Here is a 57,397-nt window from a genome sequence, read left to right as displayed (position 1 = left end):
CACAATGGTGACGCTCAACCCCAACAGTCCGGTCGACAGCCAGGCCGCTCGAACCGTCGCCATCGAATTGGCCAAGTTACCAATAAACCTGCTCAATCCAGCCGATGCCGAAGGGCTGACGATCAGGGTCACCCACGACAACGTGACCACCTATCATACCCATCTGGCAGGGACAGGTGCCCGTGGCCATAGTAGTGGCGGGTGGGACAAGCTGCCGGGAGTTGGCGCCTTCGGTGGGAGCAAAGAGACCGTCATCGCCATGGAGCAGGACGGCTCAGGCAAATGGCGAGTGGGTACTCATCACGGATCTGCCAATCTGGTGCTGCACGAGTTCGGCCACTCCGTCGACCGCCTGCTGGGGGCCAGCACCACCGGCACCAACCTGAGCAAGGACAATGCCTTCTATGCGGCCTGGTACAACGATTACAACAAGCTAGGGGATGCCTACTTTCAGCAAGCGGGCCCGAACGGCGATTACGAACCGGGACTGGAGGAGAGCTTTGCCGAAGGGCTGGCGCGTCTCTATGGCAACAACAATGCCTTTGCTCACTGGAATCATATCGAAGCCGAGCTATTGAAGCTCTGACCAGCCGTATCACAGGATCATTGGTCTTCTGCTGATCGGAATACCAATGATCTGTCATATCAATCAGAGCAATGCCCCCTCCCCTATGTCAACCACCGCCCCCTAAAAAGGCTGAAAAATCTTCGAGCAAGCCCCGATATAGCGCACTACCACGGTTCATTATCATCCCCTTATCGTTCACCATGCAGGAGATCACATCATGGCCTTACCAGCAATCTGTGAGCAGATTCACCGCCCCCAATTCAGTCCCGTCAGGCAAACAACTGCCCGCTGCCGAGTTGGGTGCCACCACCAAAACACCGCAATATGGATCGAAAGGGATCGCAGGGGGAACCTATGCCTGTACCGACGCCCGGACCTGCGTGCAGCCCGGCCACCCATTACCAATTTGTGGTCGCCTGCAGTATCTGTTTTTGACACAACGCTCCAAGAGTCATGATGATGTTCAACACCATACTGTCCGCTCTCTGTCGCCATTTGATGCTATCTGAAGACTACCTTCATGAGGCTGGACTAGACCTACCGATAGGCCCTTTCAGTCTCCATATCCGTCAACAGGATCAACTGGTCACGCTGTTTATTCCGCTGGATGACATTTCGACCACGGCCCTGGTAACCATGGCCGACTGGCCCGTGCTGCAACTCAGCCACAGTGGTAAACATGGCGCCCTTCTGTGGAGTAGAGAGTGGCTGGACAAGCTGGATCTGGACATTCTGGTTGACCTAATCAGCCGCATGCTGCACCAGGCTGAAACCCTGACTCTAGCAACAACCTCAACAACTACTGAAAATGCGAACTGTCCCCTATCGGGGGCCATGGATAACCCACGGCAGCAATGATTAACATTTATTTACCATGTAGAAGGCTGAAGCAATCATTGATCGCCTCAGCTTTAGTTTATAAAAAGACCTTGTTGAACAATTCAGAGGTGAGACGGCCTGTACACAAACAGCTTTCCTTGCTTAATTGACTCGATGCCAAGCGGGCATATTCTCCTGTTCATAATGTTCATTCCCACTAAAATCCGCCCGACCAAGGCCGGTGATTGCCCCCTCACTTGAGTAACAAATTGTCCTGCTGACGGGTGGCCGTCACCAGCACGGGTATCGACTTGGAGGTGGGGGTAAACGAACCCTCCCCTATGCTGTCGATGGGCACCAGCGGGTTGGTTTCGGGATAGTAGGCCGCGATATTGCCCTGCGGGATCTCGTAGATCACCACGTTGAATCCGGTAACAATCCGCTCGCGCCCATCGTTGCAGATGGCCATCATATCGACCCTGTCCCCTTCGGCAAAACCGAGGCGGCGGGCATCTTCCCCGTTCATAAACACCACGTTGCGCTGGCCCTTGATGCCGCGATAGCGATCGTCCATGCCGTAGATAGTCGTGTTGTACTGATCGTGGGAGCGCAGGCTCTGCAGCAGCAACACCGGCTGATCGCTCATCTGTTCGGCATGGCGGGTACACTCCGGCAACACAGAGTGCGGCAGGGTACTGGCACGAAACTCGGCGCTGCCGCTGGCGGTATTCCACGTCAGTTGCGCCGCGGAGTTATCCAGATGAAAGCCGCACGGCTGCTGGATGCGCGCATTGAAATCGGTAAAACCGGCGATGGTCTGCTCGATGAGATCGCGAATGCGCCCATAGTCATCGCGCAGGGCGAGCCAGTCGACAATTTCGCTCCCCACGGTGGCATGGGCCATCCGCGCCACTATGTCGGTCTCTGACAAGCAGAGCGGCGACACTGGCTCGGCTGCACCGGTCGAGGCGTGCACCATGCTGAAGGTATCCTCCACCGTGATCTTCTGGTTGCCCGTGCGCTGGATATCGAGCTCGGTGCGACCAAGGCAGGGCAGGATCAGCGCCGCCTTGCCCACCTGCAGATGGCTGCGGTTGAGCTTGGTGCTGATCTGCACATTGAGCTCGGCCTTCTTCATGGCCCCACAGGTGAAGTCGGTGTCGGGGGCCGCTGCGGCCAGATTGCCGCCCAGGCAGATGAGCACCTTGCTCTTGCTCTCGTCCAGCGCCTTGAGCGCCTCATAGACATTGTGACCACGAGCCCGCGGCAGGCTCACCCGCAGGTGACGCTCGAGCCGGTCGATAAAGGCGGCGGTCGGCTTCTCGTTGATCCCCATGGTGCGGTTGCCCTGCACGTTGCTGTGGCCCCGTACCGGACAGAGCCCAGCCCCCGGCTTGCCCATCTGGCCACGCATCAGGTGCAGGTTGACGATTTCGCGAATGGTATCGACCGAGTGAACATGCTGGGTCAGCCCCATGGCCCAGCAGCTGATGACGCTGCTGCTGGCGGCAAACACGCGGGCCGCCTGCACTATGTCGTCTCGGATCAGCCCGGATTGCTGCTCGATCTCGGCCCAGCCGGTGGCGCGCACCTGCGCCTCATACTCGTCAAAATGGCGGGTGTGGCGGGCGATGAAGTCGCGATCCACCACCTGTGGCGCCTCTTCCAAGATGTACTTGGCCATACCGCGGATGGCGGCCATGTCGCCGCCCAGCTTGGGCGTCAGATATTGATGGCTGATGGTGGTGGCCGCCGGGGTCAGCAGCTCGAGCGGACTTTGCGGACTGGCAAAGCGCTCGAGGGCCACCTCTTTGAGGTTGTTGAAGCTGACAATCTTGCAGCCATTTCGCGCCGCCTGGCGCAGGGCATTCATCATGCGCGGATGGTTGGTACCCGGATTCTGGCCATAGACGAACACGGCCTCAGCACGGTCAAAATCATCCAGCACCACTGTGCCCTTGCCGATGCCGACCGACTGAGTCAGCGCCACCCCGCTCGCCTCGTGGCACATGTTGGAGCAGTCGGGGAAGTTGTTGGTGCCAAACAGGCGGCCAAACAGCTGATAGAGGTAGGAGGCCTCGTTGCTGGCGCGGCCCGAGGTATAGAACTCCACCTCGTCCGGGCTGTCGAGTCCCCTGAGGGTATCGGCGATAAGCGCAAAGGCGTCGTCCCAGCTTATCGGCTCATAGTGATCGGTCGCCGGGTTGTAGCGCAGCGGCTCGGTCAGCCGCCCCTGATACTCCAGCCAGTAATCGCTCTGGGTGGCCAGCTGGCGCACCGAGTGGGCCGCAAAAAACGCGGCCCCCACCGTCTTGCCGGTCGACTCCCAGGCCACCGCCTTGGCGCCGTTTTCGCAGAACTGGAAGGCGCCGTGATCGTTGTCGCCCCAGGCACAGCCCGGGCAGTCGAAGCCGTCTGTCTGGTTGACCCGCAGCAGATTCTTGATGTTCTGGCGGGTCTTCTGGCTGCGCAACACCTGCTTCATGGTGGACTGCAGAGACGAAAAACCGCCTGCTTTGGCAGGCTTTTCAATATGACTCATGGCACTCTCCGATGGGATCCGCCGGGCAATAGCTGGAGTAGCTGACCGGGGCATCAAACTTGGGAATATGGACGACGTTGAGGTTGTATTTGAGGGCCAACCTGACCGCCAGCTGGCTGGGTGACGCCAGGCAGACGAGGTGACGAGCGCCGAACAGCGCCGCTTTTTTCACCAGCTCACTGCCGCAGCGACTGGTCACCACCAGGGTGTCGCAGGGGCGTTTCTGGCGCAGCAAGAGGCCGATCAGCTTGTCGAGGGCATTGTGACGCCCTATATCTTCGCGGCAGTGGAGGATCTGCCCCTGTTCATCCAGCGCCAGCGCCGCATGCAGGGCGCCGGAGTGTTGCCCCTTGAGCTGCCACTGGGCGATTTGCGGCCGCAGTTCGGCCAACAGCGCAACATCAAGGGGCGGCGTCAGCGGCAATGGCCGAAGAGCGGGAAATGCCTGCTCGACCGCCTCCACACCGCAGATGCCGCAGCCGGTCGCACCGGTCAGCCTGCGCCGACGCAGCTGTAGCCGCGCCAGACAGCGGTTGGCGATGGTAACATCCAGCACAAAGCCATGTTCAGCGGGGGATACCCGAATATCGTGCACATCGTGGTTGTGCCCGATGATCGACTCGCAGAACAGAAATCCGATGGCAAAATCGTCGAGATCGTCCGGGGTCGCCATCATCACCGCGTGGTTGATGCCATTGATGTTGATGGAAACAGCCACCTCCTCCACCAGATGATCGAGCGAAGGCAAGACGGGCGGATTGGCAGGGGTGCCGACTAAGCAGGGCGCAGGCATGAAGGGTTGGCCTAAAAATGCAAACTGCATTCAAGTTTAGAGAGGCGGCAGACGCAAAACCAATGAATTAAATCTATCTCCCGATAGAATCACTCTATTGACGATGAATTTTCAATTGATTAATTTTAAGCATCATCCCGCCCGACGCCGCGCAACACCGTCATGAATATCAAGCAGCTGCACTATTTTCACGAACTGGCCAGGCATCGGCATTTTGCCAAGGCCGCCAAGGCCTGCCACATCACCCAGCCGACCCTTTCAGCCAGCATCACGGCGCTGGAGAAGAACCTGGGCACGGACCTGGTGGTGCGCACCAGCCAGTTCGTCGCCCTCACAGAGGCGGGCGAGCTGGTGCGCCAGTATGCCGAGCGGATGCTGCTGGAACAGGAGGCGCTCAAGCAGGAGCTGGCGCTGTTTCACGGCGAGCTGTCGGGCACCTTGCGCATCGGCATAGTGCCGCAATCCAACGTCGACATAATGCCGCTCATCGCCCGCTGCAAGCAGCGCTACCCCGACATCGTCATTCGCCTGTCGGTGCTGAGCAACGAGGTCCTGCTGTCACAGCTGGCGCTGCACCAGTGCGACATAGGCCTGGGGTTTGACGAGCCCCCCGGCGAACCTGGCAGGCGCGCCTTCCACGTTTACCCTCAAGGTCACAACCGGATGGCCGTGTTGATGAACCGCGGCGCGGCTGAGCCCCTCCCCTCCTCCGAGCCCATGACCCTGGCCAGTCTGCAACACAGACCCCTGGTACTGCCAAGCCGCTCCATGCAGTTTCGCAGATACCTGGATCTTGCCGCCGAACGGGCGGGGATCCCGCTCAAGGTGGTGCTGGAGACAGACTCCCTGTTCCACCTGGTGAGCGCGGTGCGCCATCGGTTGGGCTGGGCCATCGTCAGCGCTGGCCTCGCCCGCTCCGCCAGCCAGCTCTCGGATCTGGTCTGCCAGCCTCTTGAGCCGCTCGAGGCCGGCAGCACCGTCTTTATTACTCGCCAGCACAGCATCACCCCCGCCATACGCGCCTTTCTCGCACTGGTATCCGAAGCAGCAACCAGTGCCAACGGTGCAGATTGACCCGCTCCGGGGCTGGCGCTGCATCCCCACACTCGCCAAGGTAGCTATTTGTAACAGGGGCTCGCCCATGCTCTCGTTGCCAACAATGGCGGGCCTGGCTGCCTCCCTGTGGCTTGAGCAAGATGCCGCCGATGTCCACTCAATGAAGGCGCGCTGCGGTGGGCCTGCGAGCCATATCCATTAATTTCAGGCAACAAAAAACCCGCAAGGCAGGCGCGTTGCGGGTCTTCAGCAGCTTGTCGGCACGAGCCAGACAAGGAATATGGCGGAGAGACAGGGATTCGAACCCTGGGTGGTATTGCTACCACAATTGATTTCGAGTCAATCCCGTTCGGCCACTCCGGCATCTCTCCACGGGGCTTCATTCTTACCGAACCCGGTCTGGTAAATCAACCTGAATCTCTTTAAAGATCAAACGACTGCCTATAAAACAGGCAAGAAACACAGTTTTTACCGTGGGCCTGCACATGGCACTTCAACGACGCCTTGGCGCAGAGCCCAAGGTCCAGCCCCATAGGCAGCCTAGCGACTGTGATAACCCCCCCCCCTGCAACAGCCCTGCCTGCGGGTTGCGGTATATCCCATCACGGGCAGCGTTCATCCAAGGTTATCCGGTACTGTATTAAAAAGGTGTGGGAAGTCGTCAAAAGGGGCTTTCTTCGAAGCGAGACTCCTCTGTAGCCCTTGTGGGGCGGGCTGGTAATCAGGAGTGGATTGGTTAACAATTTCACCTCTTTTTTCAGGGCGGGCAGTGACCGGCCCTCACGCCATTTGACAGGAAGTACCATGTTCAATGCACGAATCGTCTCACTGCTGCTGATGACAGCCAGCCTCTGGAGTGCGCCAACCTGGGCCACGACCTATCCCTTGCCACCGGCAGGCAGCCGTTTGATTGGCGAGCTGGAGGACTACATAGTCCAGCCGGACGAGCACCTTGAACTGATCGGCAAGCACACCCAGATTGGTTTTTTGGCACTGCTCGAGGCAAATCCCGGGGTTGACCCCTATTTACCCAAACCTGGCACCCGCTTGACCCTGCCGACTCAGATGTTGCTGCCGGATGTGCCAAGAGAAGGCATTGTCATCAACCTGCCCGAACTGCGTCTCTACTACTTCCCCAAGGGAAAAAATGAGGTGATCGTCTTGCCTATCGGCATTGGCGACATAGGGCGGGAAACCCCTGAGATGACCACAACCGTGATCGCCAAGAATCCCAACCCGACCTGGGTACCCGGCCCCATGGTGCGCAAATCCTGGCTGGAGCAGAAGGGGATCACCCTGCCCGCGGTCGTACCGCCAGGCCCGGACAATCCCCTCGGCAAGTTCGCCATGCGCCTGGGTTATGGCAAGCAGGACTACCTCATTCACGGCACCAACAAGGAGTTTGGTGTCGGCCTGCGGGTCAGCGCGGGCTGTATTCGCCTGCGCCCCGATGATATCGAGGCCCTGTTCAACATAGTTCCTCTCGGCACTCAGGTACGGGTGATCAACCAGCCGGTCAAGACCACCAGCGAGCCCGATGGCCGCCACTGGCTGGAGGTCCACTCCCCCCTCTCTCGCACCGAACTGGAGCTGGAGCAGGGCGCCCCCCTGATCCTCTCACCCGAGGTGGAAACCTTTATCGCCATGCCCGAGATCGACGGTGACAAGGTGGCTGCCGTGCTGAACAATAAGAACGGCATTCCACACCCCGTCAGCGGCTAACGGCAACCCTGTGTTCATGAAGGACTTTCCATGAGATACCGCTTCTGGTGCTTGCTCTCCCTGTTGCTCAGCCCGATGGCGCTGGCCGACATCCTCTGGATGGACAACGGTGACCGGCTGACCGGCACCATAGAGGAAATCACGGATGAACAGGTACGCATAGCGCTGCCCTACAGCTCGCCGGTGACGGTCAAGCGCAAGGCGGTCAAACGCTGGCGTATCGAGAAGCAGGACAAGCCAAGACCGACGGTGAAGACCGGCATTACCCTGCTCGCCCTCACGCCGGATGACAAGAAAGCCTGGCTGTGGACCGGCAGCAGCGACCTGAACGTGAAGCTGAAACACAACGACAAGCAGACCAACAACGTCAATCTGAAGGCCTCTACCGAAGTGGCCAACCTCGACTGGCGCTATACGCTGGATGGAGAGTACATCTACGAGACGGCCAACAACGTCACCAACAGCCATGAGTATCGGCTCAAGCCCATGCTGGACTTCTTCTTCGACCAGAACTGGTTCGTGCGCTCCTCCATCGACTATGAATACCAGATGCTGGACCCCGAATACATGGATATGGGCTATGTGACCGGACCTGGTTACCGGTTCTGGAACGACAAGCGGCGACGGCTGGAGCTGATCAGCCAGGCCGGAGTGGAGCGTTCCTACTTCCGGCCGGGTTATTGGGACGACTTCATCATCCCCGATATTTTCAACGACAGGATCATCAACTATCCCCTGATGGGCCTTGGTTGGGACTACCGCCAACCCGTTGCGCTCTGGTCGGAGCAACTGGAGCTGTTCAGCAAGGGCACCTACAAGCGCTATCTGGACCAGCCCTCACCCTACATCACCCGGGAGCAGGCCGTAAAAGGTAGCCTGGGGATCCGCTACTACTTCAACGATCACCTGCGCCTCTCCTGGTCGAGCGAGCTCGATTGGGAAGACTCCAGATTGGACTATCAAGGCGTTCAGACACCCTTATCAGACAAAGAGTGGCGTCATCTGATAAGCCTGGGGGCCAGCTTCTAGTCCTCAGGGCAAACCATGGATGCGCGCGTGGCGGCGACATAAAAGCAACATAGAGGCGACATGGACAAGTACAACAAACGCCATAAACAAAACAGGCTCACCGAGGTGAGCCTGTTTTGTTTCAATGCGATTCATGCCACAGGGTGACGGCCGTCACGACATCAGAAGTAGATCCGGGTGACCGATTCAATGACGCAGCCGGGACGACGAATGCCTTCGATCTCGACCTTGATCTCCTTGAGCAGCTCAAGACCGCCCTTGATGGGGGTCACCCGCAGCAGCTTGGTGCGCGCGCGAATGTTGCTGTCCACCTTGATGGGGTACGGGAAACGCACCTGGTCCAGCCCGAAGTTCACCACCATGCGGGCGTTCGGAAACTCGGGCGTCGCCTCGTTGATGCTGCCCGTCAGCCGTGGCAGCAGCGCCAGGGTCAGAAAACCATGGGCTATGGTGGTCTTGAACGGCGACTCGGCAGCGGCACGCTCGGGGTTGGTGTGGATCCACTGATTGTCACCGGTCACGGCGGCAAACTCATTGATCATCTGCTGGCTCACCAGCAGCCATTCACCCACATGGGTCTCGGCGCCTATGCTGGGCTGCAAAGTGGCAAACAGGGCCGCAGCCTCACCATTGAGCTCAACCGCCGGCTCATCAGCCTGCAGAGGCTGGCCGTTGGCAACCTGCGCCGAGCCCGCTTGCCGCTGCACGGACTGGCTGTCAGCTTGCAGGTCCAGCACACGACCCAGCAGAGGGTGGAGGTGTGCCTTTTGCTGAAACTCACGCCAGTAGTCGCGGATCGCCGGAGAGAGCCAATCCTTGAGCTCAAAGGGGTGCTGCGCCAGAATTTCGCGCTTGCGCTTCAGAAAATCGACAACTTTCATCTACCGATCCCTATTCGATTCAAAGCCTGTAAAGAGGTCTAACCAGTCCTATTTTATGAAAGTTTCAACTGCAAGTGCAAAAAAATCTCAGCGTACAGCTGTACCACGGGCAGAAGTGGTCACTAACCTGTCGGCTGCAAGCCTGATGGCACAAGGGGAAAAACGATTGCCGTGGCCAGCGTCAGGTGGCCACGGATGCAGCACAGACAGGCACCGAAACGGGGGAATGCCATCCGAGTGCCTCTGTCTATGCCCTGTCTGGCCCATCAGGCGTCGTCACGCTGTGCCGGTTGCCACCACTGCCCACAGGCGGCCTCATCCAGAAAACACCAGGCCAGGATCCGGCTTGTCTTGTTGCCCTGAGCCATGTCGATCACCCGCACCTGACGGGCCCCGACCTGGGCCAGCGCCTTCTTCGCAGCCGGCAGGTTCTCTTTTTTTGAGACCAGCGAACTGAACCAGAGGCACTGGCTGGCGAATTCCTTGCTCTGGGCGATCATGGCGGCGAGAAACGCGGCCTCACCCCCCTCACACCAAAGCTCGGCCTTCTGGCCGCCGAAATTGAGCAGGGGTGCCCCCTTCACGGCTTTGCCGAGATTGCGCAGCTTGCGCTCGCTGCCCTTGCTCGCCTCTTCGAGCGAGCCATGGAACGGGGGGTTGCACAGGGTCAGGGCGAAGCGCTCCTGCGGGCTCATGATGCCGCGAAAGAAGTGTTTGGCATTGCCCTGATGGCGGCACTCGACCTGTCCGCCCAGCCCGTTGCTCCTGGCCAGCAGGTTTGCCGCCTTGACCGAGACAGGATCGATATCGGATCCGACGAAGCGCCAGCCATATTCGCGCGCCCCCAGCAACGGGTAGATGCAGTTCGCCCCCACGCCTATGTCCAGCACTCGTACCCCCTTGCCGGTTGGTACGCGTCCCGCACTCTCGGCCAGCAGATCTGCCACCCTGTGCAGGTAGTCCACCCGTCCCGGGATAGGCGGGCAGAGATAACCCGCCGGCAGATCCCAGTGCACAATGCCGTAGTGCAGTGCCAGCAAGGCCTTGTTCAGCGCCTTGACGGCGGCAGGATCGGCAAAATCCAGGGTCTGGGTACCGTGCTCGTTGACGAATACCAAGGGCCGCAGCTCGGGGGTGCGCTGACAGAGCGCATCGAAATCATAGGGAGCCTGATGGCGATTGCGTGGATGCAATCCGGATTTGCGGTCGGAGTGGGTCTTCATGCTGGGCCTGCCGAGGGAAAACGGGCCCACACTATAGTGATTTGGCCCCGGAAAGTCTAAATTGCGGCCACAAAAAACCGGGCTTCAGGAGCCCGGTTCAAGTGAGGTTGGAAAAACAGTCCGTACTGCGAGCCGTTTGTCCAGCCTGACTCAGATGTCGATCCGGCGTGCTTGCCAGAACTTGCTGCGCCAATAGGAGCTATCCAGCTTGGAGCGCGTCACCCCGGCACGGGTCGAGGCGTGGATGAATTCACCATTGCCTACGTAGATACCGACATGATTGAGACGACGATTGATCTTGAAGAACACCAGGTCACCCTCGACCAGATCTTGCTTGGAAACACGAGTGCCTTCATGGACTTGGGAGCGGGTGTCACGGGGTAACTCGACACCGACGGCATTGCGGAACACTTCACGGGCAAAGGCGGAACAATCTATGCCTCGCTGGCTGCTGCCTCCCATGCGGTACGGGACGCCACGCCACTCTTTATATACTGTCAGGATTTCATTCACATCGGGTGTTTGCGAAGCTTCCGGTTCAATAATGGGTTCCATCATGGAAACTTCAATCTTGCTCGCGACCTCGGGCTGGGGTGCCGAGGCACAACCCACCATTCCGAGCGCGACCAGCAGTAGCATCAGGTGGCGCAATCCTTTATCCCCGCAAAATAGTAAAACTTGTTAAAATACGGCCCAGAAGGGCAATTTATAAGGCAACAGCACCCGACTATATCCAAGAATTCTATCGAGGCAAGCGAAAATCCCTATCGACATCACATTTTTGCAAGGAAATGCAGTATTTTTCATGATTAATGTGATCATGCCCAAACAATATACAATCTCGAAAGCGACCGTCCTTGCTCGATCAAACTGACTTTTATCGCTGTTTCATCCCTCTTTTAAAGTGAAAAATTATGATCTCCGTGGATCTCTATTTGTTAAAACCGGCAAATATCAGCGCCGACCAGTTGGCTCTGCTGCCGGACGCACTCTCCCCGACAGAGCGGCAACAGTGGCAGGAGATCCACCATCCGGGACGCCGCCAGGAGTTCCTGCTCAGCCGTGTGCTGCTCAGGCGCCTGCTGGCCGATCGCCTGCAATGCCAGGCCAGCGAGCTGCTGTTTTGCACCAATCCCCACGGCAAACCCGAGCTGAGCGACCAACGCTGGCAGTTCAACCTCAGCCACAGCGGTGACTGGCTGGTGATCGCACTCTGTGCCAGGGGGCCGCTTGGGGTGGATATAGAGCTGGGCCAGCGTCGCCGCCAGACACTGCCGCTGGCGAGACGCTTCTATGCAACCAGCGAGTACGAGTGGCTCGCCACCCTGCCCGCAGAAGAGCAGGAAAGCGCCTTCTATCGGCTCTGGTCACGCAAGGAGGCGGTGTTGAAGGCCCACGGTGCCGGCATTGCCGCCGGGCTCGACAAGGTATGCTTTGTGCCGCAGCAGGCGTGGCGGCTCGACAACCGGCTCGATGAGCACGATTACCGGGTTCAGGATTGGCCCCTTGGCAGCGGCTGGCTCAGCCTCGCCGCCCCGACCCTGGCCGTCAACGGCTGGCTGCTGGATGACAACTTGAAATCCTCCCCCATCAACCCCATGTTAACTCACACCATTTTCCAAGAGTCAGCCTCATGATCGTCGACATCAATCCCCAGAATTTCCAAGCCGCACTGATCGATGCTTCCATGAAAAAGCCGGTCGTCATCTATTTCCACGCCCCCCAGATGCCAGAGTGTCAGGGCATGACCCCGCTGGTGGAGTCACTGGTTGGCCCGGCCAACCCCCAGGTGACCCTGGCCAGGGTCGACATGAACGATCCGCAGCTGCAACCGCTGGCCAGCCAGCTCGGCCTGCGTGCCCTGCCCGCCCTGGTACTCTTCCATCAGGGTCGCCCGGACGAGCAGGCCATTCTGGAAGGGCCGCAGGACGAAGCCACCCTGCGCCACTATTTTGCCGCCTTCGCTCCCAAGGAGGAGGAACTGCTGTTCGAGCAGGCGCAGCAGGCACTGGCAGGCGGCCAGGCGGATGTGGCCTATGCCCATCTCACCAAGGCTCATCAGCTGGCTCCGGAGCGCCACGACATCAGCCTGTGGCTCATTCAGGCGGCGCTGGATCTCAATCTGCTGGATGAAGCGCAGGAGCGGCTCGGCAAGATCCCCATGATCGCGCAGGATGACCATTATCAGACCCTGAGCTCCCGGCTGGCGCTGGCACTGCAAGCCGCAGACAGCCCGGAACTGCGGGCGCTGGAAGCTCGTCACGAGCAGGACCCTGACAATTTCACCCTGACCCAGGAGCTGGCGGTGCAATACAACCAGGCGGGTCGACAGGAAGAGGCACTGACCTTGCTGTTCACCATCCTCAAGCGCGACCTGGCTTTTGGCGATGCCAAGAAAACCTATCTAGACATCCTGACCACAATGGGAAGCAACCCGGCGGCACAAAGCTACCGTCGCAAGCTCTACAGCCTGCTCTACTGATCGATGCGGGAATGAAAGACGGGGTGATGCCGAGGGATCGGCATTGCCTTGCTGAGGTGGATTTCAGGGGTAGAAAGCGGGGAATTGACGAATTTCAGGCAAAAAAAAATGGCGCATGAATGCGCCATTTTTTCGCATGGATTACTTCTTGTAGGAAGTAGCCATGTTGTCGATGCGCTGGTTAGCACGCATAGCTTCTTGCTTGGCTTCTGCAACATCAGCAGCGATCTTGGATTGATCAGCACGAACTGCGCTAACATCTTGAGCCAGTTGGTCAACTTTGTTAGACAGATTCTGAACGGAGGTTTCCAGTTCGCTGGTGTTTGCACAACCGCCCAGCAGAGCGGACAGACCAACAACACCTACCAACAACAATTTTTTCATTTTTAAAAGCTCCCTTTAACTCGCCAGACGTTTAGCAAGCGGCGTGATTATGGCACAAAAGAATCATACTTTGGATAGGCCCCATCACAGATAAATGCATTAAAACCCTCATTTTTTTTTAGTTGCACACTTTATGTGCAAACTTTAAGCAAAAATGAGTGCCTCTGGATGAGGTTCGCACAGAGCGTAACCAAATTTTGGGCTTATTACAATTTCGTATGAGGCTCAGGCTGAACGTTCTGACAGCAATTGACGATATTGCACCAGATCTTCGATGGTCAGCACAGGCATCTGATGCAGGCGACCGAAGGCAACCAGGTCCGGCAGACGAGCCATGGAGCCATCTTCCTTGGTCAGTTCACACAAGACCCCGAACGGTTTGAGGCCGGCCAGCTGCATCAGATCGACCGTGGCTTCGGTATGGCCGCGGCGTGTCAGCACACCGCCGGTACGAGCCCGCAACGGAAAGACATGGCCGGGGCGATGCAGATCGGACGGTTTGGCGCCATCGGCGATGGCCGCACGAATGGTAGTGACACGATCGGCCGCCGACACGCCCGTGGTCACCCCTTGCGCCGCCTCTATGGTGACGGTGAAGGCGGTCTGATAGTGGCTGGAGTTCGCCTCCACCATCATGGGCAACGCCAGCTGGCGAACGCGCTCGTCGGTCAGACAGAGGCAGACGATGCCGGAGCACTCGCGGATCATCATGGCCATCTGTTCATTGGTCATGGATTGGGCGGCGAAGATGAGGTCGCCTTCGTTCTCCCGATCTTCATCGTCGGCCACCAATACGCCACGACCGGCCCGCAGGGCCGCCAACGCCGCTTCGACGCGCGCAAGGGGATCACCGAATTCACTGAGTAGAGACTGATTCATGGTAAGACTCCTAAACAAGACAAGGACCAGAATCAGGGCATGGAAAGGCAGACAGAGATAGGTATGCAGCGGTCAGCCCAAGGGGGGCCATGCCTGCAATATCTGTCTTATCCTCTTTCATCCGGACTATGACCGTCGGCTCCGGCATCTCACCGGATCTGCTGACCCCGACCTGGTTGCAAGGTCGGGCGCTCGCGGGCTCCCCGAGTCAGATCGGGATACCGCCGGTGGGGAATTTCACCCCGCCCTGAGAATAAGCGCAGACAGCCTAAAGAAAAAAAACGCAGGATACCAGCCCAAAACCCATCAAAGATGAATATGGAACCGACCGGTGCCCGGTGCCAGCAACTTGACTCACGCACGCACGGGGCACTGTCTTTTCTGATTTTGTTTATGGCATAGTGCCTGAAAAAACGCGCAGCCTGCGCAGACTCAGGCGCCAACACCACAAACGGAATCATGACAGAGATGGAAAAGAAAATACTGCTGACGGACTGTCCGGACGCCAAGGGCCTCATCGCCAAGATCACCAACATCTGCTACAAGCACCAGCTCAACATCAACAAAAACGACGAGTTCGTGGATCACGAAAACGGCCGCTTCTTCATGCGCACCGAGCTGGAGGGACGTTTCAACGACGAGACCCTGCTGGCGGATCTGGATGATGCCCTGCCCGCCGGTGCCCAGCGCCGTCTGGTCAAGGCCGGCAAGAAGCGCATCGTCATCCTGGTGACCAAGGAGACTCACTGCCTCGGCGACATCCTGATGAAGAACTACGCCGGCGCGCTGGACATGGACATAGTGGCGGTGATCGGCAACTACGACACGCTCGCAGAATTGACGGGCAAGTTCGACATCCCGTTCCACACCGTCAGTCACGAGGATCTGAGCCGCACCGAGCACGAAGAGCAGGTACGCGCCATCATAGACGGCTATCAGCCCGACTACGTGATCCTGGCCAAGTACATGCGGGTGCTGACGCCGAGCTTCGTCGAGGCCTATCCGCGCAAGATCCTCAACATACATCACTCCTTCCTGCCGGCCTTCATCGGTGCCCGCCCCTACCGCCAGGCGTTCGATCGCGGGGTCAAGCTGATCGGCGCCACCGCCCACTTCGTCACCGACGATCTGGATGAGGGCCCCATCGTCGAGCAGGACGTGATCCATGTCGGCCACGCCTTCAGTGCCGACGACATGGCCAGGGCCGGTCGCGACGTGGAGAAATCCGTGCTGAGCCGCGCGCTGGAGCTGGTGCTCAACGAGCGGGTGTTCGTCTACGGCAACAAGACTGTGGTGTTCAAGTAACCCGCCTGCGGCATCACGCCAGAAACAACAAAGGCTCCCATGGGAGCCTTTGTTGTTTCTGCACTGCCTGTTGTTGCACTCGGCTTACAGCGGCAGACCATTGATGGTCATGGCACCCTTGTCGAGCTTGAACTCGGCGGTCAGCTGGGCCTTGTCCGCCTTGAGGTAACCCATGGCGGCAAACTGCTCCAGCATGGGGGCCAGTTGCGGCACCGCCTTGCCCAGCTGGCCGCTGAGGTTGGCGTGCAGCAGGCCGGACAGGGCGTGCATCCCCTCTTCACTGTTGAACAGCTGCTCCAGCGAGGTGGCCGCCAGCTTGACGTCCCCCTTCATGGAGACGGGCTCGCCGTTGAGCTGGGCGCTCAAGTCCACCAGCTCCAGGGTCGCGCCGCGCTTGAGCAGCTTGTCCAGCGCCTGCTGGATGGCTTGATCTTCCACCCCTTGGCCGCTGGCGGCCTGCAGCGCCTGATAGCCTTCCAGATCCAGTCCTTTGAGATTCAGGGCCAGCTTGCTCTGGGTCAGCGCCAGGTTGTCGGTCTCGTTCTCCAGATTGAGGGTGTTCACCTTCATCTGATAGCTGCTGGAGAGGGTCTGGGCATCGTCCCCTGCCAGCTGGGTTTCCGTGGTCAGCCCCTGCAGTGACACCTTGACGCTGTCAGGCAGTTGCACCGACAGCGCCGAGAGGGTCATGTCGCTGCGAGGCGAGAGCCAGATACCGCTGATCTCGGCCATGTCGGCACTGCCCTTGAGTTCGGCCAGCACCATGTCCATCTTGCTCTGCTCTTCGTGCAGTGTCATGCCCTGCCAGTGGAAGGTGACGTGACCATTGCCTTCCAGATCACCGTGATAGTCCCCCTTCATCGGCAGGAAGCTGAACTCGTCGAGCCCCTGCTTGACCTTGAATTCGTTGGCCCAGAAGCGGCTGCTGTTGCTGGCGGTCCAGAGGCTGCTGACCGACTCTATGCCAAATTGCCACTGCTCCAGCTTGAGCGCGCTGAATACAGGGGCCAGCGAGCCCTGTTTGGTGTCGAGCAGCATGTTGCTCTTGATATAGAGCGGCAGGATGCGGCTGTTGACGATGAACTGCGCCTCGACCGGCTCGCTCCCTTCCAGCTGACCATCCAGGCTGGCCAGGGTCTGCGGCGTGACCACCACCTTCAGCACGCCATCGCGGGTGAACAGGTTGCTGCCACCCGGCAGCCAGGTCAGCTCGACGCCGCTCTCCTGCTTCACCTTGGCAATCTGCTCGGCCATGATGCGATCGAACGTATTGCCCGTGTGCCAGCAGGCACCCAGTCCACCCACTACCAGGGCCGCACCGACGGCCAGCGCTACTCGCTTCTTCATCTTTATATGATTCTCCAAAGGCTCATTGCCGCACTCTACGGGGCCATATCGGGGCTAGGCAAGTCCAATTCGGCGTCAGCCGCAAATATGTAATGTCACAGCAAGGGACTGAACAGATAGAAGATGTTCTCCATCACCTTCTTGTACCAGGGGCGGGCGCGCCACTTGGTCAGCGACATAGGGGTCGCCTCTATCATGTAGCCCTGCACCAGCTGGGTCATCTCAGCGACAAAAACCGGGTTGTCGATGAGCAGGGTCACCTCGAAGTTGAGCCAGAGGCTGCGTCTATCCAGGTTCACAGTGCCCACCAGCGCAAAGTCGTCATCCACCAGCACGCTCTTGGTGTGCAGCAGCCCGGCATCGTAGCGGTAGACCTCAACCCCGGCCTCCAGCAGTTCCTCCATGAAGGCATTACAGGCATGATTGGCCATCAGGGAGTCGTTGCGCGCCGGCAACACCAGTTGCACCTGCACCCCGCGCGCCGCCGCCGAAGATAGCGCCGCCGCCAACGGATCGTCCGGCACAAAATAGGGGGTGGTCAGCACCAGATGGTGACGGGCCTGATAGATGGCCAGCAACAGGCTCTGCTGGATGCAGTCACCGCCGACGAAGGGGCCGGACGGAATGAGCTGGGCCCGGTAGTTGCTCTGGGGCCAGGCCTCAGGCTCGTGCTGCAGGCTGTCGAGCAGCCGCTCGCCGGTCTCCATCTCCCAGTCCCAGACGAAGATGGACCACATCAACGGCACCATGGGCCCCTGCACCCGGATCATGATGTCGACCCACTGGCCAACCCCTGCGTTCTGCTTGAAGAAGCGGGGATCCACCATGTTCATGGAGCCGGTGTAACCGACCCTGTCGTCGATCACCACCAGCTTGCGATGCATGCGCAGATCCTGGCGCTGGAACGGGATGCGCCAGGCGCCGACCGGCAGCACCTCCACCAGCTTGACCCCCGCCTTGCGCAGCTTTTTGGGCCAGGGCGAGCGGAAGAAGGCCTTGCTGCCCATGGAATCGAGCAGCAGACGACAATCCACGCCGCGCGCCGCCACCTCCATCAGCGCCTCGCACACCTCGTCGGCATCGCCGCCCGGGTGCCAGATGTAGAACTCCAGATAGCAGGACTGGGAGGATTGCCGGATGTCGCGCACTATCTCGCGCAAGATGGATTCCGGCCTGCTCAGCAGCGTCATCCGGTTGCCGGAGAGCATGGGCATGGACAGTCGGCTCTGGATCAGATCGTGCAACGGCTGGGCCTTGCTGCCCACCTCGCAGCAGTGCTGGGGGAAGAGGCGGGCCAACTGGCGGATCCAGATGGCGTAAGGCCGGTACATGGCCTGGGCCCGTTCGGCGCGACGGCGGCCGAGCCGGATCTCGCCAAATAACACGTAGAAACCGACCCCGGCAAACGGGATGGCGTAGATGAGGGCCAGCCAGGCCAGCGAGACGCCGATGGGGCGCCGTTTCATCACCACCCGTAGGGAGACTCCCGTCACGATCACGGTGTGAAATAGCAGCAGCAACCAGCCGAGGAACTGGGAAAACAGCAGCTGGATGTCGTGCTCCAAGCCATTGATCAAGAGAACTCCTTGTACACCAGAGTGACATGCAGTGGGCAGATCCCACGGGGCCAGGATGGTATGCTGTAAAACACACCCATTCTATCAGGTCGTTAGCATGATCCTGCAATCTATGCTGCTGAGTCTGGCCATGCTAGGCCAAGGCTCATATGACATCAATGAGCAACAGATAAACCAGTACCTGCAATCTCAGGTACAAGTGAACAAACAGCTGGAGCTGCCCGGCATCATCAAGGCCCATGTGCAGCTCGAGCAGAGCGACGTCCAGATCGGGCGCCAGAGCCCGGATACCGCCCGCGTCTATGGCAAGGGCAAGCTGAAGATCGCCCTGCCGGATCAGACCGAATACGACGCGCGCCTGAACATGACCTACGAGGCCAGGCCGCGCTATGACAAGGCCCAGAGCGCCCTCTTCCTCGACAACATGAAATTGATTGAGTACAAGCTGGAGCCAGAAGCGGCGCAGCAGAAGTTCGGCTTCATGCTCGGCATGCTGCTGCAGAGCATGGAGAAACGGCTGGAGACACAGCCTGTCTATCGCCTCAACGACAAGGACCCGAACCAGGCCTGGCTGAAAGAGAATCTGCTGGGGCTTGAGCTGTCACCGGGCAAGATCCACCTGCTGACCAAGCCCCAGTGAGCCGTCAGTTGTAGACGGGGGCCTTGGTCTGACGCACCAGCAGCTCGATCTGGTAACCCTGTTCGCGCTGCTGGTCATAGAGGGAGAAGAGCGGGCCATCCAGCTCGTGCAGGGGCAGGTCGGCAAAACCGGCCTTGAGGTAAAACGGCTTCTCGAACGGCATTGCCTGGCACACCACTGGCTTGTCCAGCAGATCGTTGCAGGCGTGCTGCAACAGGCGGGAGCCCAGTCCCAGTGACTGGTAATGGGGCAGCAGGCAAAAGCCGCACAGGTGGTAGTAATCCTGTTCGTCGCGCAGACGCACGGCGCCCACCAGCCAGTGAGCGTCGCGCACCACGAAGATACGCTCGGCCAGATCCGGCACGTAATGGGAGAAAGTGGTTTCGTAGTAGTCCCTGATCAGGGAAAGATCCGCATCACAGTACTCTTCGAAGGTGAGCTCCATCGCCCGCTTGCTTATCACACCCGTTCCATCCTTGGCCACTCGGCCCAGCCCTCAATATTCAGTTGCAGATCGGCAAGAGATCCGACCAGATTAACCAGCAAGATATCACGCCTTTTAGTAACAAAAAAGCCAATAACAGCCCCTGCTTGTTCACTTTTCAACAGGCAACCGGCCGCAGAAACCAGGGGCAATCCTATCACGCTATCCCCCGCACGGGCACTGCTTGCTCGATCCGCCGGATTTTACGACCAGGCCTCACTCACTCGTTAACAAGTGGCTGATTTAGCATCAGAAACTATTTTCGTAAACATTTGTTAACAAATGATGCGGGTCATTCACTGCAACAAAAAGCCTCATTCGAATAGCAATTCCGGCCTGTCACCCTATGGTGAAACCTTGGCATAGCATCGCGCTGTCGTTGCCTGAGCGGGATCACTCCCACGCTGACACCTTCACCACTTTGCCAAGGAGATACCATGTTCAGACCCATACCTTCACTGCTGATGCTGGCCTTGCTCCCCACCGCCAGCTGGGCCGGCGACATCCACACCCCGCTTGCTCCCTACCACTTCAGCCGGCAGCAGCTCATCGCCAGCGACGCCGTCACTGTGCCGCTGGACGAGGCCCACTTCGTGTTTGGCGAGGCGGCCATGGCATTCGATCTGCACGACTTCCTGCTGCAACAGGCGCCCCACCTGCTGCCCAAGGAGGAGGTGATCCTGCACTGGAGCGGCATCACCAGCCTCAACCCCCAGCTGCTGCTGGCCCTGATGGAGGCGAGCAGCCAGCTCATCTCGGCCCCCTCGGAACAGGCCATGGCGGCGCCGTTCGCCCGGCGGGTCAAGGCCAGGGGCTTTGACAACCAGGTTGAGTCGATGGCGCGCCAGCTCTCCGAGCGCTTCTATCAGGCCCAGGCCCAGTTGCGGCTGAGCCAGCGCAGCGCCCCCGCCCAGCCCCCGCTTGCCGCGCACCAGGCCGCCCTGGCCAGCCTGCTTGGCCCGCACGAGCGGCAGCAGTTGAGCGAGCAGTGGCAGACCCTGTTTGGCAAGGAGGCCATGATCTCGCCCAAGCCCCCTGCTGCAAGGCCGCCAGCCCGGCTGGTCGGTGGCCAGTTTCAGCTGCCCTGGCGCCAGGGCTACAGCTGGAAGGTTAACGGCGCCCACTCCCATAGCGGCTCGGGCTACCCCTACTCCTCCATCGACGTCTCCTACGACTGGCCGGGTTGGGGCGGCGCCACCTACACGGTTACCGCCGCCAACAGCGGCACAGTCACCGTCTTCTCCCGCTGCCAGGTGCGGATCACGGCCCCCAACGGCTGGGCCACCAACTACTACCACATGAGCGGCATCTCGGTACGCAGCGGCGACTACGTGGCCGCCGACACCCCCATAGGCACCTATGCCAGCAACCGCAACGAGGCGCTGTGCGAGGGCGGCTCCTCCACAGGCCCGCACCTGCACTTCTCCCTGCTCTACAACGGGGTGTTCCAGTCCCTGCAGGGGCAGCGCCTGAGCAGCTATGCCGTCAATGTCGGCGCCAGCAACTACGACGACAACTGCAACCGTTTCTGGCTGCAAAACAGCCGCAACGGCCAGCGTTTCTGTGCCTGGCAGCCGCTCTACAACAACGGCCTCGACTGAGTTGCCGGCCAGCCGCTGAAGTGATGGAAAAGTCAGTAATGACGGGGGCTAGACGGTTTTATGCAAGCCGTCACAGATCCGCATACTCCCCTTTGAAAATGCTCACAAAACAGTCAAAAGGAGATTGCCGGCCCGGCGGGCCGATGTGAGGCTCTGGGTGCCCACATGGGCACCCAAACAAGGACTGACAATAATGAAAAAAACAGCGGGAATCTGGGTGATCGCAGGCATGCTGATCGCCCCTCTGGCGCAAGCCGACGTCATACTGCACGCCTTCAACTGGAAATACAGTGAAGTCACCGCCAAGGCCGATCTCATCAAGGCCGCCGGCTACAAACAGGTGCTCATCTCGCCGCCCCTCAAGTCGTCGGGCAACGAGTGGTGGGCACGCTATCAACCGCAGGATCTGCGCCTCATCGACACCCCCCTTGGCAACAAGCAGGATCTCGAGCAGCTGATCGCCGCCATGCAGGCGCGAGGCATAGCCGTCTATGCGGACGTGGTGCTCAACCACATGGCCAACGAGAGCTGGAAGCGCAGCGATCTCAACTACCCCGGCAGCGAGCTGCTCGGCCAGTATGCGGCCAACCCCGCCTACTTAGAGCGCCAGAAGCTGTTCGGCGATCTGGGCCAGAACTTGCTGGCCGGCTCGGATTTTCATCCCGAAGGCTGCATCACCGACTGGAGCGATCCGGGCCACGTCCAGTACTGGCGCCTGTGCGGCGGCGCCGGTGACAAGGGGCTGCCGGATCTCGACCCCAACAACTGGGTGGTGAGCCAGCAGCAGGCTTACCTCAAGGCGCTCAAGGGGATGGGGATCAAGGGCTTTCGGGTCGATGCGGTCAAGCACATGAGCGATTACCAGATCAACGCCGTGTTCACCCCCGAGATCAAACAGGGCGTGCAGGTGTTTGGCGAGGTGATCACCACGGGGGGCGCCGGCAGCACGGATTACGAACGCTTCCTCAAACCCTATCTCGACAGCAGCGGTCAGGGGGCCTATGACTTCCCGCTGTTTGCCTCCCTGCGCGGAGCGCTGGGCTATGGCGGCAGCATGAACCTGCTGGCGGATCCGGGTACCTACGGTCAGGCCCTGCCGGGCAGCCGGGCCGTCACCTTCGCCATCACCCACGACATTCCCACCAACGATGGCTTTCGCTACCAGATCCTGAACCAGACCGACGAGAAGCTGGCCTATGCCTATCTGCTCGGCCGCGATGGCGGCTCGCCCCTGGTCTATTCCGATCACGGCGAGACCCAGGCCAAGGATGGGCTGCGCTGGCAGGATTACTATCAGCGCAGCGACCTCAAGGGGATGATCCGCTTCCACAATACGGTGCAGGGCCAGCCCATGCAGCTGGTCGGCAGCGGCGACTGCTTCGTGCTGTTCAAGCGCGGCAAGCTGGGACTGGTCGGCATCAACAAGTGTGACTACGAGCAGGAGTACTGGCTCGATACCGCCAAGTTCGAGATGAACTGGTATCGCAACTACCGGGACGTGCTCGACAGCAACGCCCTGATCAATGTGCAGAGTCAGTGGGTACGGGTCGCCATCCCCGCCCGCAGTGCCCGGCTCTGGCTGCAGGAATAAGGAAGAGACACCGGACGGGGCCGCCACAGTGCGGCCCCTCTTTATTTGCCGGTTTATTTCGGGCGCTGCGCTCATCGGCAGCTTGTTCTGCCAGCGCCATGATGCTTTACTCAACAAGGCTAACGAGGCTAAGGGAGCAAGCCGTTGAAAGCATGGATGTTGATGGGATTGATCCCGCTGTTTTCCCCGCCCGGCTGGAGCCAGACTCCCCCGCCGGCCGAGGTGGTGATCCTGACCACAGAGGCACAGGCCCCCCTCTCAGTTCCTCTTGCGGCGCCCAAGCCAATGCCCGCGCCCAGCACACTGCCAGAACCCACCCGGCTGACCGCCAGCCTGCCGCCCGGCACGCGCCAGATCCAGGTCTACAAATCGGTACAGAAAAATGGCGTGATCCGCTACTCCGACATGATGCCGGAGCAGGGCCACTACGAGCTGCTGCTGTTCAACGACTGCTACGCCTGCGATCCGGCCTCCAAGGTCAACTGGCGCACCACCGGCCTCTTCCTCTACGACTACGCCAGCACGATACAGGCGGCGGCCAAGGCCTATCAGGTGGAGCCCGCGCTCATCCGGGCGCTGATCCACGCCGAATCCGCCTTCAATCCGCTGGCGGTCTCCCGCAAGGGCGCCATGGGGCTGACCCAGCTGATGCCGACCACGGCGCGCGAGCTGGGGGTCGGCGATGCCCTGATGGCCGAGCAGAATATCTTTGGCGGGGTGAAATACCTGGCAGGGCTGCTCAAGCAATATGGCGGCAACGTGGCGCTGGCGACCGCGGCCTACAACGCGGGGGCTGGCGCTGTGCAAAAACATGGGGGCATACCCCCTTATGCCGAGACCCGCGCCTATGTGGAGCGGGTGCAGCTGTTGCGCCAGCGCTACAAGGACATGTTGAGCGCCAAGGGGCTGTGACCCCTTCCCTCTTTACACCCTGCAACGCAATCAGCCGGGCCCTTGCGGCCCGTTTTTGCGCCCCCCCCTGAAACGAAAAAACACGCCCGGGGGCGTGTCGATACCACACTTTTTCGTCACGGATCACGCTTTAGGGGCGATCACGCGATAGGCCAATGCACCCAGAATGGCACCGACGATCGGAGCAACCCAGAACAGCCACAGCTGGCCGAGGGCCCAGTCACCCACGAACAGGGCAACCCCTGTGCTGCGCGCCGGGTTGACCGAGGTATTGGTCACCGGAATGCTGATGAGGTGAATGAGCGTCAGGCACAGACCGATGGCGATGGGGGCAAACCCGGCCGGGGCCCGGCTGTCGGTGGCGCCCATGATGACGAACAGGAAGAAACCGGTCATCACCACTTCGCACACCAGGGCTGCCAGCAGGCTGTAGCCGCCCGGCGAGTGCTCGCCATAGCCGTTGGAGGCAAAACCTGCGCTTAAGTCAAACCCGGCCTGACCGCTGGCGATCACATAGAGCACGGCCGCTGCCGCAATCCCGCCCAATACCTGAGCGACTATGTAAGGCAGCACACCGGAGGCCGGGAAACGGCCACCGGCCCAGAGCCCCACGGTCACGGCCGGGTTCAGGTGACAACCTGAAATGTGGCCTATGGCATAGGCCATGGTCAGCACAGTCAGACCGAACGCCAGCGCCACGCCCAGCAGGCCGATTCCCACGTTCGGGAAGGCGGCGGCCAGCACTGCGCTGCCACAACCCCCCAGCACCAGCCAGAAGGTGCCCATAAACTCAGCTGCAAAAGGTTTCACTCTCAACTCTCCCAATGATGGATGGAACATGAGCCTGGGCTCACGAGGTCGCCGTCCTTAAACGGCGCCACATTATGGGAGCGTGACATGACGAGGCGAAGTGAGCCTGTCTCGCCAGGAAAGTGTGAGCAAGGTCACAAGTGATTGATTAATCAAGAGGATTGTCGTCAGTCCCGAATGGCGTCCCGCCATCTGGTACGACAACTTGTGACTCTGTTGAGGCTTTTAACAACAGGATGGCGCGCACCTGAGGACCCAGCCGCAACGGATAAACGAGGAGGGCGCCCTCCTCTCACATTGCTCCTCAGACGCAGTCAGCGTCGACAGGGTTCAGCGATAGCGGCCGCGCACCGAGCTGGTGGCCCGCCCCGCCATCTTGATCAGGCTCTGGCGGGTATGGAAGTGGCAGAGTGCCACCCCGAGCGCATCCGCCGCATCCGCCTGGGGCGTGGCCGACAGCTTGAGCAGATGGGTCACCATGTGCTGCACCTGCTCCTTGGCCGCGCCGCCCGTGCCCACCACAGCCTGCTTGATCTGGGTCGCCGAGTATTCGCTGACCGGCAGCAGGGCATTGACCGCCGCAACTATGGCGCTGCCGCGAGCCTGACCCAGCTTCAAGGCAGAATCCGCGTTGCGGGCCATAAAGACCCGCTCGATGGCGAACTCGTCCGGTTTGAACTGGGTGATGATCTCGCTCACCCCGTCATACACCTGCTTGAGGCGTGACGGCAGCTCGCCCAAATCGGTGCGGATGCAGCCCGACCCCAGGTATTCCGCCTTGCCTGCGACTATGCGGATGACGCCATAGCCTGTGATGCGCGAACCTGGGTCTATCCCCAGAATAATGCTCATGGCCGCTCCGCCATGCTGGCCTGGGGGCGGCTCACAGCCTCGTCACCCGTGAGCCTGTGGCCCGGCTCCATTCCCAAAACAATGCTCATGACACTCTGTTGCTCTGAAGGCAGTTCATGGCCGCCAAGATAGCAAACAAGCGTCCGCTTGGCTCGCGCGGCGGCGCCCTCGCCGGCTGACTGCGCAGGGATCCGTCATCTTGTACAGTGGTCTGCCTGTTTCCTCACCCGTGCGGGCCCGCCCAATCAGGTGCCACAGGCACAGAGAAGGATCAGGTCGCCAGCGCCACCAGCCGCTCGGCCAGTCGGTGGCTCTGCAGATAGCTCTCGATGAGTGCCCCATCGGCCTTGCCCAGCTCGATCTGTCGATACCAGTGATCGAGCATGGCCACGAAGCCCCGTTGGGCCAGCACCGGCTGCCAGTCGTCCGGTGCCAGGGTCTGCAGGGTCTTGTCTCGGGCAATCGTGCCCCGGGTGCAGTTTTCGATATGCAGGGAGAGGTTGTCGCCATAGGCATCGATGCGCTCCTCCGTGATGCCGGCGCTGCGGTTCATGCTGCCGCTCACCGCCGTCTGCCCGCTTTGCCAGGCGATGCTCACCCCGGCCAGCAGCTCGGGCTGCTGGGCACTCCGCCTCAGCACCGCATGCAGATCCCCGGTCGGTGCGCCGCCATAGAAACAGAGGCTGTCGAGCACATGGATAAAGTCGTCGAACAGGAACGGACGCGGCAGCCCCGGCAGGGCGTGTCTGTGTTTTTGCCAGTTAAGCTCGGTAAGCAACTGATTATCTGTCCTGGTGGCGTTCATGGCGGGCAGATAGCGGCGGTTGAAACCCACAAACAGCGGGCAATCCTGCGCCATGGCCAGATTGGCGAGCGCTTCTACCTCGGCTGCGTTGTCACACAGGGGCTTGTCGACAAAGGTAGGGATGCCAGCGCGCAGGCACTGCTGGGCCAGCTTGCCATGCACGGCGGTGGCGGCGTGGATCATCACGGCATCCGGGCGGCTCGCAAGCAGTGTATCCACCTCGGTAAAGCACTCGGGGATCCGGTACTGGCGGGCCAGCTTGCCCAGCACCGTCGGATTGCGGGTACAGAGCAGCGGGGTCACCCGCTCGTCGCTGGCAATCAGCGGCAGATAGGCCTTCTGGGCGATATCACCAAGGCCAATCAAGGCAATGCGCATGGGAACTCCTTGTCACTCGATCAGTGGATAACCGGCTAAGTGCCCGCACCATCTCAGGATTTCCCCCGCAGATCCAGCCTTGCCGCAACCCGGGCTGCCCCACCCCCTCTCAGCCTCCCCCTTCGCAAGGGCGAGGAGCCTATTCTCGCCCTCCCTTGCCAACCGAGGAGCAGGCGGAAGTGGCTTTACTCCCCCCTGCCAATAGCCAAGGTGGGCACATATGTATCGCCAGCAAAACGGGTTTCGTATTGCACCCATTTTGGCTAACATGCCCCACTTCAAGGAGACATAGGGGCAAGGAACCGATGAGTAACAAGACGCTGCAATCCCTCTTTCACTACAAGCGTTGGGCCGATGGCGAGCTGCTGGATGCGATCGCCACGCTGGACGCGCAGCAATATGCCGAAGACCACCACACCTGCCTTAGGATCTTCAACCATATCCATGTGGTCGATGCCATCTTCAAGGCCAATCTGCTGGGGGAACGGCACGGTTTTACCGCCACCAATACCCCGGAAACGCCGACCCTGACCGCCCTGCGCAGCACAGTCACCGAGCTGGATAACTGGCTGGTGGATTACGTCGCTACCTTGAGCCCGCAAGAGGGTGAAACCTTGCTTTCGTTTCGCTTTGTCGATGGCGACAGGGGGCAGATGAGCCGCGAAGAGATGCTGCTGCACCTGGTGACTCATGGCGGTTATCACAGGGGGGCTGTCGGGCGGATTCTGGCGCAGTGCGGCATCACGCCGCCGCGCGATACCCTGACCGCCTTCCTGCATCGCAGCGAACCCAAGCGGCGCGGCAAAGATGACTCAAACCAAGCCCTGCCCTTATGAACCGATCCACGCGCTTCCCTCGCCCATTTCTGCTCGTGCTGCCATTGCTGCTGGGCGGCTGCGCCGCCGCCATCGATCACTACTCGGGGCGCTTTCGCAACACCCTGGCACCGGGGGAGACACGCGCGACCATTCGCGCCGAGCTGGGAGATCCCCAGCTTTGCCAGCAGGCCGCCTTTCTGACCGAGGATAATGTGCAGGGTTGCGATCGCTTTACCGTGCTCGGCAAGATCCACAAGCGCGCTGACGGCAATGGCCAGGCCACGGCGAGCGCCGTGACAATGGGGCTGGGGGAGCTGATCCTGATACCGATGACGGTGGCAGGCGTGGCGGCGGATTACACCCAGCGCCACACCCTCACCGTCTATTACGATCGGGACGATCACTATCTGTTCCACACCCTGCTCAATGGCAAGGGGCAGGAAGTGTGGCAATAAGGGGCTATAAAGCGGAACGCTTTGCTGCCCCATGGCCAGGTGACAGCCATTTGCCGGGTGACTCGGGAAATCCCGCTAAGATGGCTTTCTGCGATCCAGCCATTTACCCACTCTGGCCCCCAGCTCGGAGCAGAGCAGGGCGCTGACAATGGCCCCTATCATCCGGTTGGTCTCGGAGAGTGCTTTTGTCTCAACAAACTGGTATGCAATCAGATTGAAAATAAGGATCCCGAGCAGCAGTCCAAGGCCGCTACCCACCTTCTCCCTTCTGGATTTGGCTTTCACCGCCATCTATTGCTCCTGTGCAAGGGAGCCGGCCATTCAGCCCCCCTTATCCATAGGCAGAACAAGATAGCAAAGCCGTGCCTGCTTGCCCGCCTTAATCGCACCTGCTTAAGCGCTTTGATGACGCAGTTCAAAAAATGATGATTTTCTGATGGTTGTATCAGTTCTGATGCTCGCCTGAGCAGCTTCGTTTGGCTTAGCATAGCCATCCATAACCTGTTGAACTGCAATGGGTTACGACCCCCCGCTGATCAAGGAAGCATATTGGAAGCTGTTATCCATGGGCAGGAACGTGGGATCTGGCTAAATCACGGCTGGCACCAAGCGATGAGTGTCCCAGATTTACCCTTATGGAGAAATCTTATGTCGGTTGAAAGCGTTGTTAGCTGGGCTAACAAGTTAAATAAAAATCTCTGGTGGCGTCATGCTATCAGATTGGCAGCAGAGAAAGGCAAACTAGAAGGTGATAGTTTACAGCTTCTTTTAACTATCGCCAAAATGGAACATGGTCTAGAAGCGCAAGATGATAATTATGCCAGCTATATTTCTCCATTAACCATTACTGGATTTGGTGAAGAAAAACAGGCTGTAAAATTGAAGAGTATCGGTAAAGTAAGCAATGTTTCTTCTCTTGTATCTGATGCAACGCTCGAGTTTAACATTGAAGGATTAACAGCTGTTTACGGTGATAATGGTTCTGGTAAATCCAGCTATGCAAAAATACTAAAAAATGCCTGCCTTACTCGTGGCGACACTCCTAAAATATTATCTAATATTTATGAAGAAAAATCTGGTTCTCCAAATGCTGAAATCTCAATTGTTATTGGTGAAGACCAGCATGATGTAGATTGGGCACTATCGACTGCAGCGCGTGAAGATCTTAAGTCTATCCGTATCTTCGATAACACTTCTGCAGCCCATTATATTTCTGGCGAGGATGCCATCGAGTACAAGCCAGCAGGCATGAAATTACTGACGCAGTTGATGCACGCTTGCGAGTTTGTTAGAATTAGTAGTGATAATGATAAAAAGCCATTTATTACGGCTAATCCATTACCTAATTTTATAGCTAACAGCAAAGTTCACACTTTTATTTCAACTCTGTCAGCGACAACAAAAATAGAAAATGTTGATGCTCTTTGTTTAAACAAAGAGCAGAATGATTCTATTCATGCTCATCGTGAAGAACTAGCAAAACTAAGATCTAGCACGCCTGAACAAATCCGTAAAATATATAGTGATCGCTGCAAAGAGTTACAACCACTACTCGACCATTTAGTTAAGCTTAGAAGCAATCTTGACCAAAAACGGTTGGATGAAATTAAGAACGCGTTTGACGGTTACAAAACTAAACAAGCTGCTGCAGTGCTTGCACGCACCCAAGCTGTTGACGGGCATGAGCTTGCTGGTATTTGCTCACCTGAATGGGTACAAATGTGGAGGCACGTTAAAACCTTTGTCCAGACACATAATACTGGGTTAGTTTTTCCACCCATTCAAGGTGATCCATGCCCTACTTGTCTTCAACCAATATCAGGTGACGCAGCTACTAAGTTGAAATCATTCAATGAATATCTGCAAGATAAGACTCAAGTAGAGGCTAACAACGCCAAAAGTACATTTGATGCCTATATCACCAATCTAAAGTCACTCAATTTTGATCTAAAGCCATATGAATTTTCTTTAGGAAAGATCCACGATCATAACCTTGAATATGCTCAAAAAATTATTGAGTTGAACACGGATTTAGAAGCTCGTCGCGCCAACCTGATCAAAGCTGAGCCAGATTTTACACCGATTAAAGTGGAGTTTAATGCTGTAGATTGGATTAGTGGTCAAATCGACTCATGGAAGAAGAAAGAAGCTGAGGTGGCAACTAACGAAGGCTTAGTGAAGCAAATTTCAGACCTTGCAATTCTACTTCAAGACCTAGAAGATAGAAAAACTCTCACGGCATCAAGAGAAAGTATATTAAACGAGATTAACCGCCTAAGGAAAATCGCGCTATTTAACAATCTTGCAAATTCCTGCCAGTCTACATCAATTACGGCTCTAACAAATTTTATTGCAAAAAGCGGAGCAATTGGCAGTCTACAGTCAGCTTTTAGTGAAGAACTCCAAAAACTACGATTTAATAACTTTAATATAGACACAGAGACTCGTGGTCTTCGTGGCAAACAAATGCTTAAGCTACGACTAACCGGAAAAACAAACGGTATTAGGGATGTGGCAAGCGAAGGCGAGCAGAAGTGTGTGGCTTTGGCTAGCTTCATGGCAGAACTCACAGTCGATGATAGAAAATCAGCCATAATTTTTGATGACCCAATCAATTCACTCGATCACAAGTGGCGTCGAATGTTTGCAGACCGGATTGCCACAGAGTCGTTAGCCCGTCAGATTATTGTATTCACCCATGACATGTCATTCCTGAAAATGCTTGAGGAATCTAGTGATATAGCCAAGTCAAAACTAAATATTATCTCAATCGCAAAATTTGGTGATACAAGCGGATACCCGTTCCCTGAACCACCTTGGGATGCAAAAAACACAGCATCTAGAATTGGCTTTTTAAAGAACGAACTACCAAATCTTAAAATAATGGAGATGTCTGGTGACTTAAAATACGAGTTCCATGCAAAGCACATATATAATCTTATGCGTGAAACATGGGAGCGTCTTGTTGAAGAATGGCTACTAAGAAAGGTTGTAGAACGTTTTTCTCGTGGCGTGAAAACTCAGAGCCTTAAAGAAATCGTGGATGATGTCACCTCTGATGATAACAACATAATCAATGCCGCGATGTCTAAATGTAGTACTTATATGTATGGTCATGATAACGCGACTGGGCTAACCGTTGACTGCCCTCGACATAGTGAAATTGAGCAAGACGTAACAGCTTTGGAGATGTATTTTAAGGCGTTAAAGAAACGTCGTAACTAATTAATTTCGACATAAATAAAAAGGCGGCCATCTGGTCGCCTTTTTTATTGCTATTGCTTTCCAATCAGGAAAACTCACCGCGCCGGCCGCTTGGCGCCATTCCCTTTGGCGGCAGGCTTGCCACCCTGGGCTGCCGGCTTGGCAGAGCCGGCGCGGGTTGGGGTCTTGCCCTTATGGGCGGGTTTCCCGGCCGGTTTACCCTGACCTGCGCCCTGCGCGGCAGGCTTGCCGTTGCCAGCCCCTTTGCTGAGCTGAGAGCCGACTGGCTTGCCATTGCCCGCCTTGCCGCCCTTGCTGGCGGCAGGGGTGTCGTTGCGAGCCTTGCCTTGCGAGGCGGCAGCCACTGCGCCCTTACCGCCAGCAGCCTTGTTGCCAGCGCCATTGCCACGCTGATGAACGATATTGCTGTGGCGGGTCAGAGCTGGTTTCAGCCCCTTGTTGATGCTGCGCGAGGCCACCGCCTCGCCGCGACCTTCCGGCGGCACCAGGCAGTTGGGGCCGTTGCCGATCAGGTGACCCTTGCCCATTTCCAGCAGGGCCTCGCGGATCATGGGCCAGCCGGCCGGATCGTGGTAGCGCAGCAGCGCCTTGTGCAGGCGACGACGGCGCTCACCCTTGACCACAAACACATCCCCACCCTGGCGGCTCACCTTGTTGAGCGGGTTTTTCTCGGTGTAATACATGGTGGTGGCGTTGGCGAGCGGCGACGGGTAGAAGTTCTGCACCTGATCCAGCTTGAAGCTGTTGGTCTTGACCCAGAGCGCCATGTTCACCATGTCTTCATCCGTGGTGCCCGGGTGGGCCGAGATAAAGTAGGGGATCAGGTACTGCTGCTTGCCCGCCTCTTTGGAATACTTGTCGAACAGCTCCTTGAAGCTGTAGTAGCTGCCCATGCCCGGCTTCATCATCTTGGAGAGCGGGCCCTCCTCGGTGTGCTCCGGTGCGATCTTCAGATAGCCGCCGACATGGTACTTGGCCAGCTCCTTGATGTAGCGCGGATCTTCCACGGCGATGTCGTAGCGCACGCCGGAGGCAATCAGGATTTTCTTGATGCCCTTCACATCCCGCGCCTTGCGATAGAGGTCGATGGTCGGGGTATGGTCGGTGTCCATGTGCGGGCATATGGTCGGCCAGACACAGGAGGCGCGGCGGCAGGTCTGCTCGGCCTTGGGGCTCTTGCAGCGCAGCTTGTACATGTTGGCGGTGGGGCCGCCGAGATCCGAGATGACGCCGGTAAAGCCCGGCACCTTGTCGCGGATCTCTTCGATTTCTTTGATGATCGACTCTTCCGAGCGGCTCTGGATGATGCGCCCCTCGTGCTCGGTGATGGAGCAGAAGGAGCAGCCGCCGAAGCAGCCACGCATGATGTTGACCGAGGTCTTGATCATCTCGTAGGCCGGGATCTTCTCCTTGCCATAAGCCGGGTGCGGCACCCGCTGGTAGGGCAGGCCGAACACGCCGTCCATCTCGTCGGTTTCCAGCGGGAAGGCGGGCGGGTTGACCCAGATGATGCGATCACCGTGGGCCTGGGAGAGCGCGCGGGCGCAGCCCGGGTTGGTCTCGTGGTGCAGGATGCGCGACGCGTGGGCGTAGAGCACCTTGTCTTCCTTCACCCGCTCGAACGCCGGCAGCTTCACATAGGTTTTTTCCCATGGCTTCTGCTTGGGCGGCTGCACCAATACCGGCTTGGCCTCCTGCTCCACCGGCGCCGTACCCTCGTCATCCGAGCAGGGCGCCCCTTCCATATAGGGGTTCATGATGGGGTCGATGCGGCCGATCTGATCCAGCTTGCTGGAATCCACCCCGCGCCACTCGGGCAGCGGCTCCTTGCGGATCACGGCGGTGCCGCGAATGTCCTGCATGGTCTCCATGGTCTCGCCGTTGGCGATGCGGTGCGCCACCTCGATGAGCGGCCGCTCGGCGTTGCCATAGATGAGGATGTCGGCCTTGGCGTCGAGCAGGATGGAGCGGCGTATGGTCTCGGACCAGTAGTCGTAGTGGGCGATGCGGCGCAGCGATGCCTCTATGCCGCCTATGACCACGGGGACCTCCTTGAAGGCCTCCTTGCAGCGCTGGGTGTAGACCAGGGTCGCGCGATCCGGCCGCTTGCCGCCCACATCGCCCGGGGTGTAGGCGTCGTCGTGGCGCAGCTTCTTGTCGGAGGTGTAGCGGTTGATCATGGAATCCATGTTGCCCGCGGTCACCCCGTAGAAGAGGTTGGGCTTGCCCAGACGCATGAAGTCATCCTTCGATGACCAGTCCGGCTGGGCTATGATGCCGACCCGAAAACCCTGGGATTCGAGCATGCGGCCGATCACCGCCATGCCGAAACTCGGGTGATCCACATAGGCGTCACCGGTCACCAGGACTATGTCACAGCTGTCCCAGCCGAGTTTGTCCATCTCCGCTCTGGACATGGGCAGGAAGGGCGCAGTGCCGTAGCACTCGGCCCAGTAGCGGGGATAGGAGAAAAGGTGGGTAACCGGCTGCATTTTGAACACCTGGAACAATTCGGGTCGCGCATTATACCGGCAGAGCGAAGCGGCGGCGATGGCTTTTTGCCCCTACAGAGCACGAGGAAAAGGCGAGCCAGTGACGGGCTCGCCTCAATAACACGGGTTGAACGGGATCAGGCCAGGACGCGGGCCAGCACTATGCGGCTGTAATGGCGCTGCAGCAGCTGATAACCCCCGAGCAGACACCAGACCAGGGCTGGCGCCAGGAAGATGGGGTGGGTCGCGAGGCGCAGCATCAGCAAACCCAGCAGGATCAGCGCGAACGGGCGGCTCTCGTAGAGCCACAGCGGCCAGCCCTGCTTGCGGGCAGGGAGTGGCTTGTCGATGCGCCTATGGGCACTGCGTCTGAACCAGGCCAGGGAGCCGGCCAGATAGAACGCCAGTCCGGCCAGCAGCAGGCCCGGTTGATCGGCAACCCCCAGCAACAGCAAACCGCTGCCCATATAGGCAAAAGGCAGCGGCTCATAGATAGCAGATGGCAACATAGCTCACCTCGACGTTAAAACTGGCTACATATTAACCGCCGGCTGCCGTGATACCATCCGCTTTCTGCGTCTTTCACCTATATGGGTGTAGGTATCAGACCGCCGGTTTGTCCTCGGCTTTCACCGCCGACTGGGCTGCCAGCGCCTCGTCCACCAGCAGATCTCGCGCCCCCGTCATGCCCGCCCGTTTGGCCAGCAAATGATAGATGGCAGGCACCATCACCAGGGTCACCAGGGTCGCCAAGGAGAGCCCGAAGAAGACCACAGTCCCCACCGCCATCCGGCTCTCGTAACCCGCCCCCATGGAGACCATCAGCGGTACGGCGCCGATAATGGCGGTCAGCGAGGTCATCAGTATAGGGCGCAGACGGCGCACCGAGCCGGCTATGATGGCGTCATCGAAGGCCTCGCCACGCTGGCGCAGCTGATTGATGAACTCCACGATCAAGATACCGTTCTTGGTCACCATGCCGATCAGCATGATCATGCCGATCTGGCTGTAGATGCTCATCTCCTGCCCCGTCAGCCAGAGGCCGAGCAGACCGCCGAAGATGCCGAGCGGTACCGTCACCATCACCACAGCCGGGGTCAGCATGCTCTCGAACTGGGCCACCAGCACCAGATAGACCACCAGCAGGGCCAGCGCGAACACCATCACCATCTCGCCCTGGTTGTCGCGATAATCCTTGGACTCACCGGCGTAATCCACCGTCATGCCGCTCGGCAGATTGGCGCTGGCCCAACCATCGAGGAAGTCCAGTGCCTCGCCCAGGGTGCGATCCGGCGCCAGATCGGCGGTCAGGGTCACCGCCTTCTGCCGCTGGTAGTGGTTGAGCCGCTGCGGGCTCGCCACCTGGGTGACGGTCGCCAGGGTGGAGAGGCTCACCATCTCGCCACTGGCGGCCTTGAGATAGATGCGGCTGAGATCGGACACGCCGTTGAAGTCACGCTGATTGGCGCGCAGATAGACGTCGTACTCCTCGCCCCTGTCCACATAGGTGGTCTGGCTGACGCCACCGAGCAGGGCCTGCAGCGAGCTGGCCACGGTCGACACCGGAATGCCGAGCTGGCTGGCTCTGTCCCGCTCTATGGTCACCTGCAGTTCGGGGGTCTTCTCGGCGTAGTCGAGATCCGGCGTCACCATCAGGCCGCTCTGGGCCGCCGCCTCTTTCAGGGCCAGCCCCTGCTGATAGAGCTCGGCATAGTCCGAGCCCTGCAGCACGAACTGCACCGCGGCGGTGGAGCCGCCGCGAAAGCCCGGCTGGAAGGTACGGATCATCACGTCGGGAATGCCGGCCAGCCGCCCGCTCAGAGACTGGGCAAACTCGGTGGCGGTTTCGTCCCGCTCAGCCCAGTCGGTGAGCTGGATGATCGCCATCCCGGTCTGATCGCCGCCACGGCCGAAGGCCGGGGTGCTGAAGCTCATGGCCTGCACCACCCCCTTGCCCAGCAGCGGCATGATGGCCGCCTCCACCTGCTGCATGTTGCGCTTCATCCGCTCTATGCTGGTGCCCTCGGCCCCTTTCACGAACACATAGAGCACGCCCCGATCCTCGGTCGGGGTCAGACTGGTGGGCAGCTGGCCAAACAGGGCGCCGATGCCGCCGAGGCAGAGCAGCAGCACCAGCGGAGTCCAGGCCGAGCGGCGCAGCACCCAGCCCAGCAGATTGCGATAGTGCTTCTCCACCCAGCCGAGGCCGCGATCGAGCGCCGCCGTCAGCACGTTGGGCTTGTCGACCGAGCGCATCAGCCAGGAGCCCATGGCCGGGGTCAGGGTCAGCGCCACCAGGGAGGAGAAGAGCACAGCCAGGGAGAGCAGGATGGCGAACTCGGTAAAGAGCCGCCCCACCATGCCATCCATGAAGGCGATGGGCACGAACACCATCACCAGCACGGCCGTGGTCGCCACCACGGCAAAACCCACCTCGCGGGTGCCGTGCCAGGCCGCCAGCAGCGGTGGCTCGCCCCGTTGCAGGTGGTGGTGGATGTTCTCCACCACGACTATGGCGTCATCCACCACCAGACCGATGGCGAGAATAAGGGCCAGCAGTGTGATGAGGTTGATGGAAAAACCGAGATACCAGGCCCCGATGAAGGCCGAGATGAGCGACACAGGCACTGTAATGGCCGGGATCAAAGTGGTACGCCCCTGCCCCAGGAACAGGTAGAGCACGGCCACCACCAGCACGGCGCAGATGGCCAGCGTCTCGTACACCTCGTCGATGGCCTGCTTGATGAAGATGGTGGAGTCGTAGTCAATCTCCAGGGTGGCGCCCTCCGGCAGGAAGCGCTGCATCTCGGCCATCTTCTTCTCGACCCCCTGCGCCACCGCCAGCGGATTGGCGGTGGACTGGGCCACTATGCCTATCCCCAGGCTCTCGCGGCCGTTGCGCTGGTAGGCGCTGTCTTCGTTCTTGGCGCCGACCTCCACGTCGGCGATATCCGCCAGGTAGATGCTCTGGCCGTTGTCGGCGGTGCGCACCTGCAAGGCCTGAAAATCGGCGGCCGTGTGGTAGAGACGGGCGATCTGCACCGCCATCGTCATGCTGTTGTTGCGAATTTCGCCGCCCGGCAGCTCTATGTTCTCGCGCTTGAGGGCATCCTGCACGTCCGCCACAGTAATGCCACGGGCCGCCATGTCGGCGGGACGCAGCCGCACGTACATCACCTGGGTCAGATCGCCGGAGAGGGCCACCTCGCTCACTCCGTCCACCAGACTCAGGGGATCGACCAGCACGCGGTTGGCGTAGTCGGTCATGGCAGTACGGTCCATCTGGGTGCTGCTGAAGTTGAGCCAGACCGCCACGTCGCCGTTGCCGTTGTCCTTGGTGACCATGGGTTCATCCACGTCATCCGGCAGCCTGGGGCGGGCGCGGGAGATGGCGTCACGCACATCCGAGGTGCCCTCCACCATGTTCCAGCCGAGCTTGAACTCCACAGTGATGACGGAGCGCCCCTTGCGGGTCACAGAGTTGATGTTCTTGATGCCGCTGATGCCGGAGAGCTGATCCTCGATGGGCTTGGTGACCTGGCTCTCCATGACGGCGGGTGCCGCCCCCTCATAGGTGGTGGAGATGGAGACGGACGGGATCTGCACGTCCGGCATCTCCCGCACCGTCAGCTTGCTGAAGGCCACCAGACCGAACACGGTCAGCAGGGCGCTCACTACCACGGCCACCAGCGGGCGGCGAACAGAAATATCGGAGAGCCACATCAGCCTTTTACCTCCGCCAGATCGTGCACGCTGGCACCGTCACGCAGATTGACCAGCCCCTCGACCGCGATGCGATCGCCGACCTTCAGGCCCTCGGTGACCCACACCTCCTCGCCATGGGTATCCCCCAGCACCACGGGTACCCGCGTCACCCGACCGTCCGCCTCCAGGCGATAGACGAAGCGTTGCGCACCGGCATACTCCACCGACTGGGCCGGGATCAGTGTCATCTTCTGGGGTGGCAGGGAGAGCTCGACGTTGAGCAGCATGCCGGGGCGCAGCTGACCATCGGGATTGGGGATGATGACGCGCGCCTTGATGTTCTGGGTATCGTTGGAGACGCGACTGTCGAGGGTCTCCAGCACGCCGCTGAACGCTTGATCCGGCCAGGCCGAGCTGGTCGCCGTCACCGCCATGCCGGGGCGCAGCAGGGAGAGATAGCGCTCTGGCACCGCCAGATCGAGCCGCAGCTTGGCCAGCTCATCGAGATGGAGCAGGGTATCGCCGCTGTTGACCAGGGCCCCTTCGCTCAGGTCTATCAGGCTGACGGTGCCGTCAAACGGCGCCTGCAGGGTGCGCAGCGACAGCTCGTACTTGGCCGCATCGGCGCGGGCCTGGGCCTGGGCCACTATGGCCTCCTGCCCTTCCAGCTCTGAGGTGGTGATGGCACCGCGCGCCACCAGTCGGCGCATGTCCCGCAGCTTGCGGGCCTCGTCGCGCACGCTGGCGTTCTGCTCCGCCAGCTCAGCGAGCTGCTTGCCCGTATCCAGGGCGATCAGGGTATCGCCCCGCTTGACCTGCTGGCCGGAGCGCACCGCTATCTTGACGATGCGGCCTGTCACCTCGGGGCTTATCACCACGGAGCGGTTGGCCGCCAGCTTGCTCACCAGCTTGATGGTGGGTTCGGCCAGGCTCTGCTTGACCGTCTGCGCCCTGATATTGACCTGGCGGGGCTGGGGTTTGCTGGCAGGTTCGTTGTTACGGTAATACCAGACACCCGACATCAGCAGGGAGAGACAGGCTATCGACAGCCACATACGCATTTTCATCAAGCAATCCATGAAATTAAGAGAAAAGGGGGGCACTTCATCAATGATGGGTACAATGTTACCCCCTGACTATGCCGTGACTATGTATAAATGTGACAAAACGTAACAGGAGCGGTGGAAGATCACCTAAACCGGATCCACAGGAGACGTTCCTGACAGTTCTGCCCTACACTGATGAACCGAACCGCCCAGACCCAGCCCCACCGCCTATGCCTGCACCACGCCCCGCTCTCGTCACACACAAACTGCAATGGCTGCTTGGCGCCGTCGTCACACTGCTGCTGACCCTCACGATTCATCAGACCCTGAAACATGTCACCGAACTCTATGAGCGCGACACCCTCAACACGGCCGCCCGCTTGCGATCCCAGTTTCAGCAGATGGAGACCTTTCTCGAGGCCATGCGCGGCCAGGCCGAGGAGCGACTGCGCAGCAATCCGCAGTCGGCGCTGACCCGCCAGCTCTATGGCGCCCTGCAAGCCTCGCCGGAGAGGGGGTTCTCGCTGGACAAGGTGCCCGGCAACCTGCCCGAGGGGCTCAGCGGCAATCTGACCGGGCTGGGCCAGCTGCCGGCCCGGGGCAGCGAGCGGGAAGCCAGACTGCACCTGGCGCTGAGCCTCTCCCCCCTGCTCTCCACCACCAACAAGCTGCTGGGGGACAAGGTTGCCTGGATCTACTTCACAGGGGTGGATGACTTCATCTACCTCTACCCCTGGATCCCCTCCAGCCAGTTTCGCTTTCATCGCGCCATCTATCTGAAATCCTACTGGCAGGATGCCCTGAAACAACAAAACCCCAGCCAGCGCGCCATCGTATCGCGCCCTTATGAGGACTTTGCCGGGGAGGGACAGATGATCTCACTGTCGCAACCCATAGTGAAGGATCAGGTGCTGGTGGGCGTCATCAGCATAGATGTGCTGCTCTCGCGGCTCGAACAGCTGCTGGATGAGTCCACACCCGGCATCGGCAGCCTGTTTCTGGTCAATCAGCATCAGCAGATCCTGGCCAGCAATCATCAGGGAGCTGACTTTGTCCCAAAGTTCCAGGCCGAACGGGATAGCTACCAATGGCGCCAGGGCGCCTTTCAACTGGTCCACGCCATTCCCGATACCGGGCTCACCCTGATCCATCGCATCCCGCTGCTCTCCCTGTTGCAGGCCCTGCTCTGGCAATCTGCCCCGACCCTGATCGCCATCCTCTTCATGGTGCTGGCGGCGCTCTCCAGCCTCAAGTCCCACCGCCTGAACCGGCAGCTGGACTATCTCTCCAACCACGATGCCCTGACCGGCGCCTTCAACCGCCACTACTTCGACGAATTTGAACAGGCCCGAGCCCATGCCAGGGCGCGCGGCGTCGGGGTGATCATGTTCGATTGCGATCACTTCAAGCTGGTCAACGACCGCTTTGGTCACGAAGTCGGCGATCGGGTGCTGATCCAGCTGGTCAGGCTCTGCCAGAGCCAGACCAGAAAAGAGGATGCCCTGATCCGCTGGGGTGGCGAGGAATTTCTGCTGCTGGTTGCCAAGGGGTCCGAGCCGCTGGATCAGCTGACCGAGCGGTTGCGCCTGCAGATAGCCCGCCATCCGTGGGGCGAGATTGCGCCCACCCTGGCGGTCACCGTCAGCCTGGGCTATCACCACTGCGCCCCCGAGACACAGCTGCAGGAGGCGATCCGCCGGGCGGACGTGGCCCTCTATCGGGCCAAGGCCAACGGTCGCAACCGCAGCGAACGCTGGCAGGATGACGGCGCAAAAAACACCGGGTAAGCTGAACGCCTCACTCACCTCAGGAGAGACAAAGTGTCACGAAAACCCCGCGTGGGATTGGCTCTGGGCAGTGGCGCTGCCCGAGGATGGGCGCACATCGGCATCATACGGGCACTGGAGCGGCTCGGTGTCAAACCGGATCTGGTGGCAGGCTGCTCCATCGGCAGCTTCGTCGGCGCCGCCTATGCCGCGGGCGAGCTGGACAAACTGGAGTCCTGGGTGCGCGGCTTCAGCCGGCTGCAGGTGGTCGGCCTGCTCGATCCCGCCCTCTCCGGCGGCCTGTTTCGCGGTGAAAAGGTGTTCGGCATCGCCGCCAATCACTTAGGGGATCCCGCCATCGAGAGCCTGCCGCTGCCCTTCGCCTGCGTCGCCACCGAGCTGGATACCGGTCGCGAGATCTGGCTGCAACAGGGGCCGCTGCGCCAGTGCGTGCGCGCCTCCTGTGGCATGCCCGGCATACTGACCCCCACCCTGGTCGAGGATCGCTGGCTGGTGGATGGCGCCGTGGTCAACCCTGTGCCCATCTCGCTGGCCCGCGCCATGGGGGCCGAGGTGGTGATCGCCGTCAACCTCAACGCCGACATGCACCAGCCCTGGACCGACGAGCCAGACGAGCCCGTCAGCGGCAACCGCTTCAGCCAGTGGTTCAACCGGGGTGAGGGCCCCAACACCCCCGGCATGTGGAGCGTGATGACAGGCTCCATCAACATAATGCAGGAGCGGATCACCCGCGCCCGGATGGCGGGGGATCCCCCCGAGATCCAGCTCTGCCCGCGCCTTGGCAGCTTCTCCATCATGGACTTTCACCGGGCGGGTGATGCCATCAACGAGGGGGAGGCCTGCGTCGAGCGCAACGTGGAGCAACTCAAGGAGGAGCTCTCCCGCCTCGGCTTGATATGACGCCGGGTGCCAACCTGACGAGCCCATAAAAAAAGAGCGCCAACGGCGCTCTTTTTGCTTTCTTGCGGCAGGCAAGCCATCAGAACAGCCCCAGCCCTTTGAGCATGACGATCAGGATCAGCAGCGGCGACACATAACGAATGATGAAGAACAGCGGCTTGAGGATGGCCAGCTCCAGTTCACCGCCGTTGGTCAGCGCCTCCTTCATCCGCTCAAAGCCCCACACCCAGCCCACGAACAGGCAGAGGAAGATACCGCCAAGAGGCATCAATACGTTGGAGGAGACGAAGTCGAACAGGTCGAAGAAGGTCTTGCCGGCGATCTGCACCTCCGCCAGCGAGCTGTTGGAGAGCGCACAGGTCGAACCGACCGCCCCCAGCACCAGCAGGTTGAGCAGGGTCGCCTTGGGGCGGCTCATGTGGAAACGCTCGGACACCACAGAGACAGGCACTTCCAGGATGGAGAGCATGGCGCCCGTCGCCGCGATGGCAGAAAGCACGAAGAACAGCACCATGAACAGGTGGCCGAACGGAATGCTGGCAAACACAGCAGGAATGGTGATGAACAGCAGGGAGGGACCGGCGGAGGGCTCGAACCCGAAGGCGAACACGGCCGGGAAGATGGCGATCCCCGCCAGCATGGAGACGAACAGATCGGCGCACATCACCCGGAAGGTGGTGAGCGGAATGTTCTGATCATCCCGGAAGTAGCTGCCATAGGTCATCATGCAACCCATGCCGATGGAGAGCTTGAAGAAGGCCAGCCCCATGGCGGTCAGCACCACGCCGGCGGTGATCTTGGAAAAGTCCGGCGAGAACAGAAAATGCAGACCCTGGCTAGCACCCGGCAGGGTCAGACTGCGAATGCCGATCACCAGCAGCAGGATGAAGAGCACCGGCATCAGCTTCTTGGTGACCGCTTCGATCCCCTTGGAGACCCCCATCAGCAGTATGCCCCCCATCAGCGCCAGTACCAACCATTGCCAGAGCAGGCTCTGCAGCGGGTTGGTGATGAGTGCATTGAAGGCCGCGCCCGTGACCGCAGGGTCGGTCGACAGTATCTCGCCGCTGATGGCCTTGAAGATATAGGCGAACACCCAGGCCGCCACTTCGGAATAGAAGGACATGATGAGGAAGGCCGCGACCACCCCCATCAGGGCGATCAGCCACCAGGGCTGTCCCTTGGGACCCAGCTTGCTCAGGGTGGTCACCGCATCGGCCTTGCCCTTGCGACCCAGCATGATCTCGGAAATCATCACCGGCAGCCCCACCAGCAGGGTGGCAATCACATAGACCAGCAGAAAACCGGCGCCGCCGTTTTCACCCGTCAGGTAGGGAAATTTCCAGATATTGCCCAGCCCGACGGCTGAACCCAGGGTGGCGGCAAGGACACCGAATTTACTGGTAAAGCCATCTCTGGCCTGGGGAAGGATTTGACTCATGCTTGTCTCACTGTGCGCATCATGCGAAGGATAACCCTGATTTTAGGGCAGGAATTTTCTGAGGATTAATCCGACTTGCCAAGGTATTTTCGTGAAAAGCCTTGGTGAGAGCACACTTAGCCAAATTTAATTAAATGAAGTGGTTATTTGATGGATAAAAAAATGCCGCCTCAATGGCGGCATTTTTGTCAAAGCCCAATTAAATCAAGCCTTGGCAATATCGTCCGGACCGATCTGGCCAATTTCGGCGACTTTCTTGTCAGCCAGCAGCCAGAGGGTGAACTTGTGCAGCTCAGGGTGATGCGCCAGTGCCACCAGGAAGGCGCCACCTACTTCACGATAACCCAGTTCATAGTTCTTCAGGGTGGTCGGGGGAACGCCCAGCAGATCGGCAAACTTGGGACGGCTCAAACCGACCGCTTCACGGATCTGACGGATCTTCTTACCAACAGTTACGATATTTGAATTCATATTGTTCCATACTCCGTACGGCGGATTGACTCCACCTTTATTTTTCGCGACGACTCGTAGTCAAGTGTATCAGTTTTGAACGGACTCGTTATGGTCGAGCCTCTATCTTTAATCAGCGTCTTTCGACGACAACCCTTGCAAACATCGGGGATGGTAATCGCTCAACCGCCTCAGGTAAACAGTCTCGAAAAGAAACCTTTATTGTTGCTGCAGGAATAACTCGTATAATCCGCCAGCTATCCCTAAAGAGTAGGAACTCATGGCGCTCCCCGGCATAATCTCCTGTTTACACCCAGTTTCAACACCTGCAGAACTCACCCGCCAGTTGATGCAAGGCCAGCAGACACGCGCCGAAGCCTTCTGGTTGCCTGCCGCCATGCATGAGCAGGCGGCAGCGGTTTTGACTGCGCTCGATGACAAAAGCAGCCTGTTTATCGAACAGCCAGTGGCGGGGCTGACCCTGCGCAGTCACGATGGCGTCTTGCAACAAGACGGACATCTGCTGCTCGGCAATGGCCAGCGCCTTGCCCTTGCCAACGAGCAGGGCGACGGCGGTCTGGTACCCGAAAGCGGGCTCGCCGAGATGGCACTCTGGCTGGAAGCGGGTCACCGCCATTTTCGCTGTTCAGCTGCGGTTCAGCCCGTGGCACGGGCCATCCTCAACATCTGGCCCCTCGATCCCTACCTTGCCCGTCATTTTTTGCTCAGCTTCACACCCTTACTGTGCGAAGCAACCCAGGCCGATTATCTGGCGGTGTTCCAGACGAGGGAATCTCCCTCCATGGCGCAATCTGACTGGGTTCAGGCCTATATGAAACTCGAAAAGAAGCTGCACAGAGCCTATTTGGATCACTAATTAATTTGGATAAACAGCCAGTTATCCACACGACACAATTTGCCATATGGCTTATGTGTGAGCTTGATCATGTTTTGAAATCGGCATAGAGTGCGCCACGTCATCGGAATGACATCGGCTGTTCGTGAAGGGTTGAAGGCATTGCTTACGCTGCCACCCGCTCGCTTTGTGCACCAGGAATGTGTGCCTCCCGGATGGAACCGGGATCCCTGCCAGACTCAACGCTGTTGTTCGGCAGAGCCTGCAGCTTACATAAATTAAAAAGTGCGAAGCACGTGAACAACGTGCCATCTCAACGAGGATTTTTTTATGATGAAAATGGCTCCTTCCCTGATCGCCATCGCTATGGCTGCCATGGGTGCAACTGCAGCTCACGCCGCTGACGACATCTACTTCGGTGCCGGTGTCGGTGCTGCCCACTTCAACGGTCTGAACAAGATCGATGGCGGTGGTTACGCTGGTACTGAAGACGCGGCTGCTGCCAACGCCTTCGTAGGCTACAACTTCACCGAAAACTTCGGTACCGAATTCGGCTACCAGTACGCTGGCCGTGGCAACACCGAAGGTCTGCGTTACGAGAACCAGGGTGCCACCCTGTCCGGTATCGCTCGTCTGCCGCTGGGCGGCGACTTCTCTGCCTTCGCTGAAGGCGGCGCCTACTGGGCTCACACCGACGGTCTGGGCACCAGCGACACCAAAGTATCCCCGCTGGCTGGCCTGGGCGTGACCTACAAGGTCAACGACGCGCTGGATCTGCAAGCTCGCTACCGCTACATGTGGGACGTGGCTGACCTGCACGTAGGCGACGCTCCTGACGACGTACGCTACAAGTCCAACCAGAGCGTTGCGACCCTGGAAGCCGTATACCACCCGTTCCGTTCTTCCTACGTAGCGCCGGCTCCGGCTCCTGTTGTTGAAGAAGCTCCGGCTCCTGCCCCGCAGGTTGTCGAGAAGAACTTCGCGCTGAACTCCGACGTGCTGTTTGCCTTTGGCAAAGACAGCCTGAAGCCGGAAGGCGTTGCAGCCCTGAACGGTCTGTATCAGCAAATCGTTGAATTCCAGCCGAAAGATGGCAACGCTGTTGTCGTTGGTTACACCGACCGCATCGGTTCCGACGCTTACAACCAGAAGCTGTCCGAAGCCCGTGCCCGTACCGTTGCCAACTTCCTGGTGAGCAAGGGTATGGCTGCCAGCAAGGTTGCAGTAGAAGGTCGTGGCGAAGCCAACCCGGTTACTGGCACCAAGTGCAACGCCGTCAAGGCTAAAGCTCAGCTGATCTCCTGCCTGGCCCCGGATCGTCGCGTAGAAGTTCGCGTCTCTGGCGTACAAGAAGTTCAGAAATAATCTGACTCTGTTCAGATGATGCGAAAAGGGGATGCCACGGCATCCCCTTTTGTTTTCCCGCTTGCCATTGATTGACGGTAAACGCAGCAAGACGCGACACTTTCTGTCAAACCCTCTCCCCCGCCGCATGGCCTGCTTTTTCGCTCCAACCCGCACTACCGCTGGATATCTGTACAGAAACTTGATCAAAGCGAGTCAAAAGAATACAGTAACCCCGCTTGTAAGGTATTGGATGAACTATTAAAAGTGCTTCTTGTCCGGTTAGTTGTCCATGAAGCCAAGACTTCATGAGTATCCAGGAACCATCTCTTTTTTCATTCAAGCCAGCCGTGGTTCACCATGGAGGTCGCAGCTGAATTGTCACTTGTGGCCGGTATAACTGAAGAGTGCGCAGTACGCCCTAGCACGGCAAACTCAACGAGGATAAAACGATGAAAATGAAAATGGCACCCGCCCTGATTGCTCTGGCCATCGCGGCCATGGGAACTTCCACCGCTCAGGCAGCCAACGACTGGTACACAGGTATCGGCGCAGGTTGGGCTTATGGCCACGACCTGAACGACTTTGGCAAAGACGCTGACAAGGACGCCACCGCGCTCTCCCTGTTTGGCGGCTACAACTTCACCGAAAACTTCGGTGCCGAACTGGGCTACCTCTACGCCGGCAAGGGTGGCGTCGATGGCGTTGACTTCAAGACCCAGGGTGCCACCCTGTCCGGTCTTGCCCGTCTGCCGCTGAACGACATCTTCTCCGTGTTTGCAGAAGGCGGCGCCTACTTCAACCACGTCAACGGCAACGGCAGCAGCGACAACGGCACTGCGCCGCTGGCCGGTCTGGGCCTGACCGCCAAGCTCTCCGACCTCATCGATGTGCAAGCCCGCTACCGCTACATGTGGAACCTGGGTGATGAGCAGAAGACCTGGGAAACCAACATGAGCGTGGCCACCCTGGAACTGGTGATGCACCCGAACCGCACCTCTTATGTTGCCCCTGTCCCGGCACCGGCGCCCGAGCCGGTTCCTGAGCCCGTGGTCGTCGACAAGAACTTCGCCCTGAGCTCGGACGTGCTGTTTGCCTTCGGCAAATCCACCCTGAAACCGGAAGGCGTTGCCGCGCTCAATACCCTGTATCAGCAGATCGTCGACGTGCAGCCGAAAGATGGCAGCGCCGTGGTCGTTGGCTACACAGACCGCATCGGTTCTGACGCCTACAACCTGAAGCTGTCCGAAGCCCGCGCCCGCACCGTGGCCGACTTCCTGGTCGGCAAGGGTCTGCCTGCCGGCAAGGTCGCCATCGAAGGTCGTGGCGAAGCCAGCCCGGTCACCGGCACCCAGTGCAACGGCATCAAGGCCAAGGCACAGCTGATCGCCTGCCTGGCCCCGGATCGTCGCGTTGAAGTGCGCGTCACCGGCGTACAGGAAGTGAAACAGTAAGTCACTCAGGTGGCATAGGAAGGAGGCCTGATGGCCTCCTTTTTTATTGCCTCGGGATCACCGCTCATCCCCCCGTTTTGTGACCTCGTCCCACTCGTTGCAATTCCAAATACCACCTAAGTGGTTAAAAACCCTGTATCGCCTATAAATAGTGGTGGTTGTACACAACAGGGCTGGAGCCCTACGACACCAAACATCGACGAGGATACGCGATGAACATAAGACTGAAACCTGTTTGGATTGCATTGGCATTGGCGGCCACGGGCGCACAGGCGGCGCCGGACAACGACTGGTATGCCGGGGTCGGTGGCGGCTGGGCCATCGCCCACGACCTGGGTGATTTTGGCAAGGATGCGAGCAAGGACGCCACCGCACTCTCCCTGTTCGGCGGCTACAACTTCACCGAGAATCTGGGAGCCGAGCTCGGCTACCTGTCAACCGGTGACTGGGATGTGCAGGGCAATGACTTCAGCAGCCAGGGGGCCACACTATCGGTGATAGGCCGTTTGCCGCTTGGTGACATCTTCTCGGTATTTGCCGAGGGGGGCGGTTATATCTACCACGTCAAGTCCGTCAACGGCGGCGACAACAACCTGGCACCGCTGGCCGGCCTTGGCCTGACCGCCAAGCTGCACGACTGGGTCGACATCCAGGCGCGCTACCGCTACATGGTCCGGGTCGGCGACGATCCCGACAACGACAAGCTCAACAGCGGCACCCAGCGCTGGGTCAGCGATATCAGCACAGCCACTCTGGAGCTGGTGATCCACCCCAACCGCAGCAAACCGGTCGAACCTGTCGCGGCCCCTGCTGTCGTCCCACCGCCACCGCCCGCACCCGAGCCTGTGGATCAGACCTTCAACCTGAGCTCGGACGTGCTGTTTGCGTTTGGCAAGGCGGATCTGAAACCGGAGGGGATGCAGGCACTGGAGTCGCTCTATCAGCAGATAGTCGACGTGCAGCCCAAGGATGGCAGCGCAGTGGTGATGGGCTACACGGACCGTATCGGTTCGGATGCCAACAACCAGGCGCTGTCGGAGGCCCGCGCAAGCACGGTCGCCAACTTCCTGATTGGCAAGGGTCTGCCCGCCGACAAGGTCAGCATCCAGGGCAATGGCGAGAGCAACCCTGTCACCGGCAGCCAGTGTGATGCCATCAAGGCCAGGGCCGCGCTCATCGACTGCCTCGGGCCGGATCGCCGGGTAGAGGTCCGGGTCACCGGCACCCAGGGCGCCCCCGAGGCCCCTGCCGCTGAGCCGGTAGTGCAATAAGCCGCGCCAAACAACGAAGATAGCAGTCAGACGTGTGAGAAGCACCGGAAGGGGAAACCTGTGCAAGGTGCACAAAAAAGGGATGCCGAGGCATCCCTTTTGCTTTTCCCCTGCGCGAAGGATCAGAAGGAGGTGCGGCGATAGCGGCGGTATTCTGGTCGCCAGAAGTTCGCTTCTATGGCCTGCTCTATCACCTCGTCCGGGGTCTGCACCGCCTTGCCCTGCAGCATGGCGGTCTTGGCCACCATCTTGGCGATGTAGCGGGAGACCTGATGGATATCCGCCAGATCCGGCAGCAGCGAGCCCTCGGCCCCCTTCACCAGCGGCGAACACTCCGCCAGCGCCCGGCTGGCTGACATCAGCATGGCATCGGTCACCCGGGTGGCGCCGGCGGCGATGACGCCAAGGCCTATCCCCGGGAAGATGAAGGAGTTGTTGCACTGGGCGATGACGTAACGCTTGCCCTTGTACTCCACCGGTGCAAACGGGCTGCCGGTGGCTACCAGTGCCTGACCGTCGGTCCAGCGGATGAGATCGGCGGGGGTCGCCTCGACCCGCGAGGTGGGGTTGGAGAGCGGGAATATGATGGGGCGGGCACAGTGCTTGTGCATGGTCTTGACCACCTCTTCGGTGAACAGGCCCGGCTGGCCGGAGACCCCGATCAGGATATCCGGGCGACCGTGCTCCATCACCTCCAGCAGGGAGATGTTGTCCCCCACCGGCCAGTCGGCGATGCGATCCACCGGCTGGGAGAGGCGGCGCTGGAAGTCGAGCTGGTTGGGGATCTTGTCGGTGATGAGACCGAATCTGTCCACCATGAAGACCCGGCCACGGGCCTGGGCATCGGTCAGCCCCTCGGCTTTCATCTGCGCCACTATCTGCTCGGCGATGCCACAGCCCGCGCTGCCCGCCCCGAGGAAGGCGACCCGCTTCTCGGAGAGCTTGGCGCCGGAGGCCTTGCAGGCGGCGATCAGGCTGCCCAAGGTGACAGCGGCTGTGCCCTGAATGTCGTCATTGAAGCAGCAGAGCTCGTTCTTGTAGCGGTTGAGCAGCGGCATGGCGTTGTTCTGGGCGAAATCCTCGAACTGCAGCAGTATCTCCGGCCAGCGGCGCTTGACCGCCTGAATGAAGGCATCGACGAACTCGGCGTACTCTTCACCCGAGATGCGCGGGTTGCGCCAGCCCATGTAGAAGGGGTCATTCAGCAGTTGCTGGTTGTTGGTGCCCACGTCCAGCACCACCGGCAGGCAGTAGGCCGGGGAGATGCCGCCACAGGCGGTGTAGAGCGACAGCTTGCCGATGGGAATGCCCATGCCGCCGATGCCCTGATCGCCGAGACCCAGGATGCGCTCACCGTCGGTGACCACGATCACCTTGACGTTCTGCTTGGTGGCGTTTTGCAGCATGTCATCGATCCTGTCCTTGTCCGGATAGGAGATGAAGAGGCCACGGGCGCGGCGGTAGATGTTGGAAAACTCCTCGCACGCCTTGCCCACGGTCGGGGTGTAGATGACCGGCAGCATCTCGGTCAGGTGGTTGTGCAGCAGACGGTAGAAGAGCGTCTCGTTGGTATCCTGGATGTTGCGCAGGTAGATGTGCCTGTCCATGTCGTTGCCAAACGCCATGAACTGACGGTAGGCCCGCTCGGCCTGCTCTTCGATGGTCTCGATATTCTGGGGCAGCAAGCCTTCGAGGTTGAAGTTGCTGCGCTCTTCGCTGGTGAAGGCGCTGCCCTTGTTGAGCAGCGGGGTCTCCAGCAGGGCGGGACCGGCGTAGGGAATGTAGAGGGGGCGTTTCTGGTTATTATCTTCAAACATGGATCGGGTACCTAAACGATGGCCTGGACAAAGGAACCCGCCGATCCTATGGGCTTGCGCTATTAATTTCAAAGAGTTTGCACATCCGTTGCAAAAGGTTTGCGACCCTGGCGACGAAAGGCCCCTGGGGTCTGACCAGTGAGGCGGCGAAAGCGGTTGGCAAAGTTGGCACCGTCGCTGTAGCCGACCCGGCTGGCCAGCTCGCCGAGCGGCCAGTTGGTGTAGAGCAGCAGCTGGCGCGCCTTGTTCATCCGAAGCCCGGTGAGCCAGGCCATGGGCCCCATGCCGAATACCTGCTGGCAGAGCCGATGCAGATGGGGCACGGAGCAGGCCATCTGCCGGGCCAGCAGCGCCACGCTCCAGGGCTCGTCGAGGCGTGCCTCCACCCGCCGAAACAGCGCCTGCAACCTCAGCTCAGGGGTGCCGCGCACCTCCCCTTGCAGGGTTCGCTCAAGCAGCGCCAGCAACAGGCTGAGCAGCTGGGGTTGCAGGGGCGAACGCACTCCCTCCCCCTGCATCAGGCTGAGCAGGTGATAGAGCTGATCCCCCTCATCCCCCTGCCAGATGCGGTGGCCGAGCCGGTGCAAGTGCTGCCAGCGCGGCACGTCATCGAGCAAAATCCAGCTGGTCTGCCAGTGCTCGCCAATGAGCCGCAGCCCGCCCGGCACGGCGGCGGGCAGGAAGATGAGCGACCCGGCCGGAATCGGCTGCTCCCCCTCGTCGCTCAGCAGGGCGCCCCCCTCGTCGTGACTCACCATCAGGATGTGAAACTCGGGCCGGTTGCGACGAATGAGATAGTGATCCCGGATGTTCGAAAGCCCGGTCAGAAAGATGCCCGCCTCGCCGAGCAGGGGCAGTCCCTCACGGCCCAGCATCCGCTCCTCGCAGGCCGGGGCTATCTCCAGACACTCGCTGACAAATGCCATAACGCCTCAACAGGATAGTTTTGAACAAGAAACCCGAGAGGGGCTCACAGTGGAACCGCTCGCCACTGCCCCTATCATACCCATGACAAACCTTGCTTTTCACATACCCGGTTAACATAAATGAATTATTGGCAAGCGATTTTAAAACAAACCACCGATCGTGAGTTCATGACGCGACTGTGGCGGCTGGCCCTGCCAGTGTCGCTGCAATCCATGATGTTCTCCCTGCTCGGCCTCATCGACATCATGATGGTGAGCCAGCTTGGCACCACGGCTGTGGCGGCGGTCGGCTTGGGTAACCGGGTCTTCTTCTTCAATCTGCTGGTGATAGCGGGACTCTCGGGCGGGGTCTCGGTGTTGGCGGCGCAATATTACGGTCGCGGCGAGCTGGCCGGAGTGCGCCGCGCCCTGGCGCTGGCGCTGGTGGGGGCCCTGCTGGTGAGCCTGCCGTTTGCCCTCATCTATCTGCTCGCGCCGGGCAGCGTGCTCGGCTTTGCCAGCCAGGAACCCGAATTGCGCGCCCTCGCCGACCAGTTTCTGATGATCACAGGCGCCACCATCCTCTGTACCGCCATAGTCGTGCCGCTGGAGGCGGCGCTGCGTTCGGTCGGCAATGCCGCCGCCCCCACCCGCATCGGTATCATCGCCATCATCGCCAACGTCATCCTCAACTACGCCCTCATCTTCGGCAATTTCGGCTTCGAGGCCATGGGGGTCGCGGGCTCGGCCTGGGGCACCACGATTTCACGGCTGCTGCAGACGGCGCTGCTGCTTGCCTATGTGTGGCGGCAGGAACCCCGCCTCATCCCGCGCAGACAGGACTGGTGGGACGCCTTTCGGCGCAAGGAGGTGGTGCGCTTCACCCTGATCGCCCTGCCGCTCTTGTTCCACGACGGGCTCTGGGCCTTCGGCATGCTGCTCTACGGCTTTCTCTACGCCCATCTGGGCACGGATTCGCTGGCCATCATGACCACGCTGGGGACGCTCGAGAGTATCCTCATCTCCCTCTTCTTCGGGCTGGCGGTGGCCTGCTCCACCCTGCTCGGCCACCGGCTCGGGGCCGAGGAGTACGACATAGCCTGGCAGCACTCCCAGCTGTTCCTGCTGCTGGCGCCCATCGGCGCCCTGCTGGTGGGGATTGCGGTCTGGCTGATGCAGACCCAGCTGCTGCAGTGGGTCGGCAACCTGCCGGGCGAGCTGATGGGAGAGGCGGGTCAGGTGCTCGCCATCATGTGTCTGGGCATGCTGCTCAAGGTGTTCAACATGGTGGGGATTATCGGGGTGCTGCGCTCCGGCGGCGACGTGAACTACAGCATCGTCATCGACATCATCGCCATGTGGTGTATCGGCCTGCCGCTCGCCTGGGTGGCGGTCAGCCTGCTCGGCTGGCCTCTCTCCTGGGTGGTGGCCGTGGTGCTGCTGGAGGAGCTGTGCAAGGTGCTGCTGGTGCAGCGCAGGATCCGCCAGCGCCGCTGGCTCAGAAATCTGGTGATAGGATAAGGGGACGCAGAAAGCGGCAAAATGCGGGGTCATATCAATGACAGAAAATCCCGCTTTGCAGTATGCTGCCCCCCTCTTCAATCAGAGACAGGGCGCCGCCATGTGCAAGTGTCCAATGCCCTGTCCCCTAGTCGTTTAAGGAGACGAGCATGCAACCACAGAAAGAGCTGATCACCGAGACTGCCCTGCTGGAGATGGCCAACGGCATCATCACGAGCCACGAAGACTTCATCCACGGCATGCGCGCCGACTCGGTGGAGCAGAAGGGGGATATTCTGGTGTTCAAGGGGGAGTTCTTCCTGGCCGAAGATGGCACCCCGACCGGCAAGACAATGGCGGTGTTCAACATGTTCAAGCTGCTGGCCCAGCAGCTCTCCGGCAAGTACCAGCTGAGCTGATCCCTCCCTTGCCCGTGACCAACAGATGCCGCCCTCAGGCGGCATCTGTCTGTATGGCGGCAGGCTGTGCCGGCTTGCCGGCCAGCTCCCCCACCACGCAGTTGCGCCCCGCCATCTTGGCCATGTAGAGGCACTCGTCCGCCCGATTGAGCAGATCCTCGACCCCCTCGCCGCGCTGGGCCAGGGTCAGGCCGATACTCACAGTCACCTCCAACAGCTCATCCGAGGTAGGGCTCTTCACCAACCGCGCCTCCACCGCCACCCGCAGCCGCTCCGCCACCCGCTTCGCCTGGATCAGATCGCCGCAGTTGGGCAGCAGGATGGCAAACTCCTCGCCGCCATAACGTCCCAGCACCATGCCGGGTTCCAGCTGCTCCGCCAGAGTCGCCGCCACCTCCTTGAGTACCGCATCCCCCGCCAGATGGCCGAAGGTATCGTTGATGCGCTTGAATCTGTCCAGATCCAGCAACAGCACGGCAAAGGGCGCCTGCTTGCGGATCATGTTCATCCTGGCCTTCTCCAGCCGCTTCATCAGCAGGCGGCGGTTCATCATGCCGGTCAGCTCGTCCGTGGTGGACTCCCGATAGAGCTGCAGCAGCATGTTGAGCTGACCGCACTGCACCCAGCTGCTGGCCAGGGCAAACAACGCCAGCAGCCAGATCTGGTTGAGGGTCTGCACGCTCCAGAGCGGCTGCCCCACCAGCAGCCAGTTGCCGGCCAGCATGGTGACCAGAATACCCCCCGCCAGCTGCAGGCCGAGGGAGAGCGGAATGGGGAAGATGGCAAACAGACTGACGAGCAGATAGGGGAAGGCCATGTAGCCCGCCTGCAGCTCCTGATCCGCGCCGAAACTGTGCAGGCAGATGAGGGAGAACAGCATCATCACCGCCATCAGATAGCCCAGCGCCAGCTTCATGCGCTCGCGCCTGAAATGGATGAGGTAGGAGAAGGGGATGAGCGGAGAGAGGGCCAGCAGGCAGAAGATCCTGGCCTGAAGCAGTTCATCGAACTGGGCGGAGGGCAGGGTCAGCCAGTCCACCAGAGCCCAGGCGGGCAGTCCCGCCATCAGCAGGCAGGTGAGCAGGCGCAGACGCACCGTCATTAAGCCCATGCGGGTCAGGGTAAAATCTTCGGAGTGGGCACGGGCACTCCAGAACTCCGACAACTTCAGCATCCAGAGCCTCCAAATCTCGACAGAGGGCTCATTCTACGCCGCACGGGCTCAAAATCCTATGCAACCGGCGCCATTTCAGGGCGAGCGCCGTCACACAAACCGGCGGATCATAATCGCCACGCGCAAACGTTTCAACCCATGGAAAAATAAACCGGTTTCAGCCCGAATTAGCGCTGGTCAGCCCGCTCTCAATCACTAAAATAGCGCCCAATTTTCTCCCCCCGCCCCCACACATTCGAGGTATTTATGGAACAGGCTGCCGCCGTCCGCGCAACCCCAGAGGCCCATCCTCCCAGGCGAGCCCACAGCGAACTGGTCTACGGCATAGACGATGTCCCGCCCCTGCCCCAGACCCTGTTCGCCGCCCTGCAGCATATGCTCGCCATGTTTGTCGCCATCATTACCCCGCCCCTCATCATCGCCAATGCCCTCGGCCTCCCTGCCGCCGACACCCGTTACATCGTCTCCATGTCGCTGGTCATGTCCGGCATCGCCTCCTTCATCCAGACCCGCCGCTTCGGCCCCATCGGCTCCGGCCTGCTGTCGGTGCAGGGCACCAGCTTCAACTTCCTCGGCCCCATCATAGCCTCCGGCCTCGCCCTCAAGCAGGCCGCCATGCCCACCGAGGATCTGCTGGGCACCCTGTTCGGCACCATGCTGGTGGCCGCCCTCACCATGGTGGTGATGAGCCGCTTCCTGCATCTGGTCAAACGGGTGATCACCCCGCTGGTGACCGGCATAGTGGTGCTGCTGATCGGCCTGACCCTCATCAAGGTGGGCCTCATCAGCATGGGGGGTGGCTATGCCGCTCTCTCAGATGGCAGCTTCGCCAGCCACAGCAACCTCTTCCTCTCCCTGCTGGTGCTCGGCCTTATCGTGCTGCTGCAACGCAGCCGCAATCCCTGGCTGCGCCTCTCCGCCATCATGATCGCCATGCTGGCGGGCTATGCCGTGGCACTGCTGCTGGGCAAGGTCACGGCCCCCACCTTCGACGGCCCCCTGGTGATGGTGCCCATTCCCCTGCACTACGGGCTCGGCTTTGACTGGCAGCTGTTCGTACCGCTCGCCATCATCTTCGTGGTGACGGCGCTGGAAGCCATCGGCGACATGACGGCCACTTCTGACATCTCGGGCGAGCCGCTGGAAGGGCCCGTCTACATGGCGCGGATCAAGGGCGGCGTGCTGGCCGACGGCGCCAACTCCATGCTGGCGGCGCTCTTCTCCACCTTCCCCATGTCCACCTTCGCCCAGAACAACGGCGTCATCCAGCTGACCGGGGTGGCCAGCCGCCACGTCGGCCTCTTCATCGCCGCCATGCTGGCCCTGCTCGGCCTGTTCCCGGCTGTCGCGAGCCTGGTGCAGCAAATACCTGAACCCGTGCTGGGCGGTGCCACCATCGTCATGTTCGGCACAATCGCCGCGGCCGGGGTACGCATCATCTCCCGCGAGGAGCTGGACAGGCGTGCCCTCATGATACTGGCGGTGTCCCTCGCCATGGGACTGGGGGTCGCCCAGGTGCCCGAGGTGCTGCAACACCTGCCGGATCTGGCTCGAAGCGTGCTCTCCTACGGCGTCGCCACCGGCGGCCTCACCGCCATCATCATGAACCTGCTGCTGCCCAAACGCGCCGCCGCACAGATCTGATCACCTCGTCAACGAACAGGTAGAGCCCCGCCGTGCGGGGCTTTACCTCCTCCCCCGTCGCGGGTAGTGTGCTGGGCAGCCTTTTCCCAAGGATGCCGTCATGCCCTATATCCTGCTATCTCCCCTCCCCGGCACCAATTCCCCCGCACAGATACTGACGCAAGAGCAGCACTGGCTGCGGGAGTGTGCCCGTGACCGCCAGCCCAGCGCCCACCTCTGGCAGGCGCCCCAGAGCCTCATCGTTACCCGCAAGGACATGCGCCTGCCACGCTATCAGGCGGCCTGCGAGCAGCTTGCCGCCGAGGGCTGGCCGGTTTATGTGCGCGACAGCGGCGGCACAGCCGTGCCCCACGGCGCCGGCATACTCAACCTCTCCTTGCTGCTGCCCCGCACCACCACGGATCTTGGCCACTACTACCATCTGCTGGGCGCCCCCCTGCTGACCCTGCTGGCGGAGTTCGGCCTTGAGGGAAACTATGACTTCGTGCCCGGTTCCTTCTGCGACGGCCAGTACAATCTGGTGATCGGGGGTCGCAAGATCACCGGCACAGCTCAGCGCTGGCTGGCACCGGGCCAGGATCACAACGGCGCCGTGCTGGCCCAAGCCATGCTGCTGGTGGCGGGGGATGTGGACGAGGGCACCCGGATGGCGAGCCGTTTCTACGAGCTGGCGGGCGGGGAGCTGCGTTTTGCACCCGGCACCTCCACCACGCTGGCACAACAGATCCATTGGCAGGGGAGTGAGGAGGCTCTGGTGAATAGCGTGCGAGGGCGGCTGGCACGACTGTTGACTGAGAGTCATATGCCCTCCCTCTGAGCAAGGATGAGAGCCTGACGCACCATAAAAAAAGCCACGACAGCAGTCGTGGCTTTGCTTTTTTCAACGCGGATAAGGTCAGGCCGTCTGCGGCTCCGGCTCCGGCTCGGCTTCGCCATCCAGATCCCGGCTGAAGTAGGCGCGAGTCTCGGCGATCACCACGTGGCGCAGACCGATGAGGCCGATAAGGTTCGGCACCGCCATCAGACCGTTGACGATATCGGCCAGCAGCCAAATCATGTCCAGATGGAGGAAAGCGCCGCTCGCCACCAGCACCAGATAGATGAGGCGATAGGGCTTGATCGCCTTGACCCCGAACAGGTACTCGGTGCAGCGCTCGCCGTAGTAGTTCCAGCCGAGGATGGTGGTGAAGGCGAAGAACAGCAGCCCTATGCTCACCAGATACTGGCCTATGTGAGCATCCAGCCCCTGGGCAAAGGCCTGGCTGGTCATGGCGGCGCCGCTCAAGTCCCCGCTCCACACCCCTGTCACCACCAGGGTCAGGCCCGTCATGGTGCAGATGATGAGGGTGTCGATGAAGGTGCCCGTCATGGAGACCAGCCCCTGCTCCACGCAGGAATCCGTCTTGGCCGCCGCCGCCGCTATGGGGGCAGAGCCCAGCCCTGACTCGTTGGAGAAGACCCCGCGCGCCACCCCGGACTGAATGGCCAGCATGATGCCGGCGCCGACGAAGCCGCCGGTGGCGGCGTGGCCGGTAAAGGCGCTGCCTATCACCAGACCTATAGCCTCGGGCAGGGCGCCGGCGTTGTTCACCAGCACACCGCCACAGGCGAGTATGTAGAAGATGGCCATGAAGGGCACCACCTTGCTCGACACGCTGGAGATGGACTGAATACCCCCCAGAGTCACCAGCGCCACTATCAGGGTCAGCACCACGGCGGTCGCCTCGCGGGGCACAGAGAAGGAGAGGCTCATGGCGTCTGAGATGGCGTTGACCTGGGGGAAGGTGCCTATGCCGAAAAAGGCCACCCCTATGCCGAACAGGGCGAACAGCTTGGCCAGCGGCTTGGAGCCGAGCCCCTTCTCCAGATAGTACATGGGGCCGCCCGCCATCTGGCCGTTGGCATCCTGCTCGCGGTATTTGACCGCCAGCAGACACTCGGCGTACTTGGTGGCCATGCCGAACAGGGCCGCCATCCACATCCAGAACAGGGCGCCCGGGCCGCCAAGCTTGAT

General features: G+C 60.1%; 49 protein-coding genes, 1 tRNA gene and 1 riboswitch (2 of these 51 cut by a window edge). Of the genes, 25 read left to right on the top strand and 25 right to left on the bottom strand.

Annotated features, from left to right (window positions below; all coding sequences use genetic code 11):
- Both AACW87_RS05940 and AACW87_RS05935 read left to right on the top strand, forming a co-directional pair.
- Positions 1-586 carry the 3' end of an anthrax toxin lethal factor-related metalloendopeptidase gene (locus tag AACW87_RS05940; RefSeq protein ID WP_241324463.1) on the top strand. The gene continues 596 nt to the left of window position 1, outside the view, so the window shows 586 of its 1,182 coding nt (coding positions 597-1,182); its start codon lies beyond the left edge, outside the window; the stop codon is at positions 584-586.
- 438 nt (positions 587-1,024) lie between these two features.
- Entirely contained in the window at positions 1,025-1,426 is a 402-nt protein-coding gene (locus tag AACW87_RS05935) for a hypothetical protein (RefSeq protein WP_241324462.1), read from the top strand.
- 214 nt (positions 1,427-1,640) lie between these two features.
- On the opposite strand, the gene AACW87_RS05930 is transcribed toward AACW87_RS05935, so the two are convergent.
- Complete coding sequence (locus AACW87_RS05930) at positions 1,641-3,929, bottom strand: FdhF/YdeP family oxidoreductase (protein WP_241324461.1); 2,289 nt, start codon at positions 3,927-3,929, stop codon at positions 1,641-1,643.
- Positions 3,916-4,722: a formate dehydrogenase accessory sulfurtransferase FdhD gene (locus AACW87_RS05925; RefSeq protein ID WP_241324460.1), complete on the bottom strand. Its 807-nt coding sequence runs from the start codon at positions 4,720-4,722 to the stop codon at positions 3,916-3,918. Before AACW87_RS05925 ends, AACW87_RS05930 begins: the two co-directional genes overlap by 14 nt.
- A 162-nt stretch (positions 4,723-4,884) precedes the next feature.
- Between AACW87_RS05925 and AACW87_RS05920 the strand changes: the two genes are divergently transcribed.
- Positions 4,885-5,796, top strand: a complete 912-nt coding sequence (locus AACW87_RS05920; protein WP_241324459.1) for a LysR family transcriptional regulator — start codon at positions 4,885-4,887, stop codon at positions 5,794-5,796.
- Positions 5,797-6,059: 263 nt separating this feature from the next.
- On the opposite strand, the gene AACW87_RS05915 is transcribed toward AACW87_RS05920, so the two are convergent.
- Positions 6,060-6,149: transfer RNA gene (locus AACW87_RS05915), tRNA-Ser, on the bottom strand.
- A 433-nt stretch (positions 6,150-6,582) separates the two neighbouring features.
- Between AACW87_RS05915 and AACW87_RS05910 the strand changes: the two genes are divergently transcribed.
- Both AACW87_RS05910 and AACW87_RS05905 read left to right on the top strand, forming a co-directional pair.
- Entirely contained in the window at positions 6,583-7,500 is a 918-nt protein-coding gene (locus tag AACW87_RS05910; protein WP_241324458.1) for a L,D-transpeptidase family protein, read from the top strand.
- 30 nt (positions 7,501-7,530) lie between these two features.
- A complete protein-coding gene (locus tag AACW87_RS05905) occupies positions 7,531-8,529 on the top strand; it encodes a DUF481 domain-containing protein (RefSeq protein ID WP_241324457.1) in 999 nt (332 codons plus the stop codon).
- Positions 8,530-8,690: 161 nt separating this feature from the next.
- Here AACW87_RS05905 and AACW87_RS05900 read toward each other — a convergent pair whose 3' ends face one another.
- From AACW87_RS05900 to AACW87_RS05890, 3 genes are all read right to left on the bottom strand, one after another.
- Complete coding sequence (locus tag AACW87_RS05900; protein WP_043554068.1) at positions 8,691-9,410, bottom strand: MaoC family dehydratase; 720 nt, start codon at positions 9,408-9,410, stop codon at positions 8,691-8,693.
- 266 nt (positions 9,411-9,676) lie between these two features.
- A complete protein-coding gene (gene rlmF, locus AACW87_RS05895) occupies positions 9,677-10,633 on the bottom strand; it encodes a 23S rRNA (adenine(1618)-N(6))-methyltransferase RlmF (protein WP_241324456.1) in 957 nt (318 codons plus the stop codon).
- Positions 10,634-10,783: 150 nt separating this feature from the next.
- Positions 10,784-11,272: a C40 family peptidase gene (locus AACW87_RS05890; RefSeq protein ID WP_043554066.1), complete on the bottom strand. Its 489-nt coding sequence runs from the start codon at positions 11,270-11,272 to the stop codon at positions 10,784-10,786.
- Between the two features lie 275 nt (positions 11,273-11,547).
- Here AACW87_RS05890 and AACW87_RS05885 point away from each other — a divergent pair, with 275 nt between their 5' ends.
- Both AACW87_RS05885 and AACW87_RS05880 read left to right on the top strand, forming a co-directional pair.
- Positions 11,548-12,270 (top strand): 4'-phosphopantetheinyl transferase family protein, encoded by a 723-nt coding sequence (locus AACW87_RS05885; protein ID WP_241324455.1) that lies wholly within the window; start codon positions 11,548-11,550, stop codon positions 12,268-12,270.
- Complete coding sequence (locus tag AACW87_RS05880) at positions 12,267-13,115, top strand: tetratricopeptide repeat protein (protein ID WP_241324454.1); 849 nt, start codon at positions 12,267-12,269, stop codon at positions 13,113-13,115. Before AACW87_RS05885 ends, AACW87_RS05880 begins: the two co-directional genes overlap by 4 nt.
- A gap of 141 nt (positions 13,116-13,256) precedes the next feature.
- On the opposite strand, the gene AACW87_RS05875 is transcribed toward AACW87_RS05880, so the two are convergent.
- On the bottom strand, positions 13,257-13,499 hold the full coding sequence (locus AACW87_RS05875) for an Lpp/OprI family alanine-zipper lipoprotein (RefSeq protein WP_005334342.1): 243 nt from the start codon (positions 13,497-13,499) through the stop codon (positions 13,257-13,259).
- Between the two features lie 225 nt (positions 13,500-13,724).
- Positions 13,725-14,378 (bottom strand): 3,4-dihydroxy-2-butanone-4-phosphate synthase, encoded by a 654-nt coding sequence (ribB, locus tag AACW87_RS05870; RefSeq protein WP_241324453.1) that lies wholly within the window; start codon positions 14,376-14,378, stop codon positions 13,725-13,727.
- Between the two features lie 105 nt (positions 14,379-14,483).
- A riboswitch (FMN riboswitch) is annotated at positions 14,484-14,637 on the bottom strand.
- 209 nt (positions 14,638-14,846) lie between these two features.
- On the opposite strand from ribB, the gene purU reads away from it, so the two are divergent.
- Positions 14,847-15,683 carry a formyltetrahydrofolate deformylase gene (purU, locus tag AACW87_RS05865; RefSeq protein WP_043134635.1) on the top strand — a complete coding sequence of 279 codons (837 nt, stop codon included), beginning with the start codon at positions 14,847-14,849 and terminating at the stop codon, positions 15,681-15,683.
- Positions 15,684-15,767: 84 nt separating this feature from the next.
- On the opposite strand, the gene AACW87_RS05860 is transcribed toward purU, so the two are convergent.
- The gene (locus AACW87_RS05860; RefSeq protein ID WP_241324452.1) at positions 15,768-17,030 is read right to left on the bottom strand and encodes a DUF945 family protein; all 1,263 of its coding nucleotides are present in this window, start codon (positions 17,028-17,030) and stop codon (positions 15,768-15,770) included.
- A 95-nt stretch (positions 17,031-17,125) separates the two neighbouring features.
- Entirely contained in the window at positions 17,126-18,607 is a 1,482-nt protein-coding gene (gene cls / locus AACW87_RS05855; RefSeq protein WP_065402815.1) for a cardiolipin synthase, read from the bottom strand.
- Positions 18,608-18,704: 97 nt separating this feature from the next.
- Here cls and AACW87_RS05850 point away from each other — a divergent pair, with 97 nt between their 5' ends.
- On the top strand, positions 18,705-19,247 hold the full coding sequence (locus AACW87_RS05850) for a DUF1439 domain-containing protein (RefSeq protein ID WP_026080151.1): 543 nt from the start codon (positions 18,705-18,707) through the stop codon (positions 19,245-19,247).
- Positions 19,248-19,251: 4 nt separating this feature from the next.
- On the opposite strand, the gene AACW87_RS05845 is transcribed toward AACW87_RS05850, so the two are convergent.
- Positions 19,252-19,692, bottom strand: coding sequence for a GNAT family N-acetyltransferase (locus AACW87_RS05845; RefSeq protein ID WP_241325009.1), 441 nt, complete (start codon positions 19,690-19,692; stop codon positions 19,252-19,254).
- Between the two features lie 476 nt (positions 19,693-20,168).
- Here AACW87_RS05845 and AACW87_RS05840 point away from each other — a divergent pair, with 476 nt between their 5' ends.
- The 3 genes from AACW87_RS05840 (at position 20,169) to AACW87_RS05830 (ending at position 23,835) form a co-directional block, all read left to right on the top strand.
- Positions 20,169-21,332 (top strand): M23 family metallopeptidase, encoded by a 1,164-nt coding sequence (locus AACW87_RS05840; RefSeq protein ID WP_241324451.1) that lies wholly within the window; start codon positions 20,169-20,171, stop codon positions 21,330-21,332.
- A gap of 193 nt (positions 21,333-21,525) precedes the next feature.
- Positions 21,526-22,923, top strand: coding sequence for an alpha-amylase family protein (locus AACW87_RS05835; protein ID WP_241324450.1), 1,398 nt, complete (start codon positions 21,526-21,528; stop codon positions 22,921-22,923).
- A 156-nt stretch (positions 22,924-23,079) separates the two neighbouring features.
- A complete protein-coding gene (locus AACW87_RS05830; protein ID WP_241325008.1) occupies positions 23,080-23,835 on the top strand; it encodes a lytic transglycosylase domain-containing protein in 756 nt (251 codons plus the stop codon).
- Positions 23,836-23,958: 123 nt separating this feature from the next.
- Here the strand turns inward: AACW87_RS05830 and aqpZ are convergent, their stop codons facing one another.
- From aqpZ to AACW87_RS05815, 3 genes are all read right to left on the bottom strand, one after another.
- Positions 23,959-24,645 carry an aquaporin Z gene (aqpZ, locus tag AACW87_RS05825; RefSeq protein WP_043134628.1) on the bottom strand — a complete coding sequence of 229 codons (687 nt, stop codon included), beginning with the start codon at positions 24,643-24,645 and terminating at the stop codon, positions 23,959-23,961.
- Between the two features lie 330 nt (positions 24,646-24,975).
- Positions 24,976-25,497, bottom strand: coding sequence for a crossover junction endodeoxyribonuclease RuvC (ruvC, locus tag AACW87_RS05820; RefSeq protein ID WP_043134627.1), 522 nt, complete (start codon positions 25,495-25,497; stop codon positions 24,976-24,978).
- Positions 25,498-25,768: 271 nt separating this feature from the next.
- Positions 25,769-26,680, bottom strand: coding sequence for a Gfo/Idh/MocA family protein (locus AACW87_RS05815; protein ID WP_241324449.1), 912 nt, complete (start codon positions 26,678-26,680; stop codon positions 25,769-25,771).
- A 305-nt stretch (positions 26,681-26,985) separates the two neighbouring features.
- Here AACW87_RS05815 and AACW87_RS05810 point away from each other — a divergent pair, with 305 nt between their 5' ends.
- Both AACW87_RS05810 and AACW87_RS05805 read left to right on the top strand, forming a co-directional pair.
- A complete protein-coding gene (locus AACW87_RS05810; protein ID WP_241324448.1) occupies positions 26,986-27,516 on the top strand; it encodes a DinB family protein in 531 nt (176 codons plus the stop codon).
- Positions 27,513-27,953 carry a hypothetical protein gene (locus AACW87_RS05805; protein ID WP_241324447.1) on the top strand — a complete coding sequence of 147 codons (441 nt, stop codon included), beginning with the start codon at positions 27,513-27,515 and terminating at the stop codon, positions 27,951-27,953. The genes AACW87_RS05810 and AACW87_RS05805 overlap by 4 nt, the downstream gene beginning before the upstream one ends.
- A 75-nt stretch (positions 27,954-28,028) precedes the next feature.
- Here the strand turns inward: AACW87_RS05805 and AACW87_RS05800 are convergent, their stop codons facing one another.
- On the bottom strand, positions 28,029-28,244 hold the full coding sequence (locus AACW87_RS05800) for a hypothetical protein (protein ID WP_241324446.1): 216 nt from the start codon (positions 28,242-28,244) through the stop codon (positions 28,029-28,031).
- Between the two features lie 258 nt (positions 28,245-28,502).
- On the opposite strand from AACW87_RS05800, the gene AACW87_RS05795 reads away from it, so the two are divergent.
- Positions 28,503-31,178: an AAA family ATPase gene (locus AACW87_RS05795; protein WP_241324445.1), complete on the top strand. Its 2,676-nt coding sequence runs from the start codon at positions 28,503-28,505 to the stop codon at positions 31,176-31,178.
- A gap of 74 nt (positions 31,179-31,252) precedes the next feature.
- On the opposite strand, the gene AACW87_RS05790 is transcribed toward AACW87_RS05795, so the two are convergent.
- The 4 genes from AACW87_RS05790 to AACW87_RS05775 all read right to left on the bottom strand — a co-directional run bounded on the left by AACW87_RS05790 (position 31,253) and on the right by AACW87_RS05775 (position 38,442).
- The gene (locus AACW87_RS05790; RefSeq protein ID WP_241324444.1) at positions 31,253-33,670 is read right to left on the bottom strand and encodes a YgiQ family radical SAM protein; all 2,418 of its coding nucleotides are present in this window, start codon (positions 33,668-33,670) and stop codon (positions 31,253-31,255) included.
- A gap of 137 nt (positions 33,671-33,807) precedes the next feature.
- Positions 33,808-34,179: a hypothetical protein gene (locus AACW87_RS05785; protein WP_241324443.1), complete on the bottom strand. Its 372-nt coding sequence runs from the start codon at positions 34,177-34,179 to the stop codon at positions 33,808-33,810.
- 94 nt (positions 34,180-34,273) lie between these two features.
- Entirely contained in the window at positions 34,274-37,393 is a 3,120-nt protein-coding gene (locus AACW87_RS05780; protein ID WP_241324442.1) for an efflux RND transporter permease subunit, read from the bottom strand.
- Complete coding sequence (locus AACW87_RS05775; RefSeq protein WP_043134617.1) at positions 37,393-38,442, bottom strand: efflux RND transporter periplasmic adaptor subunit; 1,050 nt, start codon at positions 38,440-38,442, stop codon at positions 37,393-37,395. The genes AACW87_RS05780 and AACW87_RS05775 overlap by 1 nt, the downstream gene beginning before the upstream one ends.
- Positions 38,443-38,651: 209 nt before the next feature.
- Here AACW87_RS05775 and AACW87_RS05770 point away from each other — a divergent pair, with 209 nt between their 5' ends.
- Both AACW87_RS05770 and rssA read left to right on the top strand, forming a co-directional pair.
- Positions 38,652-40,208, top strand: coding sequence for a sensor domain-containing diguanylate cyclase (locus tag AACW87_RS05770; protein WP_241324441.1), 1,557 nt, complete (start codon positions 38,652-38,654; stop codon positions 40,206-40,208).
- A 33-nt stretch (positions 40,209-40,241) separates the two neighbouring features.
- Positions 40,242-41,108 (top strand): patatin-like phospholipase RssA, encoded by an 867-nt coding sequence (rssA, locus tag AACW87_RS05765; RefSeq protein WP_043134615.1) that lies wholly within the window; start codon positions 40,242-40,244, stop codon positions 41,106-41,108.
- Positions 41,109-41,187: 79 nt separating this feature from the next.
- Here rssA and AACW87_RS05760 read toward each other — a convergent pair whose 3' ends face one another.
- Together AACW87_RS05760 and AACW87_RS05755 are read right to left on the bottom strand one after the other, a co-directional pair.
- Positions 41,188-42,549 carry a sodium-dependent transporter gene (locus AACW87_RS05760; RefSeq protein WP_043134613.1) on the bottom strand — a complete coding sequence of 454 codons (1,362 nt, stop codon included), beginning with the start codon at positions 42,547-42,549 and terminating at the stop codon, positions 41,188-41,190.
- Positions 42,550-42,753: 204 nt separating this feature from the next.
- On the bottom strand, positions 42,754-43,020 hold the full coding sequence (locus AACW87_RS05755; RefSeq protein WP_005298604.1) for a helix-turn-helix domain-containing protein: 267 nt from the start codon (positions 43,018-43,020) through the stop codon (positions 42,754-42,756).
- Positions 43,021-43,279: 259 nt separating this feature from the next.
- Between AACW87_RS05755 and AACW87_RS05750 the strand changes: the two genes are divergently transcribed.
- The 4 genes from AACW87_RS05750 (at position 43,280) to AACW87_RS05735 (ending at position 47,924) form a co-directional block, all read left to right on the top strand.
- Positions 43,280-43,876: a hypothetical protein gene (locus tag AACW87_RS05750; protein WP_241324440.1), complete on the top strand. Its 597-nt coding sequence runs from the start codon at positions 43,280-43,282 to the stop codon at positions 43,874-43,876.
- 309 nt (positions 43,877-44,185) lie between these two features.
- Complete coding sequence (locus AACW87_RS05745) at positions 44,186-45,220, top strand: OmpA family protein (protein ID WP_241324439.1); 1,035 nt, start codon at positions 44,186-44,188, stop codon at positions 45,218-45,220.
- A 431-nt stretch (positions 45,221-45,651) separates the two neighbouring features.
- Positions 45,652-46,653 carry a porin OmpAII gene (gene ompAII / locus AACW87_RS05740; protein ID WP_103471339.1) on the top strand — a complete coding sequence of 334 codons (1,002 nt, stop codon included), beginning with the start codon at positions 45,652-45,654 and terminating at the stop codon, positions 46,651-46,653.
- 212 nt (positions 46,654-46,865) lie between these two features.
- Entirely contained in the window at positions 46,866-47,924 is a 1,059-nt protein-coding gene (locus AACW87_RS05735) for an OmpA family protein (protein ID WP_241324438.1), read from the top strand.
- Between the two features lie 122 nt (positions 47,925-48,046).
- On the opposite strand, the gene AACW87_RS05730 is transcribed toward AACW87_RS05735, so the two are convergent.
- Positions 48,047-49,741, bottom strand: a complete 1,695-nt coding sequence (locus AACW87_RS05730) for an NAD-dependent malic enzyme (RefSeq protein ID WP_241324437.1) — start codon at positions 49,739-49,741, stop codon at positions 48,047-48,049.
- 68 nt (positions 49,742-49,809) lie between these two features.
- On the bottom strand, positions 49,810-50,667 hold the full coding sequence (locus AACW87_RS05725; protein ID WP_241324436.1) for a helix-turn-helix transcriptional regulator: 858 nt from the start codon (positions 50,665-50,667) through the stop codon (positions 49,810-49,812).
- A gap of 120 nt (positions 50,668-50,787) precedes the next feature.
- Between AACW87_RS05725 and AACW87_RS05720 the strand changes: the two genes are divergently transcribed.
- Both AACW87_RS05720 and AACW87_RS05715 read left to right on the top strand, forming a co-directional pair.
- Entirely contained in the window at positions 50,788-52,167 is a 1,380-nt protein-coding gene (locus tag AACW87_RS05720; protein ID WP_241324435.1) for an MATE family efflux transporter, read from the top strand.
- A 149-nt stretch (positions 52,168-52,316) separates the two neighbouring features.
- Positions 52,317-52,565: a DUF2498 family protein gene (locus tag AACW87_RS05715; protein ID WP_098984710.1), complete on the top strand. Its 249-nt coding sequence runs from the start codon at positions 52,317-52,319 to the stop codon at positions 52,563-52,565.
- Between the two features lie 34 nt (positions 52,566-52,599).
- Here AACW87_RS05715 and AACW87_RS05710 read toward each other — a convergent pair whose 3' ends face one another.
- Positions 52,600-53,739, bottom strand: a complete 1,140-nt coding sequence (locus tag AACW87_RS05710; RefSeq protein ID WP_241324434.1) for a GGDEF domain-containing protein — start codon at positions 53,737-53,739, stop codon at positions 52,600-52,602.
- A gap of 246 nt (positions 53,740-53,985) precedes the next feature.
- On the opposite strand from AACW87_RS05710, the gene AACW87_RS05705 reads away from it, so the two are divergent.
- Both AACW87_RS05705 and AACW87_RS05700 read left to right on the top strand, forming a co-directional pair.
- Complete coding sequence (locus AACW87_RS05705) at positions 53,986-55,383, top strand: nucleobase:cation symporter-2 family protein (protein WP_241324433.1); 1,398 nt, start codon at positions 53,986-53,988, stop codon at positions 55,381-55,383.
- Between the two features lie 100 nt (positions 55,384-55,483).
- On the top strand, positions 55,484-56,200 hold the full coding sequence (locus AACW87_RS05700) for a lipoyl protein ligase domain-containing protein (RefSeq protein ID WP_241324432.1): 717 nt from the start codon (positions 55,484-55,486) through the stop codon (positions 56,198-56,200).
- 78 nt (positions 56,201-56,278) lie between these two features.
- Here the strand turns inward: AACW87_RS05700 and AACW87_RS05695 are convergent, their stop codons facing one another.
- Positions 56,279-57,397, bottom strand: partial view of an alanine/glycine:cation symporter family protein gene (locus tag AACW87_RS05695; RefSeq protein WP_241324431.1) — the 3' portion only. Its footprint extends 264 nt past the window's final position; the window shows 1,119 of its 1,383 coding nt (coding positions 265-1,383); its start codon lies beyond the right edge, outside the window; it ends in the stop codon at positions 56,279-56,281.

It is taken from the genome of Aeromonas sp. MR7 (assembly GCF_963899385.1).
GTDB lineage: Bacteria > Pseudomonadota > Gammaproteobacteria > Enterobacterales > Aeromonadaceae > Aeromonas > Aeromonas bestiarum.
This window is presented reverse-complemented; position numbering and strand designations above follow the sequence as displayed.

Bases quoted from the DNA above. Each gene is read 5' to 3' on its own strand.
- AACW87_RS05935 (WP_241324462.1), top strand. From the start codon at position 1,025: ATGATGTTCAACACCATACTGTCCGCTCTCTGTCGCCATTTGATGCTA.
- AACW87_RS05930 (WP_241324461.1), bottom strand. From the start codon at position 3,929: ATGAGTCATATTGAAAAGCCTGCCAAAGCAGGCGGTTTTTCGTCTCTG.
- AACW87_RS05925 (WP_241324460.1), bottom strand. From the start codon at position 4,722: ATGCCTGCGCCCTGCTTAGTCGGCACCCCTGCCAATCCGCCCGTCTTG.
- AACW87_RS05920 (WP_241324459.1), top strand. From the start codon at position 4,885: ATGAATATCAAGCAGCTGCACTATTTTCACGAACTGGCCAGGCATCGG.
- AACW87_RS05910 (WP_241324458.1), top strand. From the start codon at position 6,583: ATGTTCAATGCACGAATCGTCTCACTGCTGCTGATGACAGCCAGCCTC.
- AACW87_RS05905 (WP_241324457.1), top strand. From the start codon at position 7,531: ATGAGATACCGCTTCTGGTGCTTGCTCTCCCTGTTGCTCAGCCCGATG.
- AACW87_RS05900 (WP_043554068.1), bottom strand. From the start codon at position 9,410: ATGAAAGTTGTCGATTTTCTGAAGCGCAAGCGCGAAATTCTGGCGCAG.
- rlmF (WP_241324456.1), bottom strand. From the start codon at position 10,633: ATGAAGACCCACTCCGACCGCAAATCCGGATTGCATCCACGCAATCGC.
- AACW87_RS05890 (WP_043554066.1), bottom strand. From the start codon at position 11,272: ATGCTACTGCTGGTCGCGCTCGGAATGGTGGGTTGTGCCTCGGCACCC.
- AACW87_RS05885 (WP_241324455.1), top strand. From the start codon at position 11,548: ATGATCTCCGTGGATCTCTATTTGTTAAAACCGGCAAATATCAGCGCC.
- AACW87_RS05880 (WP_241324454.1), top strand. From the start codon at position 12,267: ATGATCGTCGACATCAATCCCCAGAATTTCCAAGCCGCACTGATCGAT.
- AACW87_RS05875 (WP_005334342.1), bottom strand. From the start codon at position 13,499: ATGAAAAAATTGTTGTTGGTAGGTGTTGTTGGTCTGTCCGCTCTGCTG.
- ribB (WP_241324453.1), bottom strand. From the start codon at position 14,378: ATGAATCAGTCTCTACTCAGTGAATTCGGTGATCCCCTTGCGCGCGTC.
- purU (WP_043134635.1), top strand. From the start codon at position 14,847: ATGGAAAAGAAAATACTGCTGACGGACTGTCCGGACGCCAAGGGCCTC.
- AACW87_RS05860 (WP_241324452.1), bottom strand. From the start codon at position 17,030: ATGAAGAAGCGAGTAGCGCTGGCCGTCGGTGCGGCCCTGGTAGTGGGT.
- AACW87_RS05850 (WP_026080151.1), top strand. From the start codon at position 18,705: ATGATCCTGCAATCTATGCTGCTGAGTCTGGCCATGCTAGGCCAAGGC.
- AACW87_RS05845 (WP_241325009.1), bottom strand. From the start codon at position 19,692: ATGGAGCTCACCTTCGAAGAGTACTGTGATGCGGATCTTTCCCTGATC.
- AACW87_RS05840 (WP_241324451.1), top strand. From the start codon at position 20,169: ATGTTCAGACCCATACCTTCACTGCTGATGCTGGCCTTGCTCCCCACC.
- AACW87_RS05835 (WP_241324450.1), top strand. From the start codon at position 21,526: ATGAAAAAAACAGCGGGAATCTGGGTGATCGCAGGCATGCTGATCGCC.
- AACW87_RS05830 (WP_241325008.1), top strand. From the start codon at position 23,080: ATGTTGATGGGATTGATCCCGCTGTTTTCCCCGCCCGGCTGGAGCCAG.
- ruvC (WP_043134627.1), bottom strand. From the start codon at position 25,497: ATGAGCATTATTCTGGGGATAGACCCAGGTTCGCGCATCACAGGCTAT.
- AACW87_RS05815 (WP_241324449.1), bottom strand. From the start codon at position 26,680: ATGCGCATTGCCTTGATTGGCCTTGGTGATATCGCCCAGAAGGCCTAT.
- AACW87_RS05810 (WP_241324448.1), top strand. From the start codon at position 26,986: ATGAGTAACAAGACGCTGCAATCCCTCTTTCACTACAAGCGTTGGGCC.
- AACW87_RS05805 (WP_241324447.1), top strand. From the start codon at position 27,513: ATGAACCGATCCACGCGCTTCCCTCGCCCATTTCTGCTCGTGCTGCCA.
- AACW87_RS05800 (WP_241324446.1), bottom strand. From the start codon at position 28,244: ATGGCGGTGAAAGCCAAATCCAGAAGGGAGAAGGTGGGTAGCGGCCTT.
- AACW87_RS05790 (WP_241324444.1), bottom strand. From the start codon at position 33,670: ATGCAGCCGGTTACCCACCTTTTCTCCTATCCCCGCTACTGGGCCGAG.
- AACW87_RS05785 (WP_241324443.1), bottom strand. From the start codon at position 34,179: ATGTTGCCATCTGCTATCTATGAGCCGCTGCCTTTTGCCTATATGGGC.
- AACW87_RS05780 (WP_241324442.1), bottom strand. From the start codon at position 37,393: ATGTGGCTCTCCGATATTTCTGTTCGCCGCCCGCTGGTGGCCGTGGTA.
- AACW87_RS05775 (WP_043134617.1), bottom strand. From the start codon at position 38,442: ATGAAAATGCGTATGTGGCTGTCGATAGCCTGTCTCTCCCTGCTGATG.
- AACW87_RS05770 (WP_241324441.1), top strand. From the start codon at position 38,652: ATGCCTGCACCACGCCCCGCTCTCGTCACACACAAACTGCAATGGCTG.
- AACW87_RS05760 (WP_043134613.1), bottom strand. From the start codon at position 42,549: ATGAGTCAAATCCTTCCCCAGGCCAGAGATGGCTTTACCAGTAAATTC.
- AACW87_RS05755 (WP_005298604.1), bottom strand. From the start codon at position 43,020: ATGAATTCAAATATCGTAACTGTTGGTAAGAAGATCCGTCAGATCCGT.
- AACW87_RS05750 (WP_241324440.1), top strand. From the start codon at position 43,280: ATGGCGCTCCCCGGCATAATCTCCTGTTTACACCCAGTTTCAACACCT.
- AACW87_RS05745 (WP_241324439.1), top strand. From the start codon at position 44,186: ATGATGAAAATGGCTCCTTCCCTGATCGCCATCGCTATGGCTGCCATG.
- ompAII (WP_103471339.1), top strand. From the start codon at position 45,652: ATGAAAATGAAAATGGCACCCGCCCTGATTGCTCTGGCCATCGCGGCC.
- AACW87_RS05735 (WP_241324438.1), top strand. From the start codon at position 46,866: ATGAACATAAGACTGAAACCTGTTTGGATTGCATTGGCATTGGCGGCC.
- AACW87_RS05730 (WP_241324437.1), bottom strand. From the start codon at position 49,741: ATGTTTGAAGATAATAACCAGAAACGCCCCCTCTACATTCCCTACGCC.
- AACW87_RS05725 (WP_241324436.1), bottom strand. From the start codon at position 50,667: ATGGCATTTGTCAGCGAGTGTCTGGAGATAGCCCCGGCCTGCGAGGAG.
- AACW87_RS05720 (WP_241324435.1), top strand. From the start codon at position 50,788: ATGAATTATTGGCAAGCGATTTTAAAACAAACCACCGATCGTGAGTTC.
- AACW87_RS05715 (WP_098984710.1), top strand. From the start codon at position 52,317: ATGCAACCACAGAAAGAGCTGATCACCGAGACTGCCCTGCTGGAGATG.
- AACW87_RS05710 (WP_241324434.1), bottom strand. From the start codon at position 53,739: ATGCTGAAGTTGTCGGAGTTCTGGAGTGCCCGTGCCCACTCCGAAGAT.
- AACW87_RS05705 (WP_241324433.1), top strand. From the start codon at position 53,986: ATGGAACAGGCTGCCGCCGTCCGCGCAACCCCAGAGGCCCATCCTCCC.
- AACW87_RS05700 (WP_241324432.1), top strand. From the start codon at position 55,484: ATGCCCTATATCCTGCTATCTCCCCTCCCCGGCACCAATTCCCCCGCA.